This window comes from Methylophaga muralis (assembly GCF_001720165.1).
Taxonomy (GTDB): Bacteria; Pseudomonadota; Gammaproteobacteria; order Nitrosococcales; family Methylophagaceae; genus Methylophaga; species Methylophaga muralis.
This window is the reverse complement of the sequence record NZ_MCRI01000002.1, coordinates 1-57,671: the sequence shown is the minus strand read 5'-3', so window position 1 is coordinate 57,671 and position 57,671 is coordinate 1. Positions and strand designations below refer to the sequence as shown.

Below are 57,671 nucleotides of genomic sequence, written 5' to 3'. Positions count from 1 at the left end.
TTCAACGCCATGATCAACCGCATTACGAACCAAATGCACTAGTGGATCAGCCAAGGCTTCGACCAGGTTTTTATCTAAATCGGTTTCTTCACCACGTAACTCAAGATTGATATCTTTTCTCAAGCTGCGAGCTAAATCACGTACAACGCGAGGGAAACGGCCAAACACCTTTTTAATTGGCTGCATGCGGGTTTTCATTACCGCGGTTTGTAGATCGCCAGTGACTACAGCCAGATTGTTTACTGCCTTAGCCATTTCTTCATTTTCAAAAGCGGCTTCGAGCGTATTGATACGGTTTCGTACCAATACCAGCTCACCCACCATATTCATAATTTCATCAAGTCTTGCAGTATCCACCCGAACACTGGTATCGGCTGCTGCTTTTGCCTGAGGTGCTGCTGCCTGCGCTGCAGCGGCAGGTTTTACAGCGGTTATGCTGTCACCATCATCGTCTGATGACGTTGTATCAATTTTCGGGGTAATAGGCTGTTTTGCCGGCTCGACCTTTGCTTTTGGCGCTGGCGCTGGAGTTGGAGTTTTAGCGGCAGGTTTTTTACCTTGTAATTCGTCTAATAATGCTTCAAATTCTTCTTCAGAAATCTCGTCATTACCGCTTGTTTTGACCTGCTCTGCTTTGGGCGGTGCTGCGGGTGGAGTAATGCCTGGTGCGGCATTGCCATGAAGTTGATCCAACAAGGCTTCAAATTCGTCATCCGTAATATCATCACCAGCTGCAGAATTATCAGTTGGAGCTGCAACAACGACGGGTTCAGGTTCAGGAATGGGTTCTGGTTCAGCTGCGGCCACAGGGGCATCACCAGATAAATAGGCTGCTAATTGTTGAATAATCTCCGGATCGGCTTCAGTAGGGAAGGAGCCTGCTTTTACCTCAGCAAACATGCTGTTAAGACTGTCCAATACCTTGAGAAAGGTGTCCATCATTTCTGCATCCACCAGGCGTTCACCTTGGCGTAACAGATTAAAAACATCTTCACCTTTATGACACAGGTTAACCATGGCCTCGAGACTTAAAAACCCGCACCACCTTTGATGGTGTGAAAGCCTCGAAAAATGGAGTTCAGTAAATCTTTATCTTGAGGTTGGGTTTCCAGAGCAACTAATTGCTCATTCAATCCATCAAGAATTTCTTCTGCCTCAACCAGAAAATCCTGCAGAATTTCATCATCTGTATCTAAGGCCATGCTCCTGTCCTTCTAAAAACCAAGACTGGATAACAAATCATCCACATCGTCCTGATTGTTGACCACATTCGGTTTATTTTTAGCGTTTATCTGCGGTCCTTCTGCTTTTAAGGGATCAACAGCCTTCGTTTCTCCACTTTGCTGAGGTTGTCCTGCCACCTTAACCAGCTTCACCAGATTGGTTTCAACTTCTCCGACCAGTCCAATGACCTGGCGTAAAACCTGTCCAGTTAAGTCCTGAAAGCCCTGTGCCAGGGTCATTTCAGATAGGTTATTGTGTATTTCTCCAGCATGCATAGTCACCACAGGTAAGTAAGCTTCAATTTCCCGGCTCAAATCTCGGAATTCTGTTGCTGACATTTCCCGATTTCGAAAGCGTTGCCAGCTTTCATTGAGCTTAGCGGCAGTTTGTTTCAATTCATTAGCCAAAGGTAGGGTTTTATCAATGTACCCCAGTGTTTTATGTGCAGCTTCTTCGGTAGTTTGAATAACGTAGTTCAGACGATCCCGAGTATCCGGCATATCATTGTGAGTCAAATCAACTAGTCGGGCATCAACTTTGAAATTATTCAATGCTTCATGAAGTTCGCGAGTCAGTTTGCCAATTTGCTGAAATAACGCACTTTCACGAGCATTGGTTAAGGCCATTAGTTCTGTTTTAATACGATCATCGTCATCCTGTTCAATCGCATTAATCAGCGCCCGCGCGGCTTCAAGTTGTTCTGTTTTATTCAGAGCTTCCATAAATTCCTTTCCAACGGGTTATTGGGCGTTAATACGTTCAAATATTTTTTCGATTTTTTCTTTTAATGTAGCGGCAGTAAATGGTTTGACAATATATCCATTGACGCCAGCCTGAGCGGCTTCAATAATTTGTTCTCGCTTAGTCTCGGCAGTGACCATTAGCACCGGCAAAGTCGATAATTTAGGATCGGCGCGCACGGTTTTAAGCAGATCGATTCCCTGCATGCCTGGCATATTCCAATCGGTCACTAGAAAGTCAATGCCACCGGCATTTAAAATGGGCAGGGCGGTTAAACCATCATCGGCTTCAATGGTGTTATTGAAACCAAGATCGCGTAATAGATTTTTGATAATCCGTCGCATTGTAGAAAAGTCATCCACAATGAGGATTTTCATATTTTTATCCAAGGTATACCTCCCAAAATTACTGCATCCAATCGCGAAGCTTACTACGCAATCTCACCACGGTTTGCGTGTGGATTTGACTGACCCGTGACTCACTGACGCCGAGTACTTCACCAATTTCTTTTAAATTCAATTCTTCATTATAGTACAGGCTCATCAATAACCGTTCACGTTCAGGCAGCGCATCAATCGCTTCGGCAAGAGCTTCTTCAAAACTGCTATTTTCGGCTATTTCAGCCGGTCCAATTTCATCGCTACCAAATGCATCACCATCTGTTAACTGATTATCGGTCATATCATCCAGGCTGAACACCTGATGTCCTGATGCATCCTGCAATTGCTGGTGATAACTTTCCAGTGTAATGTCCATCGCATTGGCTACTTCCAAATCAAGAGGCGATCGACCAAGCTGTTGTTCCAGTTGATGCATAACTTCTGCAATTTCACGAGCTTTACGATGTACCGAACGTGGTGCCCAATCATTACGACGAATTTCGTCGAGCATCGCGCCACGAATGCGAATTCCCGCATAGGTTTCAAAGCTGGCGCCCTGACTGGCTTTATATTGGTGAGAAGCATCCAGTAAACCAATCATGCCTGCCTGAATTAAATCATTTACATCTACTGTGTGAGGCAAACGTGCCACCAGGTGATAAGCAATACGTTTTACCAAACCACCATGCTGCTCAATGAGCTGATGCTGAGTGAGCTCTGATACATGGTTGGGATACATGCTTACACCAATCATCCTAACCGGCTTCCAAGCTAGCCTGTATAAGACGCTCTACAAAAAACTCCATATTCCCCCTAGGCTGTTTGGCGACAGGCCAATAATCAATTTTTTTGGCCAGATGCTGAAAGGCAATTGCAGATTTACTGCGGGGTAAAAACTCAACCACAGCACGTTGCTTTTTGACTGCCCGACGGAGATCTTCATCAAACGGCACAATACCCATAAAGTTTAAGGTCACATCCAGAAAACGGTCACAAACAAGTGATATTTTATCGAACAATTCACGACCTTCCTGAATACTGCGTCCCATATTGGCAATAATATGAAAACGTTCGACACCATGTTCGCGACTCAATAGTTTGATAAGTGCATAGGCATCGGTGATGGAGGCGGGTTCATCACAAACCACAACGATCACTTCCTGGGCGGCTTTGGTAAAACTGACGACGCTGTCGGCAATGCCTGCAGCACTGTCGATCAATAGAATATCAATATGATCATCCAGTTCACTGAATGCCTGAATCATGCCGGCATGTTCAACCGGGCTGAGTTCAGCCATTTTTTTAACGCCAGAAGCGGCAGGAATAATCTGTAAACCGGAAGGGCCGTCAACCATAATATCTTTCAGGCTTTTATCACCCTCAAGCACATGCAGCAGGTTGAATTGCGGGTGCAGACCCAGCATCACATCAATGTTAGCCAGACCCAGATCAGCATCCAGCAACACAACTTTTTTTCCCTGTGTTGCCAAAGCAACGCCTATATTAACGGTCACATTGGTTTTACCCACGCCACCTTTACCACTGGCAATCGCGATTACTTTCACGGGTTTTGGCACATGAGTCATTTTTCGCAGACCACTTGCCTGATCTTGGGGTGCGTCAGCCATAAGCGGCAAAACCTCCATAACTGGATACGGTTTGAGGATCCAGTGCTTGTTGTTCAGATTGCATCAACTCGCTGGCTTGATTGACTAAGCTGTTAGGTCGTGCCAGACCGAGATCTTCAGGCACTTGTTGACCATCACAGACATAAGCCAGAGGCAGTTGATGGCGAATAATTGCAGATACCGCACCACCAAGGCTGCTGCTTTCATCAGTTTTAGTGAGTATGCAGCCGCTTAAATTAAGGTGCGAAAACGCTTTAATGATATCACTCAGAGCAGGGTTTTGGGTGGTTGCAGAGATCGTCAGGAAATGACGGATGCGCGGCGAATGCTGCATTAACATGGCGATTTTTTGGGTTAACTGAATATCACGTGGATTCATACCTGCAGTATCGATCAGGATAAAGCGCCGATCAAGCATATCGTTAAGCGCTTCGCCGAGTTCTTGATGATTTCGTGCTACGCGTAACGTCACGCCCAGAATACGGGCATAACTACGTAACTGTTCTTGTCCACCGATACGATAACAATCAGTGGTGATTAAGCCGACCTGGCGTGCGCCATGTTTCAATGCACAACGCGCTGCCAGTTTGGCAATGGTCGTGGTTTTGCCAACTCCGGTCGGACCGACCAGCGCCATAATGCCGCCTTTTTCAATGATGTCCTGATCGGACAACGGAATCTGCGCCGCCAATTTACCAAGTGATTGACGCCATGCGGTTTCCAAATCATCAATTCCCTGACTGGCCTGAACCAGTTGCTTGGCGAGTTCGACATCGGTTCCCATCCGCATATGCCGTTGCAATACCTGCATTTGCGTTGGACTTTGTCTGGCCATGTCTTTCCAGGTCAAATCGGATAACTGGTTTTGCAGCATATCCCGCAGGCTGGCAATTTCCTTACGCATCTGTACCAGCGTTGGTTCCTGTGACCATATATTCTGTTGTGGTGTGACATAAGCAGGTGCAGCCGGTTGGACCGGGTCTATTTCAATTTTCGGTTCGTCGACAACCTGACGAGTCACTGTGGCCTGACGACGAAACTGCGTCTCGTCATAATCTGTTGCAGCCACAATCTCCACGCCGCCATCAACGCGGGTATTAGAGAGGATAACGGCATCCGGACCAAGTACTTCACGTACTTCGCGGATTGCCTGACGTACATCTGCCGCCTGGAAACGTTTAATTTTCATCACATCACCTTCTTGTTATCGACCCACATTTGCCACAATGCGTATTTGTTTATCATCTGGAATCTCGTTGTAGGACAAAACATGTAGTCCAGGTATCGCATGTCGAATAAAGCGGGAAATCCAGCCTCGTAAGCCTGCCTGAACCACTAAAATGGCAGCTTCACCGGACATTTCCTGTCTTTGTGCGACGTCTTGTAAGTTTTTATGCATATTTTCTGCGAGTCCCGGTTCCAAACTTGCGCCACCTTCTCCAGAAGCTTGTAATGTTTTTAGCAATATCTGTTCCAGCTCTGGATCTAAAGTGATGATTGGCAAATCGGGTTGGGTGCCGTTGATGTGCTGGACAATAGAATGTGCCAATGCCATGCGGGTCGCGGCGGTAATCGCTTCGGGGTCCGGATTGCGCGCTGCTTGCTCAGCAATTGCTTCGCTGATAGTGCGGATATCACGGATTGGAATATTTTCCTGTAACAGGTTTTGCAACACTTTTTGAACGGTGCCAAGAGGCACGGTGTCTGGCACCAGACCTTCCACCAGTTTTGGCGCGATTTTGGCGAGATTATCCAGCAGGTGCTGTACCTCTTCGCGGCCTAGTAAATCATGTGCATGATTCTGCAAATTTTGCTTAAATGCGTTGCTATCACTGTGTCGACATCTACCACGGTGTAACCTTGAGCCTGAGCATGTTCTCTTTGGCTAGGCTCAATCCAGATGGCATCCAGACCAAACGCAGGATCTTTGGTGCGAATACCTTCCAACTGAGCAAACACCTGACCAGGATTAATAGCCAGCATCCGATCCGGATAAACTTCTGCCTCACCAAATGTCACACCAAATAACGTGACTTGATAGGCTGTAGGCGATAAATCTAAGTTATCGCGAATATGTACTGGTGGAATTAAAAAACCCATTTCCTGTGAGATTTTTTTGCGGATGCCTTTGATGCGATTCATCAATTGCCCGCCCTGGTTTTTATCGACCAGAGGAATCAGTCGATAACCGACTTCAAGACCAATCGGATCAACCGGGCTTAAATCATCCCAACTGAGTTCACGTTGTTCTCGACTGGATTCCTGTTGTGGGGGAGGGGCTGCCGCCAGCGTGGCGGCTTTTTGACGCTGAGCAATCAACCAGGCACTGCCAGCACCGGCACCCGCCAGTAGCAAAAACGGCACATTCGGCATACCAGGGATGAGGCCCATACCACCGATAATGCCGGAAGTAATCGCCAGTGTTTTTGGCTCTTTTAGCAGCTGAGAGAAGATCTGCTCACCAATGTCTTGATCTGCGGTTGAGCGGGTAACCAATAAACCGGCAGCTGCAGCCAATAACAACGAAGGAATTTGTGCGACCAGGCCATCACCAATGGTGAGCAATGTGTAGTTATGAGCTGCTTCGGAAAAAGTCAAACCATGTTGCATCACGCCGATAATAAAACCACCGATGATGTTGATAAATAAGATCAATATCCCGGCAATCGCATCACCACGGACAAATTTACTGGCACCATCCATTGAGCCGTAAAAATCCGATTCCTGCATGATCTCTTCACGACGGCGACGCGCTTCATCCTGATCAATCAATCCGGCATTCAAGTCAGCATCAATCGCCATTTGTTTACCGGGCATCGAATCAAGGGTAAAACGAGCGCTAACTTCAGCGATACGGGTAGCACCTTTGGTGACTACCACAAAGTTGATGATGACTAGGATTGCAAACACCACCAGACCGACAGCGTAATTACCACCAATAACAAAGGAGCCAAACGCTTCAATAACATCGCCTGCAGCAGCTGTTCCGGTATGACCTTCCAACAAAACAATACGGGTGGAAGCTACGTTCAGAGCAAGTCTTAAAAGGGTTGCCAATAACAGAATGGTTGGGAATGCAGCGAACTGTAGAGGTTTTCTGACATAGACACTGGCCAGCACGATGGTCAGTGATAATGCAATATTGAAACTGAATAACATATCCAGCATAAATGCCGGTAGGGGAATGACCACCATGGCCAGCAAGGCCACCAGAAACATTGGTGTCGCGACATTACCGTTTAGCGCTACGCCTAAACGGCTTGTCAGGCTTGTATTCTCCATTGACTACTCATCTCGTTTAAATTCATCAGGTATCGGCAGGTCTTCAGTATTGAGATTTGGCTTATTACCGCCAGTGTTTTTGTAACGTCTCAATTGGAAGACAAACGCCAATATCTGGGCTACTGCAATATATAGACCAGATGGAATTTCCTGACCGATTTCCGTGCTGTAATAGACGGCTCGAGTCAGCGGAGGAGCAGATATAATGGGGACTTCGTGGTTATCACCGACCATTCTGATTTGTTGAGCAATCAGATCAGTTCCTTTGGCCAGCACAACAGGCGCGCCGGATTTTGATTGGTCATAACGCAGCGCCACGGCATAGTGTGTGGGGTTAGTAATGATAACGTCGGCTTGCGGAACATCCTGCATCATGCGCTGTTGCGATAACTGGATCTGCATTCTGCGGATCCGTCCTTTCACTTCAGGACTACCTTCGGTTTCTTTATTTTCGTCCTTAAGTTCCTGTTTCGTCATACGAAGTTGTTTAGTGTGATTCCATTTCTGGAATGGAACATCAATCAATGCAATCAAAATCAGGCTGGCACAAATGGCTAAAAATCCCCACAACACGATATAACCTAACTCGGTCATCGCTGAGTGAACTTCCTGGCGACCCAGTGTCAATAATCGGTCACGCAGATTCCACAAAATCAGCGTGCCGATACTGCCAACCAGAAGAAACTTACCGAGGGCTTTGCTCAATTCAACCAGACCTTGGGGCCCGAACATCCGCTTAATGCCGCGAAGAGGCTCATCTTCTCAAGTTTGACGCCAATAGCCTGTGTGGAAAAATTCCAGCCACCAATCAATGCCGGGGCGGAAAGAGCTGCTATCAGGGTAATGGCAAGAAAACTGCCGACATCCCAGGCCATGATTTTTAAAGCAAGGATAAGTTGTTGGGCCATCATGTGAGGGTCCATGATCAGCTTGCGATTAAGCGAGAATGATTGCGTCATCACTTCGCCGAGACTGCTGATTAAATTGCCACCGACAAACAACATTGCCACCGCACTGGCAACTAACACCACAACTGTACTTAATTCCTGTGAGCGGGGAACCTGACCTTTTTCACGAGCATCCTGAAGTCGTTTGCCCGAGGGGGCTTCGTTACGTTCTTGACCGCTATCTTGTTCAGCCATTGTTGATCACCAACAGACGAATCATTTGCAGCATCTGATCAGCAAAATTGACCAGATGATTACCGACTGCAGGCAAGGTGATATAAATAATCACAAAACCCAAGCCGATGGTTAACGGAAAACCGATGGAAAATGGACTGATTTGTGGCGCCGCACGGGATAAAATACCGAAAGCCAGATTCACCATCATCAACGAGCCAATTGCCGGTAAAGCAATTATGACACCTGCAGCGTACATCCAGCTGGCCAGGCTGGCGATATCCCGAAAGCTCTCAACAGCAATGCCCCCTGCGCCAACGGGTAAGCTAATAAAACTCTCCGCCATGACCTGAATCAGCACGAGATGCCCATTGATACTGAGAAACATCAAGGTGATGAAAATCATATAAAACTGACTGATAACCGGAACGGTGGTGCCATTTTGCGGATCAACCATGGAAGCAAAACCAAGCCCCATCTGCATAGCAATAATTTGCCCTGCGACAATGAAAGCATTGATTAACAGTTGCAACATAAACCCCATACAGATGCCAATCATCACTTCCTGGGCAATTAGTAAGATGCCTTGAGCACTTAAAGGTGAGACCACTGGTATCGGGGTGTTGATAGTTGGAACCACAACTAAGGTGATGGCCACAGCAATAATCAGCCTGGTGCGGACATTGATAAAGTTACTGCTGAAAATAGGGGCAACCATCACCATGCCGCCAATACGAAACAAGGGTAGTAGATATACACCAAGTATCGCACTGATTTCTGCGATCGACAGGTTCATCGTTAACCTAGCAGATAGGGAATATTTTCAAAAAGACGGATGGTGTAGTTGGTCACCAAACTCAGCATCCAAGGCCCAGCAACCATTAAGACAAGAATAGTTACCAGTAATTTAGGAATAAAGCTTAAGGTTTGTTCGTTTATCGATGTCGCGGCCTGAAACATACTTACCATTAAGCCTACTGTTAATGCCGGTATTAATATAACGATGATAAGCAAGGTAATCACTTCCAACGTTTGTTGCATCACGGTTAAAACGGTTTCAGGCGTCATGGCTAGATATAAAAGCTGGAAGCCAGCGTTCCCATTAATAACGCCCAACCATCGATCAAGACAAATAACATGAGTTTAAACGGTAGGGAAATCAGCATTGGCGATAACATCATCATGCCCATTGCCATCAGTACTGACGCAACCACCAAATCGATGATCAAAAAGGGGACGAAAATCAGAAAACCAATCTGAAAAGCAGTTTTCAACTCGCTGGTTACAAACGCCGGTAGCAATAAGCTAAACGGCACATCTTCAGGACTCTCAATAGCTGCATAGCCACCAATTTCGGCAAATAATTCAATATCACTCTCACGGGTTTGTGCCAGCATGAATTCACGAAATGGCAGACTGACCTGTTCTATCGCTTGGGTGGCTTCAATATCACCATCCAAGTAGGGTTTTACACCGGTTTCGTAGGCATTAGTGAAGACCGGCGACATGATAAAAAAAGTTAAAAATAAAGCCAGACCGATCATGATTTGATTAGAAGGTGTTGATTGCACACCCATGGCCTGACGTAGAATCGCCAGCACAATAATGATTCGGGTAAAAGACGTCATCATTAACAGCGCGGCTGGCAAAAGTGTCAGCACGGTCATCAAAGCGAGGATTTGCAGGGTTAACGAATAACTTTGAGAGCCATCTTCGCCGGTAGACAAGGTCAAAGCCGGAATCCCTGGTTCTGCTAATGCCAGCCCTGGCAGCAGCATACAGATCAGCAACAATCCAAAACGCATTATGAGTTGCCTCGCTGCTGCATCATTTGTTTGAGACGATCAGCAAAAGAGTCACCGGTTTTGGTGGGTATTTCCCGTACCGATAACGGTTCAGGCAAGGTATACAAGGTATTAATTTGCTGAGGCGTTACGCCGAGTAACAATTGTTGTTCACCGACTTGTATCAAAACCGCTTTTTCGCGGGCTCCTAATGAAATGGCGCCCAGAACTTTGAGCTGACCATGATGTGTTGCGTGAAACAATTGACTGCGTTTTAACATCCAGCCGAGAAATAGGATGACCGCAAGCACTACGATTAAACCAAATATGGTTTGTAATAACGTGCTGGCAGTGACCGGAGCAGAGCTCATGGTTTCTGCATTTACTGTTACCGGCAACAAGGAAACCAGAGCAGCTGAAATAACGTGCCGATATTTCATCGCAGTTTTTTAATCCGCTCAGCAGCACTAATGACGTCAGTCAGTCGAATACCAAATTTATCATTGACCACGACAACCTCACCATGGGCGATCAATGTATCGTTGACCAGCACATCCATCGGTTCACCCGCTAGACGATCCAGTTCTACAACTGAACCCTGACTTAATTGCAGTAAATTCCGAATACTAATGCGGGTACGGCCGATTTCCATCGAGATGGTGACAGGGATATCCAACACCATATCCATGTTAACTTCAGATCTGGGCTTGCCCTCATCAGCCAATTTGTCCATTGGCGCGGGACTGGCTTGCGCAGCAGAAGATTCGGCTTCTGCCTGTTCTTCCAATGCAGCCGCCCATGGATCTTCAGCTGAATCATTATCGCCTTGATCTTCTAATGCCGCTGCCCATTCGTCAGCCAGATCCTGATCGGATTGTTTAGTATCTTCACTCATTATTTTTTAGCCTTTGCCAACTGATAGCTTGGTGTAGTGTCTTTTGGGTGTTCAATAATCGAAGTAATTTTTAACGCTGCTTTGTCGTTATGTTCGCCATAGGTTGCACGAAATACCGGAATATTTTCCACCATAGTGGTCACGGTTTTCGGCATGCTGATAGGAATAATGTCACCTACTTTTAATTTACGAACGTCTTCTAATGTGACTGTTGTTTGCGCTAATATCGCTGATACGGTGACATCTGCCAGCATCAGCTCTTCACGCATGGACTTGGCCCAGCGACCATCATCGTTTGAGCGGTCACTTTGCAGGCCGGTATCGAGTAATTCACGGATCGGCTCAAGCATGGAGTAGGGCAAAGTGATATGCAGATCGCCACCACCGCCATCCAATTCGATATGGAATGTTGAAATAACCACTACTTCACTGGGGCTAACGATATTGGCAAATTGAGGGTTTACCTCATGACTAACGAATTCAAATTTGACTGGCATTACAGGTGACCAGGCCTCGGTTAAATCGTTAAAGCAAAGGTTTAACACCATGCGAATCACGCGCAATTCGGTCGCCGTAAATTCACGGCCTTCAATGCGCGCCTGAAAACGTCCTTCGCCACCGAAATAATTATCCAAAATGGTGAATACCAATTTGGGTTCAAAAACGATAAGTCCAGTACCACGTAATGGATGTAATTGGATAAGATTGAGACTGGTCGGGACAAACAGCGTATGCACATATTCAGAGAATTTCATCACCTGCACGCCACCGACAGAAATTTCAGCCGAACGGCGTAGCATGTTGAATAAATTTATCCGTAAATAGCGGGCAAAGCGTTCATTGATCATTTCCAGGGTCGGCATGCGACCACGAATAATGCGTTCTTCGTTACCGAAGTCGTAGCGGCGAGGTTTGCCGAATTCGTCTAATTCCGGTTCTTTCTTCTGAATATCGTCACCGCCCAGTCCGTTTAACAGGGCATCAACTTCATCTTGCGACAATATATCGTGAACGGCCATAACTATTGCATTACCAGACTGGTGAAATAAACCGCTTCAAGACCTGCGATAGAATCCTGCTGCTGCGTCAGGAAATTATTAATGGTTTCCAGTGATGCCTGTTGTAAGGCTTGTGTTCCTTCAGTGGTGCTCAGTTCGTCATAATTTTGACTATAAAATAACATCAGCAACTCATGCACCAGAGCCGGTTCATGCAAGGCGAACAAATTAATCGTCGCTTGATCGCGAGCCATGACTTTCATCTTAATTTGTAAATAACGAACTTGGTTATTACTTTGCTCTGAGAAATTGACGATAAACGGAGCAGTAATCTCGTGATATACCGGGGTGGCTTTTGGAGCCGTAGCTGGATCCAATGGTTCTGCATCTTTGGACAGCCACCAATAAGCGCCACCGCCAATGACTGCCAGCAGAACAACAATCCCAGCAATCATGATGATTTTGGTTTTCTTACTCATGCCTTGCTTGAGTTCGATATCTTTTTGTATTTCAGCCATGTTGTCTATTTCCTATCGATAAATTATTCAAAGCAAATACCGTGCCTGATCATTGCCAGAGAAAGGTGGTGAAATACACTGCTTCGAGATTGCTGTTGCCTGTTTCTTCTTCAAAAATGGCTTTAATACGTTCGTAAGCTTTCTGTTGCAGCTCGCTACGACCATCCAGGCTTTTTACGGTTTCCATATTTTGTTCAGCGAAAAGAACACGAAGTGTGTCCTGAATCATTGGCAGATTACTGTCCGCGCTGCTCAGAATAGACTGATCTTTTGACATCAACGCCACTTTGATTTGCAGATAGCGTGCCTTCTCATCACTTTGCCGCAAAAAATTGATGGTAAAGGGTTCTTCAATTACGTAATACAACGGTTGTGTCGACTGTCCACCTCCTGCATAAGTGGCAAAGCTGTTGAGACTGAGCAATGTAATTATCAATGCGTTCAGCAGAATGTTCATGAATTGGTATACTCCTGTACCGAAGATGCTGGTGATATCAGTAGTTGATTATGACAAGCTTAGGTAATGCGTGAAAGGGGGCAATTTGTCTAATACCAATCAAAAGCAAACTCAGGACTCAAAAGTCAGTAAAAAAGATTTTTGGCTCACCCTGCCGCAATACTGTTTGCCGCAACATAGCTTGTCACGATTGATGCACAAGATTTGTCGATGTCAAAAACCTTGGTTTAAAAACCGGATCATTTCGACCATCATCAAGCAATATCAAGTTGATATGAGTGAGGCTGTTCAGCCTGATATAAGTCATTACAAGCATTTCAATGCTTTTTTCACTCGCAGAATTAAAATCGACAGCAGACCGATAGCATACGGTAGTGATGTTTTGGTTTCGCCAGTTGATGGGTGTATCAGTCAATTAGGTTCAATTGATGAGGGTAGGATTTTCCAGGCCAAAGGCCATGATTATTCGACGTTAGAGCTTTTAGGCGGCGATCAGCAGTTAGCTGCGCAGTTTGATGGTGGTCAATTTGCCACCATTTATCTGTCACCGCGTGATTATCATCGCATTCATATGCCAATTTCCGGAAAGTTAACCCGGATGCGCTATGTTCCCGGTAAATTATTTTCGGTTAATCCATTGACCGTGCGGGGTGTGCCAAGACTTTTTGCTCGTAACGAGCGGGTAATAACGATTTTTCAAACTGATTTTGGTCCCATCGCACTGATTCTGGTAGGCGCTATTTTTGTCGGCAGCATGGAAACGGTCTGGCATGAAGGGGAGATTACACCGCCTTACACCAAAGATATACTGGACTGGCATTACACCGACACCCATATCCGTTTGAATAAAGGCGAGGAGATGGGCCGATTTAATATGGGCTCAACCGTGGTTTTATTGCTCCCAGCTGATGCGCCGACTTGGACAGAAGAATGGAAAGCCGAGATGAAAATAAAGTTGGGACAGGCCCTGACCTGAATCCCTGACAACATTCAGTGCAAAAAAAACCGGACAATGTCCGGTTTTTTTTGATTTAGCAATTATGCATTGTTACGCCAGGCGTGACAGCTGTTGTCCTGCAGACGTTTAACTTCTTCAGGACCCCAGGTACCAGCTTTGTATGTGTGAATAAAATCTTTTTCTTCAGCCCATTTTTCCAAAATTGGATCAACGACTTTCCAGGCCAGATTGACTTCGTCAGCACGTAAAAACAATGAACGGTCACCTTGAATAGCATCAAGAATCAAGGCTTCATAAGCATCAAGCTTGTGTTTGATGTCATCTGATTCCATCGTCTCCAGGCCAACGGTATGCGCTTTCATTTCGAGGCCAGGTTGTTTAGCCTGTAATTCGATGCGCAAGGTGTTGTCCGGTTGTAGACCCATAACAATCCAGTTGGCATGACTTTCACCAACTTTAGTATCTTTAAATAATTCCAATGGTGGTTTTTTAAAGCGAATGGCAATCATCGCTTTCGATTCAGGCATGCATTTGCCGGTACGTAAATAGAAAGGCACACCATGCCAGCGCCAGTTATCAATGTAGACTTTCATCGCGGCATAGGTTTCCGTCACACTGCCTGCTGGCGCATCATCTTCTTCCAGATAACCTTTGACTGGTTTACCGTTGATTTCACCAGCCGCATATTGACCACGGAAAGCATGTTGATCGACGATATCGTGGGTAATTGGACGAATAGATTTGAGTACTTTTACTTTTTCATCGCGTAATGATTCATCGTCCATATCGGCTGGCGGTTCCATCGCAACCAATGCCATCACTTGTAATAAATGGCTCTGAATCATGTCGCGTAAAGCGCCTGAACCATCATAATAACCAGCGCGGCCAGCAACACCTTGCTGTTCTGCATGGGTAATTTGCACATGGTCGATGTATTTATGATTCCACAAAGGTTCTAACAAGAGATTCGCAAAGCGGAATACAAAGATATTCTGTACCGTGCCTTTACCAAGGTAATGGTCGATACGATACGTTTGCTCTTCGGTAAAGTTCTTACGCAGAATACGTTCCAGTTCCGCAGCACTTTTTTGATCGTAGCCAAACGGTTTTTCAACTACCAGGTGACGCCAGCCATCTGTTTCCTGATTTAAACCAACGGCTGAAAGTTGATCGCCGACTACACTGAAAAGTGATGGGCTTATTGATAGGTAAAAAACGATATTCTGTGAGAAACCATTTTCTGGTGTGGTGATCAGTTTTTTCAGTTCGTGATAACTGAATGCTTCATTGATATCGCATTTTAAATAGTGCAGTTTGTTCAAAAAAGTTTGCAGCAGATCGTTATTTACACCACCACGGACTCTCGGGGAAACGTATTCTGTGACCAAATCTTGCCATTCTTGCTGGGTACTGTCTTTACGACCCATACAAATAATTCGAGTGTCATCGGTTAGACGATTCTCAGCTTGTAAATGATACAAAGCTGGCAGTAGTTTTTTCTGAGATAGATCGCCGGTGGCGCCGAAGATAACAATAGTACAAGGTTGCATGGTTTCTCCCGTTACAAGGCTGTGACTGTGCCGTTGAGCGTATATAATTGAGCAATTGTACAATTATGGGAGTGCCTCGTGCTAAAAATTCTGTTTGCCAGCAGTGAAGTTCATCCGCTTATGAAGACCGGTGGTCTCGCTGATGTCTCGGCCAGTCTGCCGTTAGCGCTTTCACATATGCAGCAGGATATTCGAATTATCATGCCAGCCTATCGCGCCACATTGAATCAGTTAGGCGACTGCCCGCTGGTTTCAACCGTTAAATTGGAAGGTTATCATCACCCCATAAATATCCTGCAAGCAAAACTACCCGACAGTGAATTAATTGTCTGGTTAGTGGATTCAGCAGAACATTTTGACCGTGACGGCGGACCTTATTGTGATGCTGATGGCGCAGATTGGGAGGATAACGCCGCGCGTTTTGCATTATTTTGCAGGGTTGCGGTTGCGGTTGCCATGGAGCAGGCCGGTTTAAACTGGCAGCCTGAAGTAGTGCATTGTAATGATTGGCAGACCGGACTGGTTCCAGCTTTGTTAAGTCTGCAAAGCCATCGTCCAGCCTCAGTATTTACTATTCACAATATGGCTTATCAAGGATTATTTTCCCGTCAGGTGTTTGAGACGCTTAATTTACCTGAGCAGTTGTGGCAGGTAGAGGGCCTCGAATTTTACGGCATGATGTCCTTTATGAAAGGCGGATTAGTGTTTGCTGACCATATCACAAGTGTCAGCCCGACTTATGCGCAGGAAATCTGTCATTACGATTATGGTTATGGTCTGGAAGGACTGCTGACATTACGGGCAGAACAATCGCGGCTCAGTGGCATCGTTAATGGCATTGATACTAATGAATGGAATCCGCAAACCGATAAATTCATCGATCATCAATTCAGTATTAAAACGCTGCGCCCGAAAACCCTTAATAAAAAAGCCTTGCAACAGCATTTCTTTCTGCCTGAATCTGCAGAAACACTGTTGTTTGGCATGATAAGCCGATTGGTTTCACAAAAAGGTGTCGATCTCACTATTGATGCAATCAATCGTTTATTGACCGAAGGCAAAGATATACAACTAGTCTGTCTGGGTAGTGGAGAGGCAGGATTCGAGCAGGACCTGCGGGTTTTGCGAGCCAAATTCCCTGATAAAGTCGGCATTCAATTTGGCTATGATGAAGCTCTGGCACATAAAATTGAGGCGGGTGCCGATGCGTTTTTAATGCCATCACGATTTGAACCTTGTGGATTAAATCAGATGTATAGTTTGCGTTATGGCACGTTACCAGTGGTCCGAAACACTGGTGGTTTGGCGGATACAGTTGTCGATGCCAGCGAAGACAATCGCAAGCAAATGTTGGCAACGGGGTTTAAATTTGACCAGCCCACTGTAGAAGATTTGTACGATACTCTGTTAAAAGTAGATGAATTATTTTCACATCCCCGTTTGTGGCGACGGATGATGCTGACTGCAATGGTGCAGGACTTTAGTTGGAAAAACAGCGCGCAAGCGTACCTGCATTTGTATCAGCAATTAGTGGATAACTCATGACAACACGGCAAGTTGATTTCAGCAACGTCGCAGCATTAGAGCTGCTGACCGATAAAGATTTACGGGCCCATGTCCGATTCCTGGTGAATCTTTTGGGTGAGGTGATCGCCGAACAATCCGGTGATGAGGTCTATCAGGCGGTTGAACAATTACGCAAAGGTTTTATCCGGCTGCGTAAGGAAGATGATGCCGAATTGCGTCAAACACTCAAAGAAAAAATTGAATCGCTGGATGAATTTACGTTACGGGAAGTCATTCGCGCTTTTAACTTGTATTTCAGTCTGGTCAACACAGCTGAAGAGGCCTATCACCATCATAATCGGCAAATTCAGCTGCGCAATGGTGGGAGCCTCTGGCATGGCTCGTTTCTTGATACCCTTACTCAGTTCAAGAATGAGGGTGTTTCGCTGGAGCAATTGCAGGAATTGCTCGGAAAACTGGTTTATATGCCAGTGTTTACCGCACATCCAACAGAATCCAAACGCCGGACTGTAATGGAGATGTTACGCCGGGTGTTTTTGCTTGATGAAAAGCTTACTGATGGTTTGCTAACGGAATTTGATCAGCAACAGATTCGCGCTCAGTTAAAACGCCAAATTCAGTTGCTTTGGTCAACTGACGAAGTAAGAGCGGTTAAACCGTCGGTACGCGATGAGATCAAAAACGGCTTGTATTATTTCAATGTCAGTTTATTTGATGCTGTTCCCAGAACCTACCGCAATCTGGAAAATGCGCTGCGCCGGGTGTATGGCGATGAGTTGGATCCAGAAACCCCGATTGTGGTGCCGGATTACTTACGCTTCGGTTCATGGATTGGCGGCGATCGCGATGGCAATCCTTTTGTCACCGCGCAAACAACAGAAATGGCGATTGCTTTGCAGAAACGTACGGTGATTCGCCGTTATCTGGACGATGTCACCAAACTTAGTTTTATTCTGACTCAATCGCAACCACTTTGTCAGATCAGCGAAGCGTTGGAAGCCGATATTGAACAATGTGAACAACGTTTTGCCGGGGCATTTTCAACCAATCCACAACGTTTTGTAAATGAACCCTATCGACGCAAGCTTTATATGATGCGTTATCGACTGAAAGATAATTTGGCAGTACTGGAAGAGTTTTTCCGACCTGATCTACAAATTGAAAGTCTGGGTGTTGTTTATCACAATGAAGATGAATTTCTTGCAGATTTGCATCTGATACATAAATCGCTGGTGGAAAATGGTGATATTGCGATTGCCGCTGCAGAGCTGACTGATTTAATTCGACTGGTCAAAACCTTTGGTTTCTATCTGTATAACCTCGATATCCGTCAGGAATCCTCCAAGCACACCGATGCAGTGGGTGAGATATTGGCTTTAACCGGCCTCAATCGCCATTATCTGCAAATGAATGAAACTGAGCGGCAGGCTCTGTTGAGCGATTTATTGGCAGCCCCACGCTTGCCTGAGATCTACGGGGATTTGCAGCCGGATTCTCTGGAAATACTCAATGTATTTAGACTGATTGCTCGCCTGCGGGTAGAAGTCAGCGAAAAAGCGTTTGGCAATTATGTAATTTCAATGACCCATCAGGCCAGTCACATTCTGGAAGTGATGCTGCTGGCCAGATTTGCCGACTTAATTGGACAGGACGAACAGGGTTGGTTCTGTCATATTCGGGTAGCTCCTTTATTTGAAACCATTGAGGATTTAGAGCATATCGAGCCGGTGATGTCTGCCTTGTTGGAGAACAGTCAGTATCGAACTTTATTAACGGCTTCAGGCAATATGCAGGAAGTGATGCTCGGTTATTCCGACTCCTGTAAAGATGGCGGCATTCTGGCATCGGCGTGGAATTTGTATCAGGCACAGAAAACGGTTAGCCGACTTTCCGAACAATATGCCATTGGTTGTCGGATGTTTCACGGCAGGGGCGGTACTATTGGACGTGGTGGTGGCCCAACCCATGATGCAATTCTGGCCCAGCCGGTAGATACCGTTCATGGGCAGATTAAATTCACCGAGCAGGGCGAAGTCTTGTCATTCAAATATGGTAATACTGAAACCGCATCCTACGAGCTTGGTATGGGCGTTTCTGCTTTGATCAAGGCGAGCAGGGGATTGGTTACTGATTCGGCGCAGGAAAAAACCGAGTATCTGGGCATCATGCAACAACTTGCTGAGTTGGGTGAACAGCAATATCGCAAGCTCACTGAACAGACACCAGGCTTTCTGGATTATTTTTATGAAGCCTGTCCGATCAGCGAAATTGGCTTGATGAATATCGGTTCACGACCTTCACATCGCAAAGCGGGCGATCGTTCTAAATCCTCTGTCAGAGCTATTGGTTGGGTGTTTGCCTGGGCGCAATCCAGACACACTTTGCCGGGTTGGTATGGCATCGGCAGTGCAATTGCTCTATGGGTTGCTGAAGATCCAAGCCGCCGCGATATTCTGCAAAAAATGTATTTTGAATGGCCGTTTTTCCGGGCGATGGTCAGTAATACCCAGATGTCGTTGTCCAAAGCCGATATGGAGATCGCCGCGGAGTATGCTGACTTGTGTATTGATAAACAACAGGCAGCAGAAGTATTAGAGGTGATTCGTCAGGAGTACCAGCAAACGGTTAGTCAGTTATTACAACTGACAGGGGCGGATAAGTTGATGGCGGAAAATCCATTGTTAGCGTTGTCTTTGCGTCGACGCCAGGCTTATCTGGATCCGTTAAATCACATTCAGTTGCTGTTATTAAGACGTTATCGGCATGGTGGTTATACTGAAACTGAAACCGCCAAATGGCGAGATCCGCTATTACGCAGTATCAGCGCCATATCACAGGGCATGCGTAATACCGGTTAACTGTCTTCAGTTGGCCGGTCTTTTTTCGGAATATAACGCGGTTTTTCCTCTTTGGTTTTGGAACGCGCCTTATTGGCTTTGGCCTTAGGCGCCAATCCTTTCAATTTGCGGATTGGTAAGCCATGACCCAGGTGATACTCAATCCGTTCCAGATTTTTCAGATCATGTGGTTCAACCAGATTGATGGCGGTGCCGTGTTTATCTGCACGACCAGTACGGCCAATGCGATGAATATAGTTATCACCGCGAAACGGCAGATCGTAGTTAATGACATGGGTAATATCAGCTACATCCAGTCCGCGCGCAGCAACATCCGTGGCTACGGTGACCTTGATCTGGCCGGCGCGGAATTTACGAATCCGCTCACGGCGCACCGATTGATCAAAATCACCGTGCAATAACTGCGCGGAAATATTCTGTGATTGCAGCCAGTCGCAGACTTCTTCGGCACGGGTTTTTTTATTACAGAACACTAAAGCGCGCTGGCAGGCTGGTGCGTTAATAAATGCCAGTAACAAAGCCTGTTTATGTTCGCGATTATCGGCCAGATACACTTGCTGAGTGACATTCTCAGCCAATTGATTGGCCGCATTAATGTGAATTTCCTGCGGATCAGTAAGTAATTCTTCAGCAAAAATTCTGACACCACTACCCGCTAAAGTTGCTGAGAATAATCCGGCTTGGAATTTGGATTTAATCGCGGCGAGGGCCATCAACACATCCGGTCCCTGACCCATATCCAGCATGCGATCGGCTTCGTCAATTATCACCAGTTCAACTGCGGATAAATCAACCGATTCATCATTTACTAAGCTTAATAATCGACCTGGAGTGGCAATAATAATGTCGCATTGAGCACTGGCATGCTGCACTTGTGCCCAAGGCGAAGCGCCACCGGTCAGCATCGCGATGGTTGGTTTAAAAGCTTTACCTAACTGGTGAAACACATGTTGGATCTGAAATGCCAGTTCACGGGTAGGAGCAAGAATAAGAATTCGTGCCTGATCGTGTTTATGCCGTTCATCATTGAGACGTTGCAAAATCGGCAGGATAAATGCCGCAGTTTTCCCGGTACCTGTAGCGGCACAGGCCAGTACATCCTGACCGGCCAATAATGCCGGGATTGCCAGCTGTTGTACTTCAGTGGGTTTTTCAAAACCACTGTCGCGAACGGCGGCAATCAATTCATCATCAAGAAAGAGATCGTCAAAAGTCATGGTGTTTATCTTATCAGTCGAAAGCGCCTGCAGGATCACAACAGGCATAGAAGTGGCGGGCAATATACCACAATATCCTTAGCAAGCCTGAACCAGGCAGCAGTCACTCAAGTGGTTAGTACCAGTAAACAGCCGGCAATCATTACGCCACAAGCCGATAAACGGCGTAATAAGTGTTTCTCATGAAAAATTCGGTAGCCGAGAAAGACCTGCAATACCATGCTGAGTTGAAACAATGCCAGCGAATAAGCCACCAGTAATTGCGAAAATACCAGCATGGTGGTGTATTGCATCAAAAAGATAAAACTACCCAACCAGATAAAATGACTACGGTGTTGTTTAGCGGCTTGCCAATCCATTTGCCAGCGCTTGCCACCAAACCAGTAATACAGAGCCACTGATAATGGCAAACCAAACAAACACCAGTAAAGTGTGGTTGCTAAAGCGCCACCACTGAGCACGGCATTTTTAAGCGGCAAGGTGCCAATCGAAAATAACAATATCGATAAAAACCGATATTGCACACCACGTTGTATGAACAAATGCCACAATCGGTTTGAGGTAGAACTGGCTGCTGGCGGAAATAATAAAAAGCTGCCGAGCAAAATGATAATCACGCCGCTGAAGCCTTGCAGGCTTGGTACTTCGCCCAGAAAAATCACCGCGAGGATCATTGAAAACACCACTTTGTAAGCATTCAGTGGGCCGAACACGGATAAATCAGTTTTTGATAATGACAACACTAAAAACAATGTACCGGCCATATCCAGCAAGGCGGCCAGCAGGATATTGATCCAGAACCCCTGACTAATGGCGCTATGATTAACCATTAAGAGTAACGGCAAGCTGATAGCAACCAGCACCAAATAGGAAAGCATCACGATAAACAGTGAATGCAGACCTTGGTGAGTGAAGCGTTTTTGGAAAACGTTAGCCGCGGCGGAGGAAAATACTCGTCCAAGGACGATCAGTAACTCCATTACTCAGCAGGGTTTAATGGCAGATAATTATTTTCAGCGTTGGTTTGATATGCATTAAACAGTTGATACTGGGCATCCTCATCGAAACTGAACACGATAAAATGATCTTTGCGTAACCCCATTTCCATGCCCGGCGTGCCCACTGGCATCTGCGGAACAGACAAACCTGTGATATGGGCAGGTTTATCGATCAGTAATTGTTTTATATCATCAGCCGGCACATGACCTTCGATCACATAATCATTAATCACAGCGGTGTGACAGGAAGCCATGCTGTTAGGCACGCCCAGTTTCTCTTTTATCTTGGCCATGTCATTGCTGATTTGATCAATCACTTCAAATTGATGTTTTTCTAGATGCTCAATCCATTTATGACAGCACTGGCAATTGGCATCGCGATAAACGGTAATGGTTTGAGGTGTTTCAAGTTGTAAGCGGGCCTGATCCCATTCACTGGCATGCAGGGTGGTCGCAAAAGCCAGATTCAGCAGCAGTGTCAGGCTGAATGCTAAATTAAGGGCACTCAATCATAATCTCCTGATCGTCACTGTTTTTTTCAACATATTCCAAAGCCCATAATGTTGACTTGTTATTATCAACATCAATCAACTGCGGCAATTCGATGCAGGTGATACCTTGGTTTTGAAACTGCTCGTGTTCAGCTTCTGTCAGCAACTGCGGGTTGTGCCAGATAGCTGAGATATCATCACTGATTTCTGCCTTAAATGCGTCCAGCCCTTCACGAGTAAAAATAATAAGAACCATGATTATGGAATATCCAAATAAGCTTTTTCAGAAATAGTAGCCCAATCTTCATCTTGTTCACGGAAGTTTTTATACGCTTCGTGAACCCGTTTGAATTTAGGATTTTGAGCGGCTTCATCAGCCAAAGTCTGTTCAGTGATTTGTTTGAGAGTATTCAGCACATCGGCTGGAAAAGGCACAATACTAATATTGTCACGCTGGCGTAATTCAGCCAAAGCAACCACATTCTTCTGTTCCATTTCAGATGCCATGAGTAGATTTTCAGCTTTTGCTGCATTTTCAACAATCGCTTGCAGATCGGGTGGTAATAAATTCCAAGCGCGTTTATTAATGCTCAGTTCCAGTACGGCTCCCGGTTCCTGCCAGCCGGGATAATAATAAAATTTCGCAGCACGATGCAGCCCCAGACGTTGATCATGGTAGGGTGCAATCCACTCAGTCGCATCAATGGTATTGCGTTCAAGTGCAGTGTAAACCTCGCTGCCTGCCAGCAGGATAGGGTTACCTCCGGCTTTGGCAAATACTTTGCCGCCTAATCCGGGGATACGCATTTTTAGCCCTTGCAAATCGGCCATCGAGTTAATTTCTTTATTAAACCAACCGCCCATCTGAATGCCGGTATTGCCTAAAGGAAAAGGCACGATATTGTATGGCTCATAGACTTCACGCCACAGTTCCAACCCGCCACCATGATATAGCCAGGCATTCATACCGCGCGGTGTCATACCAAATGGCACAGTGGAGAAAAACTGGGCTTCAGGCACTTTGCCTGCCCAGTAATAGGCACTGCCATGACCCATTTCAACCGTGCCTTGTGAAACGGCATCAAAGGTCTGTAAAGCCGGGATCAATTCACCGCCGGCAAAAACTTTGACTTTGAGTCGTCCATTGGACATAGCTTCTAGGTTGGCGGCAAAGCGTTCGGCACCTTCCTGTAATACAGGAAACCCTGGAGGCCAGGCAGTTACCATCTTCCAACGATAAACTTTGCTGGTGTCAATCTCCTCATCGAATGGGCCAGCATCATCGGTTCCGCAGGCTGAAAGCAACACGAGACTGAACAACAAAGTTAAACGGCGTAAACATACGGATAAATGCATTATCGTTTTCCTGAATTACAAGGTTTCAAGATTGGCATACGCCAATACCAGCCATTTGCTTCCAGCTTGTTTGAAATTCACATGAACTCTGGCGTGGCTGCCATTACCCTCGGTGTCAATAATGACGCCTGGCCCGAATTTTTGATGCATCACCTGCTGACCGGTTCTGAAACCCGTATCATCAGCCGAATGGCTGCGACTGGCAATAGCTGTTAAACCTGCCGCCGCCATATTTTTTTGAGAACGAACTTGATGCAACCGCTCGACAGGGATTTCACTGAGGAAGCGGGAAGGGCGAGGATGCATTTCTTGCCCATATAAATAGCGTGATTCGGTGTAGAGCAAATACAGCGTGTTGCGGGCTCGTGTCATGCCGACATAGCATAGACGGCGTTCTTCAGCGAGCCTGAGTGGATCATCAGACGATTTTTGACCTGGGAACAGACCTTCTTCCATACCCACCATAAATACGATTGGAAATTCCAGGCCTTTAGCTGAATGTAACGTCATCAACTGTACACAGTCCTGCCATTGATCACCTTGGTTTTCACCGGCTTCCAATGCGGCATGCGCAAGAAAAGCATCCAGTAATGGCATCTCTTCTTCATCGTCAGCACGCATAAATTCGCGGGTGGCATTGATCAGCTCATCCATGTTTTCAATACGGCCCTGACCTTTTTCAGTCTTATCCTTGGCAAAGTGGGTACGTAGCCCACTCTCATCGATAACCAAAGCCGTGAGTTCATGTAACGACATGCTGTCGTCTTCCGGAGTTAACGAATCAATCAACGTTAAAAAGGCCGACAAGGCGTTGCCAGCTCTGGCGGGTAAGATTTTTTGCTGTAAAAAATCCACCGAAGATTGCCACATGGATTGATTAGTTTCGCGAGCATATTGGCGCAGCTGGGTCAGTGTTGCTGCACCAATACCGCGGGTGGGGATGTTCACAATGCGTTCAAAGGCCGCATCGTCACGCCGATTACTTATCAAACGCAGATATGACAAAACATCCTTGATTTCAGCGCGTTCAAAAAAGCGCAGACCACCATAAACCCGATAAGGTACGGCTGACTGCATCAAGGCTTCTTCAATCACCCGTGACTGGGCATTAGAGCGGTATAACACAGCAACTTCACTGCGCTTGCCACCTTGATTCATCCAGTTGCGAACTTCTTGTACCAGATAGGCGGCTTCATCACGTTCGTTATAAGCGTTATAAAGCTGAATCGGTTCGCCATCGGCGTCTTCCGTCCACAACTCTTTACCAAGGCGTTCACTGTTGTTGGCAATGACAGCGTTGGCGGCGGCAAGAATATTGCCGGTAGAACGATAATTTTGTTCCAGCCTGACCGTGCTGGCATCAGGATAATCTTTATGAAATTTTTGGATATTTTCAATTTTGGCGCCGCGCCAGCCATAAATCGACTGATCATCATCACCAACGATAAACAGATGTCCGGTCTGACCGGCCAATACTCTTATCCAGGCATATTGAATGGTGTTGGTATCCTGAAACTCATCTACCAGAATTTGCGAAAAACGTTGTTGATAATGCGCCAGAATATCAGGGCGTTTCAGCCATAACTCATGACTGCGCAGCAGTAATTCGCCAAAATCCACCACACCGGCACGCTCACAGGCTTGCTCATAGGCCAGATAAATTGCCAGCATATTTTGCGAATAAGGATCTTCTCCGGCTTGCAGATGGGCTGCTCTGAGACCTTCGTCTTTCTGTCCGTTGATATACCACTGTGCCTGCTTGGGTGGCCACTGCGCTTCATCCAGCGACATGCCGCGGATAATACGTTTGATCATGCGCAGTTGATCATCACTGTCGAGAATTTGAAACCCCTGGGGCAATCCTGCTTCCTGCCAATGAGACCGCAGTAACCGATGCGCTAAACCGTGGAAAGTACCAACCCACATTCCGCCAATTGGATAACCAAGCATTTGTTCAATACGACCACGCATTTCAGCAGCGGCTTTGTTAGTGAAGGTTACAGCCAGGATATTGGCAGGAGATAAGGCTTCGGCCTGAATCAGCCAGGCAATTCGATGAACCAGCACTCGTGTTTTACCACTGCCGGCGCCTGCCAGAATACGCGTATGGCCGAGTGGTGCGGCAACAGCTTCACGTTGTGGTTTGTTCAGATCATCGAGTAGTTCAGATACATCCATCAGTTTCGTAACAATTCGGAGTGGTTGCCCGGAGCAGCATCAGCTGGCATTAACATGCACGGGGTGAAGTGAGGCATCTTATAGATACAACTATCCCCACTGGTGTGGGGATAGGAGTGCATCACGAATTTAGATATTGCTGTCGAGAAACGCAGCCAATTGTGATTTGGTTAAAGCGCCGACTTTAGTCGCTTCCACTTCACCGTCTTTAAACAGCATCAATGTCGGGATTCCGCGAATACCGTAACGTGGTGGTGTATCCGGATTTTCATCAATGTTCAATTTGCAGACTTTCAATTTGCCTGCGTATTCCGCGCCAATCTCTTCCAGAACCGGTGCAATCATTTTGCAGGGACCGCACCATTCAGCCCAGTAATCGACCAGTACAGGCATATCTGACTGTAGAACCAGGCTGTCAAAGTCGCCATCGGTCACATTAGTGACGTTTTCGCTCATGTTTTATCTCCAGTGGTATCTAAAGTATTGGACCGCTATACTCGCAAGCCAACATTGAGTAACATTTTTTCTTATCAGTAAAGGTAATGCAAGTATTTATATGAGTGCTCACCTCACCGACACGGCATTTTCATCGCTGCCACTTCATCCGCTCTTGCAGAAAGGCTTGCAGCAAGCGGGCTTTGAATTTTGCACGCCGATTCAGGCGCAGTCACTTCCTTTATTGCTGGCAAACCGCGATGTCGCGGGTCAGGCTCAAACCGGTACCGGTAAAACCATAGCCTTTTTATTAGCCACTTTTCAGCGCCTTTTATCGACCCAAGATACGCAAAACCCAACTTCCAAACAACCTCGCGCATTGATTTTGGCACCTACCCGGGAATTGGCAATTCAGATTGTAAAAGATGCTGAATTACTCAACAGCGAGGCCGGATTGCGCATTGTGATCGCTCATGGCGGTAAAGATTATCAACGTCAGCGCGATGCTATCACTGACGGTTGTGATGTATTAATCGGTACGCCGGGACGTCTACTGGATTTTCATAAACAGCGGGTTTTCAATCTCAATAATATTGAAGTCGTGGTGCTGGATGAAGCGGACAGAATGTTTGATCTGGGCTTTATTAAAGATGTGCGGTTTTTCCTGCGTCGCCTGCCAAGTCCGGAAAAACGTTTGGGCATGCTGTTTTCTGCAACCCTCAGTTACAAAGTGACCGAGCTGGCTTACGAGCATATGAATAATCCGGAAAAAGTGCAGGTTGAGCCGGAAAAAATGATGGGCGATCGGATAGAAGAGTGGGTTTATTACCCGTCAAACGAAGAAAAAGTTCCGTTATTACTGGCGTTAATTAAACGAATTCAACCCTTGCGTAGCATTGTCTTTGTAAACACAAAACAAGTTGCTGAACGAGTCTGGGGTTATCTTGAAGGCAATGGTTACAAAGCGGCATTACTATCCGGTGATGTACCACAGAAAAAACGCGAAAGTCTGTTAAAACATTTTCAGGATGGTGAATTTCCCTATCTGGTCGCCACCGATGTAGCCGCTCGTGGATTACATATCCCGGAAGTCAGTCATGTGTTTAATTTTGATTTACCGCAGGATGCGGAAGACTATGTGCATCGAACTGGCCGGACAGCGAGAGCGGGCGCAGTGGTATCGCGATAAGTCTGGCTTGTGAGGAATATGCCTTTTCGTTGCCAGATATTGAGCAATACATCAAACATAAATTACCGGTAGCGCAAAGCTCTGATGAGCAGCTGGAAACACCGCAACCGAGAATCAGAGCAGAACGTAATCCGACACCTCGTCACCAAAATAAATCACGTGGCGATAACAATAAAGACAATCGTCCTCGACGTAACAAACCTTCTAAGGGATCGAGCAAACCGGTAACTTCGGATGCAAATCAATAGCAATTTACCGGTACTTTTTACCCCGAGCAGACAGCCGGAAGAGTCGTCTGTTCGACTGCCGGTGTTGTTTGATAAACAATCTGAATTCAATAATGTAAACCGTCAACCCGTTATCAGTCGTCAGGTTATCGGAGTGACGGATAATTACGATAGTCAGCAGGCACGGTATATTCGTAACTTCAGCCTGACCAATCGTGAAACAGAGCGTAATGCTGAGCAAACCGCACTGCCAGCAACCGTACAGGCCTATTTACAAATAGAAGGCTTAAAGGACAGTAAACCTCAGGAGAGACTATTTGATGCGATGGCCTAAGCTTTTATTGATTGGTAGTGTGTTATTTATTTTTACGGGTTGTGCGGCAGACCCAAACTACAAACCAGTAACAGTTTCCAGCTTAGCTAAAAGTCAGATTGATGAAGTGATTGAATTGCACCAGCAAAGGCTGATGCAAGATTTGAAAACTCTGACGATCAAACTTTATCAGCGAAATCCCAGCCAGCGTCATGATCGTCATATGCGAACTCTGGAAGATAGTGTGGCCAGATTGTTTATCTATCCGGCCAATGTCGGTTTTGCCAACTGGGATGGGTTTGAAGCGACAGAAATCATTCGACTGGCGCTGACCGAAGATTATGATGGCGACAGGGTGTTGGCATTCACTGTCGGTATGCGGCGGATGTTGATGGCTTCGTATAATGACCAAACTGAATTTTATTATTTGTCTTCAGTGGATCAGCAAAAACTCTACAACAGCGCACGAAATATCGAAATTGCCGCCTGGATGCTGGCGGAAAAACGCGATGCCAATGGTAAACGATTATTGCTCAGCGATAGCCTGCAGAATGAGTCGCGGAATTTGAGCTTTCAACGCATTATCGGTGGCATGATTGCGACCCAGGATAATCTGGCCGCGATTATGGCGCAGAAAAATGGTCGCATGGTAAAAACGGTTATGGTGCAGGCAGCATCAATGATGTTCTTGCCGATCTAATTTGAGCTTATTTCGCTCCAATCGCTTGACGCATAATACGGTTCTTCAACCATTGAGATTTATTCACCTGCTGCATGCCGGTTGTTCGTAACCAGCTGATTGGACTGGCAGTTTGAGTAAACAGTCGATGAAATCCATCCATAGTGAATTGCATTTGCAGATTTTCGGCCAGTCGATGGCGCTGATATTTTTTTAAGGTGTGCAGACTACCAATCTGTCGTTGATTCTGGCTTGCCCATGCAATGACTTCAGCCAAAGCTTTAGCATCCTGTAACCCAATATTCACACCTTGCCCGGCCAATGGATGAATGGTGTGAGCTGCATCACCTAATAAGGCAAACCCCGGTTTCACATATTCTTTGACATGCGACAGTGCGAGCGGGAAACTGGCACGTTCTGATACCAGTTCAACCTTACCCAGCCGATATTCAAATGTTTCAGCAAGTTGTAATTCAAAGCTGGTTTTATCAATCGCTTTAAAATGTTCTGCCTGTTCCGTTGGTAATGACCAGACGATTGAACATAAATGCGCATCATTTAATGGTAAGAACGCCAGTGGGCCGCCCGGTAAAAAACGTTGCCAGGCCGTTTTTTGATGCGGGTTTTCAGTATGTATGGTGGCCACAATCCATGTTGCTTATAGGCCCAGCCACGGCTTTCAATTCCCGCTTGCTCACGTAGTATGGAACGAGCACCGTCTGCGGCAACAATTAATTCGGCGGTTAAGGTTTGACCATTATCCAAGGTGAGTTGACCGGGTTGATATTGTTGCGGCTGAGCAGGGCAGATAACGTCAATTTGCGGGTGCTTTTGAGCTGCTGCCAGTGTCTGCTGTTGAATATGCTGGTTTTCAACGATATGACCAAGATAATCAACACCGATATCTGCAGCAGAAAACTGCAAATCACTTCCCGATGTTTCCCAAACCTGCATTTTTTCAAAAGGCCCCAGTCGAGAAGGGTAGAGTGTCTGCCAGACATTGATTTCATTAAGGATTTGCTGGCTGGCTGGATTTATCGCACTGACGCGTTGAAGCGGGGCATCATCAATGGCGATCTTGGCTGGAAGATATGCTTCAATTAAGGCGATCTTTAAATCAGTTTGTTTGGCCAGTAACAGAGCAAACGTGGTGCCGACCATGCCACCACCGACAATGATCACATCATAGTCATTTTTCATAATGGCAGGCCTCGGCTGAGTCTGGATTGTTTGCCGCTGAGACCCATACTGGTTTTTGCCAACTGGCTTTTAACTGTTGGAAGACCGTTGAGTAATGCCAGACTGAGCGAACGGCCATGACCCAGCAGCGCATGATTGTTACTGAATGTTTTCACCAGAAAATCTGTCGCATTGACGACTTTATTTTGGTCACGTTGCTGCCACTCGGCATAATCATGTAACACACTGGCGTGGCCACAGTCCTCAGGATGAGCGGCTATTAATTCTGCCAGTACCGCCGCATCCCGTAATCCCAGATTAAAGCCCTGACCGGCGATCGGGTGCAGGCTATGCGCCGCGTTACCAATTAATACTGCTCGTTGCTGAATGGGCTGATTGGTCTGCATTAATCCCAAAACATAGTTGCTGCGCTGACCGATTTTATTGAAATGACCTAGTCGAAATCCAAAAGCATTTTGCAATTGTTCAGCAAACTGCTGTTCATCACATTCTAAAAGTGCTTTTTCTTCCCCGGTTTGCACGGTCCACACCAGACTACAACGACCTTCAGACATCGGCAGTAATGCTAAGGGACCATTTTCGGTAAATCGCTCATAGGCCCAGTTCTGATGTGCACGTTCCGGAATAACATTGGTGGTAATAGCTGTTTGCTGATATTCACGTTGCCAGCTGGATAATCCCAGTAAATCGCGAATGGTAGAAAATTGCCCATCAGCACCGACCAGTAATTTTGTGGTGATTAGCTGACCATCCGATAAGCTTACGCAAACGGATGTATCCGTTTGTTCAACGGCATCAACCTGTAGTGGTGTCAGGATAGTGAGTGTCGGATGTTGCTGCAAAGCTTGATTTAATTGAATTCCCACGTGTTTGGCTGTCATGACCTGACCCAATGCAGGAACATTTTCGGTTTTAGCGGTCAGACGGGTCACACCGAAGTGACCACGATCCGAAATATGTATACCTTGAATTGGTGTCGCTTTCTCAGCCAATTGAGGCCAGAGTTGCATGGTTTCAAAAATGCGTTGTGACCCGTAAGACAACGCAATACCGCGATCATCAAATCCCGGCTGATGATCTGCAAGCAGATCCTGAGCTTCTACGATGGCGATATTCAAATCACTGTTTTTCAGCGCTAGTGCAAGACTTGCACCCACCATGCCTGCACCGACAATCACCAGATCAAAATCTGTTTTCACGAGTTTAGTGAACTCCTGCCATCAGCGATTCGATCTCGTCGATTTCCTTCGGCGCACCAGCGGTTAATACGTCGTGGCCATCTTTGGTGACCAGTACGTCATCTTCAATACGGATACCGGTGAAATGCCATTTTTTGTCGATGTGTTCAGGATCACGAATGTACAAACCGGGCTCTACTGTCAGCACCATGCCGGGTTCCAGTAAACGCCAGGTTCCACCTATCTTATAGTCGCCAACATCATGTACATCCATACCCAGCCAGTGGCCGGTGCGGTGCATATAGAATTCACGATAAGCCTGATCTTCTATTAACTGTTCAACATCACCTTGTAGCAGACCCAGTCTGACTAAGCCTTGCGTAAGAACTCGAACAGCAGCTTCATGGGGTTGATTCCAGTGATTGCCAGGTCTGACTGCATCAATAGCAGCATATTGAGCATCCAACACGATTTGATACAACTCGCGCTGCTCGGGGGTGAATTTACCATTTACCGGAAAGGTTCTAGTGATATCTGCTGCATAACATTGGTATTCAGCGCCTGCGTCGATCAACAGCAGATCATTGTTTTTCAATTTACTGTCGTTTTCGATGTAATGCAGGATGCAGCCATTTTCACCGCCACCCACAATCGAAGGATAAGCCGGACTGCGACAGCCATGTTTCATAAACTCATGAATCAATTCAGCTTCGACTTCATATTCAAATTTGCCGGGTTGAGTGAATTGCATCGCTCGTATATGCGCTTTAACCGAGGCCTCGGCTGCATAGCGCATGTTTTTGATTTCCTGACTGCTTTTAAACAGTCTTAATTCATTCAGGCAGTGTTCCAATTCAATAATTTCGGTAGGCGAATGTTTGCCTGAACGGGAAGCTTGTCGTAAATGATTGAGCCAACCGACCATATGCTGATCAAATGCCGGCTGATTACCCATGGTGTAAAAGACTTTTTCCTTGTCTTCCATCAGACCGGGCAGAATATCGTCCAGATCGGCAATGGGATAAGAATCATCGGCATCATAAATGCTGATAGCACCTTCCTGGCCGGCACGATAACCGTCCCAGATTTCTTTATCTAGGTCGCGTTCACGACAGAAAATAATAAATTCACCGTGTTCGCGACCAGGAACCAAAACCAGTACTGATTCCGGTTCATCAAATCCGCTCAGGTAATGAAAGTTACTATCACTACGGTAAGGAAAATCCACATCACGGTTACGTGGATGCACTAAAGAATTGGGCAAAACGGCAATACTGTCCGGCCCCATGATGTCCATCAGTTTTTGACGGCGTTTGGCGAATTCTTTTTTAGTCATTAATGCTCAATTTTGTTGTCTTCAGGGGCGGCTGGATGCAATTCGCCATAAAGTAAAAACAGACCCATTCGAAGATATTCCACTAATTCTTCATAGTTGTTGTCATCGTCATCACTGGTTTGCAGTTCGATATCATCGATCTGACTAATCTGTAATACATCGGTCAGATATTCCTGACAATCGGCAGGTAATTCAGTTTCATCGGTCAGACCTGAAACACCCAGTCCAAAGACCAAACCCTGACACCAATCACTTAACGCAGCAATCCGAGAACCAATAGGTGCATCATCATCTGGTAGCTCCAATTGAAAATCAAAATCAAGGCTATTGAGCGATTGAATGGTTTCATCAAACAATCCCAGCAAGTTTTGTCTTTCTTCTTCGCCTGGCTGATAGTCTTCAAACAAATCGCTGTACCAAGTATTGCGGTTAGCCTGAGAATCCATACAAAGCAAACCGCATAATGCGCCTTGCAGTTCGGCTGTGCTGGCAGGACCATCAGCGGTCACGTTTTCCGGTGACAGGGATGGAAAATATAATTGAGACATAGAGATACAACCTGAAATTAAAAAACACTTCATGCAGTTGTTGACCGGGTCAACAGCGCACGTCTATAGTTAGCCATTATTCTCGCATAGCCAAGACGCATATTAATGGATAAAAACCCGATTCAACAATTGGAACAGCAGCTGGATGAGCTGCTAAGGGCCAGCAGACGTTTGCGTGAAGAGAATATGTTACTTCGTTCTCAACAGGCAGCCTGGCTTAGTGAGCGCGCGCAATTAGTTGAAAAAACTGAAATTGCCCGTAATCGCATCGAGAATATGGTCAACCGTCTGAAACAGTTGGATGAAGAACTATGAATGTACCTGTTCACGTCACGATCCTCGGAAAAGAATACCAAGTTGCCTGTCCGGAAGATCAGCAAGATGCGCTAATTGCATCTGCGCGCATGGTGCATCAGAACATGGAAAAGATCCGTAACAGTGGCAAAGTGGTTGGGGTTGATCGGATCGCCGTAATGGCTGCTTTGAATATTGCGCATGAGCTATTGACCTTGCAACAAGATGAAAGCCAGGACATAAAAAAAGTGAATGAAAAAATTTCTTTGCTGAAAGAGCGGGTTAGTGCATTTATCAACGAAGATAGACAGTTGGAATTATAAAATTCTGGCGACTTGGCGATTAAAGTTGCGTATCATTTAACCAACCCTGCGGTGAGCGATAGCGACATGTGTTGTCTTGAGCCGATAAGCAAATGCTTTAGGAAACCAAATTTACGGGGTTGAAAAACAAGCCCGCTCCGACGGGAAGTTTGCCATCCCCATGCGGTTTCCCACTTGAACCAACAGGTTCAAGAACCCCGTTCGTAACGCCACTGTGGGGCCTTTCTTTAAATAACTTTGATGATTTTATCAGCGCATTCCTAGCTGATTTATTTTCCTCAATAACGTGTTGAGCATATCGCGCTCATCCCGGGTTAGCGAATCACTAAGCTGTTTTTCATGTCTTGCCAAGACTATCCCTAATGCTTCCTCAATCAGTTTTTTACCTTTGTCTGTCAATTTGACCAGACGACTACGCTGATCATCAGCACATTGCCGCCGACTTATTAAGTCAGCTTTTTCAAGGCTGTTGAGTACTTTGGTTAAACCACCAGATGTCACCAGATTAGCTTGGCAAATATTTGAAGGGGTCTGTTCAAAAGGCGGACCTTGCAGGCGCAAAGATACCAACGTATCGAATTCACCAACATTTAAATTAAATTGTTCCATCACAATTTTTGCATCAGAAAAAAATAATTCGCGTGCCCGGAATAGCCGTTTTATTGTTTCAGCTACAGCAAGATCATCCCCATTCCAACAATTACGCATTTGTTCGAGTGAATCTTCAATAGTTAAGATGCGATCTGCCAAGTGATGCCCCTCCTATGTGGCAGAATTATGACAAAATAATTAACTTGCACGTCAAAGAACCATGCATTAATCTTTCCAGAAACCTTTCTAGAAAGAATCTTAAGCTATTCCCCTCGCTTTCACCAGCGAATAACAAAGGATCTGTCATGCCAGATTATTCACTTTCCGGTAAACCAGCATTTTTGCGGGTTTTCACACTAACCGCTTTATTCTCGTTAAGCCTGATTAGTCATGGGGCGCATGCAGAACAAAATCTTCCGCGAGTCCAGGTTGTGCAACCTGAAGTTCGCGAATTGACGGAATGGAAAGAATTTACCGGTCGTTTTGAAGCGGTTGAAATGGTTGAGTTACGGGCCAGAGTAACTGGCTACCTGGATAAAGTTCATTTCCAGGATGGACAAATGGTCGAGAAGGGCGATTTACTATTTGAAATAGATCCTCGTCCTTATGAAGCAGCAGTGGCACGAGCGGAAGCAGAGCTGGCCAGAATGGATAGTCAGTTAAAGCTGGCCGATTTGGATACCAAACGTGGCGAGCGTCTATTAACCCAAAGTGCTATTTCTCAGGAAGAAGTGGATACCCGCCGTGCCCGTTTTCAGGAAGCCAATGCCAATGTGGCATCCGCGGCAGCAGCGGTAAAAACAGCCAAACTGGATCTGCAATACGCCAAAATTACTGCACCAGTGAGTGGACGTATCTCAAACCGACGGGTTGACGTAGGTAATCTGGTTGGCAGTGGCGATGCCGGCCAGGCTTTGACAACCATTGTTTCTTTGGATCCGCTGCATTTTGTGTTTGATGTCTCTGAAACAGAATATCTGGAATTAATTCGTCTGCCACAAGGCCAGGATCAACTTGCCAATGGCAGAGCCATGCCGACTGAGCTTAAATTAATTGATGAACAGGACTGGACACGAACCGGACGCATCGACTTTGTTGATAACCGACTGGATGAAAATACCGGTACCTTGAGAATGCGTGTAGTGGTGGACAATGCTGATGGTGTTTTGCGTCCGGGACTGTTTGCCCGCTTACGTTTGCCGACTAGTCAAAATGCAGAGGCCATGCTGGTTCCGGATAAGGCCATTGTTACCGATCAGGCTGCCAAGGTGGTGATGACTGTAGATGAAGAAGGCAAAGTCATTCCAAAACCAGTTGAACTTGGCACATTGCAGGGCAATATGCGGGTGATTCGACACGGTTTAGAAATATCTGATCGCATTATTGTTGAAGGTCTACTGAGAGCTCGTCCAGGTACAGAAGTTAATGCTGTTCCATATCAGGCGGATGAACAGGCTAACAATGACGGACAAGACTCATGAAGTTCACTCATTTCTTTGTTGAAAGACCTATTTTTGCGACCGTTATTTCGGTCCTGATCGTGCTGGTAGGTACCATTGCCTATAGTAATTTGCCTGTTGCACAGTATCCGGAAATAGCACCACCAAGTATTGCGGTCACAGCAACCTATCCCGGCGCAACAGCCGAGACCGCCGCCAATACGGTAGCGACAGTGTTGGAACAGCAGATTAATGGTGTAGAGAATATGCTCTACATGAAATCTGAAAATACCGCGGATGGTCGCACATCTCTCAACGTGACTTTCAAGCCAGGCACCAACCTCGATATTGCTCAGGTTCTGGTACAAAATCGCATTGCCATAGCTGAACCGTTGCTGCCTGAAGAAGTTACCCGGCAAGGTATTGATATTCGCAAAAACTCACCGGATTTGATGATGGTTATCCATATTCTTTCATCCGATGGCAGTCGCGATAATTTGTACGTATCGAATTACGCTAGAACTCAAGTAGTTGATCGATTGGCACGTATTGAAGGGGTAGGCGAGGCGCGAATCGTGGCCGAGCGTGCTTATGCCATGCGGATATGGATTGATCCAGAACGGGCTCAGGCATTTGGTATGACAGCTACTGAAGTGGTAGCGGCATTGCGTGAAAACAATACCCAAATAGCAGCCGGTACCATCAACAGAGAACCGATCGAAACCAAGGGTGGCTTTGAATTAAGTGTTGAGACGCAAGGTCGACTTTTAGAAGAAGATGAATTCAGTAATATCATCGTCAAACGAGGTGTAGAAGGCCGGACCGTCAGATTACGTGATTTGGCCAGGGTTGAGCTGGCAGCGCAGGACTACAACAATATTGGTTATCTGGATGATCATCTCGCTTTACCGGTAGTTATCTTTCAGCGCCCAGGTTCCAATGCGTTAGAAACTGCTCAAGCCATTCGCGCCGAGATGGAGGCTATTGCTCAAACCATGCCGTATGGGGTTGAGTATCGGATAATTTACGACCCCACTGAGTTTATCGCCAAATCGATTGAAAAGATTTATCACACTATTTTAGAAGCTATCGTACTGGTTATTTTGGTGGTGATGGTGTTCCTGCAAAGCTGGCGGGCGTCGCTTATTCCCATTTTAGCGATTCCAGTGTCTTTGATCGGTACCTTTGCCGTGATGTCGATGCTTGGGGTGTCATTAAATAATTTGTCATTATTCGGTCTGGTGCTGGCCATTGGTATCGTGGTGGACGATGCGATTGTTGTGGTCGAAAACGTTGAACGCTACATTCGAGAGGGATTGAGCCCCCGTGAAGCAGCACATAAAACCATGGATGAAGTTGGCGGGGCCCTGGTTGCCATCGCCATAGTATTAACCGCCGTATTTATCCCGACAGCGTTTATTACTGGTATTTCCGGGGCGTTTTACCAGCAGTTTGCCTTGACTATCGCCACAGCAACGATCATTTCGTTGATCGTGTCGCTAACGTTGTCGCCGGCCTTATCGGCACTGTTATTAAAGCCTCATGTTGAAGGACATGTGCCTGGCGGTGTTTGGGGCACGATCGGTTATCCATTCCGTGCTTTTGGCAACGGCTTTAACCGGGCGTTTGAATGGATGGGTGATCGTTATTCGGCCATGACACGCAAGCTGTTACGAATGATGTCAATCATGCTGTTGATTTATGTCGGTTTGATTGTGTTGACCGGCTACGAATTTAATAAAGTCCCGACAGGCTTTATTCCTGAACAGGATCAAGGTTATTTAATTAACGTATTGCAGTTGCCACCGGGTGCCACGCTTGAACGAACTGATGCTGCTGCGCGTGAAGCGTCGAAGCGTTTAAGAGACGTTCCGGGTGTTGCTCATGCGGTGTTATTTGTTGGGTTGGATGGTCCGACTTTTACAAATGCTTCTAACTCAGCGGTTATCTTTACGCCGCTGGATTCGTTTGAGGACCGAATTGCTGCCGGTATTACCATCGACGATATTGTTGCAGGCTCTCAGCAGGCTTTATCACAGGTAGATGCCGCAATGGCTTTTGCCATCAGGCCCCCGCCAGTTCGTGGTATGGGTAACTCCGGTGGTTGGAAACTCTATGTTCAGGATCGTGGTGGCCTTGGATTAGAAAGACTGCAGGAAGTGACTAATGAAGTGTTAGGCGCAGCCAACCAAACGGACGGGTTGTCGGCGGTATTTACCTTCTTTAACTCCGGCACACCAAGGATTTATGCCGATATTGATCGCACACGTGCAGAAATGCTCAACGTGCCGGTGCGAAATGTTATTGATACCTTAGAAATTTATCTGGGGTCTCGTTATATCAATGACTTTAACTTTTTGAACCGAACCTATCGTGTTGTGGCACAGGCTGATGGCCCGTATCGTGATGAGATTGAAGATATCGGTAAATTACGCACGCGTTCGGATAATGGTGCAATGGTGCCTATTGGAACGATTGCGACATTTGAAAATATCACCGGCCCAATCCGTCTACCGCACTACAACTTGTATCCGGCGATTGAAGTGCAGGGCAGCACTGCACCGGGTTTTTCCAGTGGTGAATCGCTTGCCATTGTGGAACAGCTGATGGCCAATACCTTACCGGAAGGAATCAGTTTTGAATGGACCGAGCTGGCCTTACAAGAAAAATTGGCTGGAGATACGGCATTTCTTAGCTTTTCTCTAGCGGTAGTATTTGTATTTCTGCTGCTGGCAGCTCTTTATGAAAGCTGGTTATTGCCGTTGGCTGTGGTGCTGATTGTACCGATGTGTTTACTTGCGGCAATTCTTGGGGTCAGTTTGCGAGGCATGGATAACAACATTCTGGTACAAATTGGTTTTGTGGTATTGATTGGTCTTGCCTCGAAAAATGCGATTCTGATTGTTGAGTTTGCTAAACAAGCTGAAGACCGTGGTTTAAATCGCCTGGATGCTGCAGTTGAAGCCGCACGGACTCGTCTGCGCCCAATTCTGATGACCTCGTTTGCCTTTATCTTAGGCGTGGTACCATTGGTATTGGCTTCTGGTGCCGGTGCCGAAATGCGTCAAGCCTTAGGTACAGCGGTGTTTTTTGGTATGCTGGGAGTGACCTTTTTCGGATTGATATTTACACCAGTGTTTTATGTTTTTTGCCGTTGGTTGGCGTCATTAAGAGATAAGCGTGTCCAGCAACAAACCGTCGATGAAGTGCAGTCCACCTAAAGCATGATTCGCTTGTTTGAAGTTTGAACTCCATGCTTTTAACTGAGTCCGATTGAGTGTCACGGCTATTTTTGGAGGGATTATGAAACTATTAACAAGCATTATGATGGCATTGGCTGCGACGACTGCAGCTGCGAGCACCCAAATAGAAATTTTTGAGGTAGATAAACAGGGAACAGGGAAGAGTTTAGGTACGGTTGAGATACATCAATCTGCTTTCGGGCTAGTTTTTACACCAAATTTGAAAGCATTGTCTCCTGGTTTACATGGTTTTCATGTGCATGAAAATCCGAGCTGTGATGCCGCCGAGAAAGATGGTCAAATGGTGCCAGCATTGGCTGCAGGCGGACATTATGATCCCTATAACACTGGCAAACATGACACGCCTTGGGGCAGTGGCCATGCAGGTGATTTACCCCCCTTGTATGTCGCTGAAGACGGCACAGCAACTCATCCTGTTTTAGCACCGCGTTTAACGGTAGCTGATTTACAAGGTCGGTCGTTGATGGTGCATGCCGGTGGAGATAATCACTCTGATCATCCAGAGCCATTAGGTGGTGGCGGGGCACGAGTTGCCTGCGGCGTCTCTAACTAATATTTTCTATATAAATTAATCGTGCATCAGACTGGAAGGAAGATGGTTATTCTAAGTCCGCCTTCTGGTCTGTTTGCTGCTGAAATTTCTCCACCATGAATTTCAATTGCACGATGAGCAATTGTCAAACCTAAGCCAATTCCATTCTGATGTTGATTTTCCCGACTACGGAAAAATGGTTGAAAAATCAGTTGTAAATCCTGTGGGGCAATTCCAGGTCCCTGATCTTCAATACGGATTTGCAATCGCTGAGATAATTTTTCGATAGTTAACTGAATAACGCCATTATCAGGTGAATATTTAATCGCATTGCGTAATACATTTTCGATAGCACTGTGAATAAGTTCAGCACGGCCAAACAAGCTGATTTGTTTGATATCGTTATGCTCGATTTGAATTGCCTTGTTTTGCGCCTCAAAGCGCGCATCTTCAATGATATCCAGCAGCATCTCAGTAAAATCGAAATCTTGTCTGCCATCATTTTCACTGGTCGGGGTTTCCAGTCTGGATAAATTCAGCAGATCTCCAATCAACTGATCTATACGTTCTGATTCGCGTTCAACTCGATCCAGCATTTTGGCAGTTTTATCTGGATTTTGCTGGGCCAGTCCTATAGCTGCTTGCATGCGTGCCAATGGCGAACGTAATTCGTGTGATACATCATGCAACAAGCGTTTTTGTGCAGTGAGTAATTGACTGATACGACTGGTCATATGGTCAAAGTTTTGGCCTAACTCAGCCAATTCATCACGTCGTTTACCCATTGCCGGTCGAATACGGGTATGTAATTTGCCATCCGCCACATCATCAAATGCTTTTCGTAGAATGCGGATTGGTTTGGTAAACCACCAGGCCAGTAAGCCACTAAATAACAATCCCGAAATGATCCACATGCTTAACAATAATAAAAATGGCGGTGGTTTGGGACGTTTTGGTGGAGTGAATCGTTGGCTGAGCTTTTCCGGTGACGGAATAAATAGCAACAAGGCTTTGCCATCGACGGATATTGCCTGACGAATTGAGCGGATTTCTGGATTATCCAATAATAATTGGCGGGTTGAAATCAGCAGGTTTTCATCGACATCGCGCCCCAGAACATCATTATTGTCCTGAGTAATGGCAAAAATGGTAATTTCATTGCGTTGCTTATCTTTTAGGTATTTTTTCAGTGGTTCAATACCGGCATAGTGAACTATGTCTGACGCACTATCGACTAAATCTGCTGCTTTCCAGCCGACTTGTACCGGAATTGCTTCAAAAGACTGACGCTCTGCATTGTGACGTAACCACATACCGCTGGCCACCCCGATACTGGTCAGCAATAAGGCCAGTAAAAAAGCAAAAAAGAATTTCCAGAATAAACTACGCATTATTTAATCAACTGATAGCCTTTGCCACGCACCGTCTGAATGTAGGAATGACCATCCTGCTGCTGACCGAGCTTGTGACGAATACTGCTCATATGCACATCAATACTCCGATCAAAACGTGCTAATGGACGGCCTAAAGCCGCCTCCGATAAAGCATTTTTACTGACGACTTGCCCGGCATTTCTTGCCAGCGCTTCGAGCAAACTGAATTCAGTACTGGTGAGCTCAAGCGCCAGATCGAACCAAACAGCTTTGCGTAGTTGTGGCCACAACTGTAATGGACCGATTTGAATAACAGTTTCATCCTGTTGTTGCTGTCGGGTAATTTCGCTACGACGTAAAATGGCTTTGATTCGGGCAATCAATTCTCTTGGTGTGCAAGGTTTTGGAACATAATCATCGGCACCCGATTCCAGTCCCATAATGCGATCAACGTCGTCACCTTTTGCCGTAAACATCAAAATAGGTACATGACTTTGCTTGCGAATAGCCTTTAATACTTCCGTGCCGCTCATATCAGGCAACATCACATCAAGGATCACAATATCGAATCCACCTTGCAAGGCAAGCTGTAGTCCTTCTGTTGCCGTGTCTGCTGTGCGAACCTGAAATTTTTCCTCTTCCAGATAATCCTGAAACAATCCAGAAAGAATTACATCGTCATCAATGATTAATACGCTGCTCACAGAAACATCCTCATATGGTTTGAGGCTAATAATAAGGTCTGGAGCAATATTCAGCTAATTGTAAATTATGCTTTTACCTGAATTTACATATCAAAACAGTCATTTACAGTTTTTACGACAATACTGTAGCCACGCCTGTCAGCTGACAGCGAGCAGTTTAAATAAACCGTTTCAGGAGAAACCAAATGCGTAATAAATTAATGATGTTAAGCATCGTTCCAGCCTTATTTTTAACGGCACCCGCCATGGCCGATAAACATAAAAGTTGTGGTGAAGATGGCAAATACAGTGAGATGAAGAAAAATCACAAAGAACATGATGGTATCCCGCGCATGCTCAAAGGTATTGATTTAACGGAGGCACAAAAAGCGGAAATCAAAACCTTGGTTGAAGCACAGCATCAGGATAAATCAGCTATGAAATCTCATTGGCAAACACACAAACAACTTGCTGAGTTGAGTTTTGCAGAAACGGTAGATCAGGCCAAACTGGATGCGATTATTGCCGATACAACGACAGCACACGAAAAACGTTTAGCTGATAGAGCACAACTTAATAATCAAATTTTCAAACTGTTGACACCGGAACAGCAACAACAATTACAGCAAAAAATGGCTGAATACGAACAAAAAATGCAAGACAGAAAAAAACTGTAAATCCTATCGCCAACCTCATCCTGACTTTTACTCAGGGTGAGGTTTTTTTATGCGTGTCGTTTAGGATTTATCACGCAGCATTGAGATCACTGAAGTGGTCTGTGGATACACGCCACGCCAGATAAAAAAAGCTTCTGCTGCCTGCTCAACCAGCATGCCCAGACCATCAATTGTTTTGGCTGCCTTATGCGCTTTAGCCCATTGGATAAATGCCGTATCGGTATCGCTGTACATCATGTCGTAACAGCAGGCACCGCTTGCCAGCACTGCATCAGGTAATGGCGGGACTTCACCCTGTAAACTGGCTGCAGTGGCATTAATCACCACATCAAATTCACCGTCGATATGGTCAAACCCACCGCCATGGATATTGCCAAGTTCTGCAAATAACTCTGCAATATGACTGGCCTTTTCCGCTGTTCGATTGGCAATAAATAGGTTGGCAGGTTGATATTCCAGTAATGGAGCAATTACCCCACGTGAGGCGCCACCGGCTCCCAGCAATAAAATTCGTTTACCAGCAAGTTCGACCTGATGATTGACTGTCAAATCCCGACACAGGCCAACCCCATCAGTATTGTCTCCGAACAGGGTGCCATCATCATTAAATACAACAGTATTTACCGCTCCGGCCAATTCAGCGCGAGCGGATTTTTGATTGGTTATCGCCCAGACCTGCTCCTTAAAGGGCACCGTCACATTGACGCCTTTTAGTTTAAGCACATCGCGAAGCTGTTGAAGACTGTTCTGCAATCCGTCCAACGGTACTTCAATCGCTGTGTATTCAATATTCTCACCGGTTTGTCTGGCAAATTCAGCATGAATCAACGGGGATTTACTATGGTGGATCGGGTTACCGATCACGGCGTATTTATCTGTCATGATTTAGCGCTGTAACTGTTGTGCAATATCTTTGGCAAAGTAGGTGAGGATACCGTCAGCGCCAGCACGTTTAAATGCTAACAGGCTTTCCATAATCACTTCTTCACTTAGCCAACCATTCAATATTGCGGCTTTGAGCATCGCATATTCGCCGCTGACTTGATAAACAAAAGTCGGTTTCTGAAAGGTCTGTTTGACCCGATACAACACATCAAGATAAGGCATGCCCGGTTTGACCATTACCATATCAGCACCTTCCTGAATATCCAGTGCCACTTCATGTAAGGCTTCATTGGAATTGGCTGGATCCATCTGATAACTGAATTTATTGCCACCGGCTAAATTGCCAGCGCTGCCCACGGCATCGCGAAATGGACCGTAAAAACTCGAGGCGTATTTTGCCGAGTAAGCCATGATACGCGTATGAATGTATCCGGCATTTTCCAGAGCGTTACGAATTGCACCAATTCTTCCATCCATCATATCGGAGGGGGCGACTACATCCGCTCCCGCCTCGGCATGAGATAAAGCCTGTTTGATTAATACTTCGACTGTTTCATCATTAATTATGTAGCCATTATCATCAATCAAACCATCCTGACCATGAGTAGTGAAGGGGTCCAAGGCAACATCTGTCATCACGCCTAAATCGGGAAAGGCTTTTTTTAATGCTCTGACAGCGCGTTGCGCCAGACCATCGGGATTAAACGCTTCAGCAGCATCAAGGGATTTTTGCTCCAATGGCGTCACTGGAAACAATGCCATCATTGGAATGCCCAACTTGTGGATGATTTCAGCTTCCTGAAGCAGCAGATCAATGCTCAGTCTTTCCACGCCGGGCATTGAAGTGACTTTTTCTCGTTGATTTTGCCCTTCGAGTACAAAACACGGATAAATCAGATCATCGACGGTTAACTGGTGCTCACGAACCAGCCGTCGAGAGAAGTCATCTTTGCGCAAACGGCGCGGTCTTTGTTGTGGAAAGCCTGAAAAATTAAAATACTGTTGGGTCATAAGTTCTGCCAGGTCAATAAGCTGCGCTTCATACTACCGTTGGCAAGGTAACTTGTCATCGTTTTTAGCGTGGACGCATAGGCTGCAGATGCGCTAAAATTGCAAAGATTTTGTCTGGGGTGCACGTCAAGTCCCCTGTCCCTTTTTTATCTGGTGGAGGTTCCCCTTGCGTACAACTGCGCTACTTGCTCTTGAAGATGGCACGGTCTTTCACGGCGAATCAATCGGTGCTGTGGGTCAGTCAGTTGGTGAAGTGGTTTTCAACACCGCCATGACAGGTTATCAGGAAATCATTACTGATCCGTCCTACTGCCGCCAAATCGTCACGCTGACCTATCCGCATATCGGTAATGTTGGTGTGAACAAAGACGATGAAGAATCCGAGCAGATTTATGCCAGTGGCTTAATCATCCGTGAATTGTCACCGGTGATGTCCAGCTGGCGTGGTGAAGAAGCTTTGGATAAATACCTGGAACGCCACAATGTAGTGGGATTGGCTGGTATTGATACTCGTCGTCTGACACGTCTGTTACGCGAAAAAGGTGCACAAAAAGGCTGTATCGTTGCCGGTGACAATATTGATGTGGATGCGGCCATTGCTGCAGCCAAAGCGTTTGCCGGCTTAAAAGGCATGGATCTGGCCAAAGAAGTTTCTACCAAACAGGCTTATGAATGGACTGAAGGTGTCTGGCATATCGACAACCAGTCTCGTAAAGCCGAACCGCGTTTTCATGTGGTTGCCTATGATTACGGCATCAAGAAAAACATCATGCGTATGCTCACCGAACGTGGCTGCAAATTGACGGTAGTGCCTGCGCAAATGCCTGCTGAAGAAGTCATGAAGTTGAATCCTGATGGCATTTTCCTGGCCAATGGACCCGGGGATCCTGAACCATGTGATTATGCAATCAAGGCGATTCAGTATTTCCTTGATAAAGAGATGCCGATTTTTGGTATCTGTCTGGGACATCAGTTACTGGCATTGGCCTGTGGTGCTAAAACCGAAAAAATGAAATTCGGTCATCATGGTGCCAACCATCCGGTGCAGGAATTGCTGGCAGGACTGGTGATGATTACCAGTCAGAATCACAGCTTTGCCGTAGATGAATCCACTTTGCCTGACACCGTTGAAACCACGCATCGTTCTTTATTTGATGGCACATTGCAGGGTATTCATCATAAAACCAAACCGGCATTCAGCTTTCAGGGACATCCGGAAGCCAGTCCCGGTCCGCAGGATGCATCACCTCTATTCGATCACTTTATCGACCTACTCGAACAAGCGACAGGTAAATAACACACAATGGCTAAACGTACTGATATTCAAAGCATTCTGATTCTGGGTGCTGGTCCGATTGTTATCGGTCAGGCCTGCGAATTTGATTATTCTGGCGCACAGGCTTGTAAAGCTCTGCGAGAAGAAGGTTATCGCGTCATTCTGGTGAATTCCAACCCAGCAACCATCATGACCGACCCTAATATGGCCGATGCCACCTATATCGAACCAGTTACCTGGGAAGCGGTCAGCAAGGTCATTGAAGTCGAACGTCCCGATGCCATTCTGCCGACTATGGGCGGACAAACAGCGTTGAATTGTGCACTGGCATTGGAAAAACATGGCGTATTGAAAAAATACGGCGTTGAAATGATTGGCGCTGACAGTGAAGCCATCAACAAAGCCGAAGACCGCGATTTGTTCCGTGCAGCGATGCGTAAGATCGGTTTGGATATGCCGCAATCGGATATTGCTCACTCACTTGAAGAAGCTCTGGAAGTGCAACAGAAGTTCGGCTTCCCGGTTATTATCCGTCCGTCATTTACCATGGGCGGTAGTGGTGGTGGTATCGCCTACAACCGTGAAGACTTTGTGGATATCTGCCAGCGCGGTTTGTATCTGAGCCCGACCTCCGAGTTGTTGATTGAAGAATCAATCATCGGCTGGAAAGAATATGAAATGGAAGTGGTGCGTGACAAAAAAGATAACGCCATTATCATTTGTTCGATTGAAAACTTTGATGCCATGGGTGTGCATACCGGTGACTCAATCACGGTAGCACCAGCTCAAACACTGACCGATAAAGAATACCAAATCATGCGTAACGCCTCGTTGGCTGTTCTGCGTGAGATCGGTGTGGAAACCGGTGGTTCGAACGTGCAGTTTGCGGTGAACCCGGAAACTGGCCGTTTAATCATTATCGAAATGAATCCACGGGTGTCACGTTCATCTGCTTTGGCTTCGAAAGCAACTGGTTTCCCGATTGCCAAAGTCGCAGCGAAACTGGCTGTTGGTTATACCCTTGATGAGTTGCAAAACGAAATTACCGGTAATGCTACGCCGACGTCATTTGAACCGACTATTGATTATGTAGTCACTAAAATTCCACGCTTTACCTTTGAGAAATTCCCGTTGGCCGATAATCGTCTGAGTACTCAGATGAAATCAGTCGGTGAAGTTATGGCTATTGGTCGTAACTTCCAGGAATCTTTGCAAAAAGCACTGCGCGGGCTGGAAATCGATCGTGATGGTTTTAACGAAATTCTGGATCTGAAAGCAGAAAATACGGCAGAAGTGTTACGCCGCGAATTAAATCTGCCAGGCTCAGACCGTCTTTGGTATGTTGGTGATGCCTTTAGATTCGGCATGAGCTTTGAAGAAATTCAACAACTGACGCATATCGATCCATGGTTCCTGATACAGATTCAGGAACTGGTTGAGATTGAAAATCAGCTTAAAGAGCGTTCGTTGAACGATATCGATGAAGCCGAAATGCGTGCGTTGAAACGTAAAGGTTTCGCTGATTCACGTCTGGCAAAATTGTTACATAAAACTGAAAAACAATTCCGCAGCCATCGTCATGCGCTGGGAGTACGTCCGGTTTATAAACGTGTTGATACCTGCGCCGCAGAGTTTTCAACCTCTACGGCGTATATGTACTCAACCTATGATGAAGAGTGCGAAGCCAACCCGACCGATCGTGAAAAAATCATGATTTTAGGTGGTGGCCCAAACCGCATTGGTCAAGGTATCGAGTTTGATTACTGCTGTGTTCATGCGGCATTGGCATTACGCGACGATGGTTATGAAACCATTATGGTCAACTGTAATCCGGAAACCGTTTCTACCGATTACGACACGTCAGATCGTCTGTATTTTGAATCATTGACGCTTGAAGACGTGCTGGAAATTGTTGCACTGGAAAAACCTAAAGGCGTAATTGTGCAGTTTGGTGGTCAGACGCCACTTAAACTGGCTCGGGCGTTAGAAGCTGCTGGTGTGCCGATTATTGGTACTTCTCCTGATGCGATTGACCATGCGGAAGATCGTGAACGCTTCCAGCAAATGGTTGAAAAGCTCGGCTTGTTACAACCACCTAATCGTTTGGCACATTCGGTTGATACCGCTGTGTCACTGGCTGCCGAAATTGGTTATCCATTAGTGGTGCGTCCGTCTTATGTATTAGGCGGCCGTGCAATGGAAATCGTTTATAACGAAGAAGAATTACAACGTTATATGCTGACAGCCGTATCGGTTTCCAATGATTCTCCGGTGTTACTGGATCGTTTTCTTGATGATGCGATTGAAGTCGATGTAGATGCAATTTGTGACGGCAAGGAAGTGCTTATCGGCGGCATCATGGAACATATTGAACAGGCCGGTGTGCATTCAGGTGACTCCGCCTGTGCGTTACCGCCTTATAGCCTTAGCCAGGAAATCATGGATCAGTTACGGGTGCAGGTTAAACAAATGGCACTTGAACTGGGCGTAGTGGGACTGATGAATACCCAGTTTGCCATTCAGGGTGATCGCATTTTCATTCTGGAAGTGAACCCACGTGCCTCACGTACTGTGCCTTATGTATCCAAATCTATCGGTGTACCGTTGGCGAAAGTTGCCGCACGTTGTATGGCTGGCATGAGTTTGGCAGAGCAGGGCGTCACCAAAGAAGTGATACCTTCTTATTATTCAGTTAAAGAAGCGGTATTCCCATTCATTAAATTCCAGGGTGTTGATCCTATTCTGGGGCCAGAAATGAAATCCACGGGCGAAGTTATGGGCGTAGGTCGTACCTTCGGTGAAGCATTTGCCAAATCACAACTGGCGGCTTCTGTCAGTCTGCCAGTCGGTGGTAAAGCCTTTATTTCTGTGCGGGATGCTGACAAACAAACGGTTATCAGTATTGCCAAAGATTTGTTAGGCTTGGGTTTCTCGTTGTTAGCTACACGCGGCACACAGCAAACATTGATTGAAGCCGATGTGCCTTGTGAACGGGTGAAAAAAGTTGCTGAAGGTCAGCCGCATATTGTGGACATGATCAAAAACGATGAAATTGCCCTGATTGTAAATACGACGGAAGGTCGTCAAGCTGTAGCGGATTCGAGAGAGATCCGTCGTGCGGCATTGCAACATCAGGTGAACTACACCACAACGTTAGCTGCTGCCCGCGCTACGATTCTGGCCTTGAACTGTGAAGACAGTGTGTCAGTAAATCGTTTGCAGTCGTTACATGGAGAATTGATTTAATGGCCGTTCCTATTACCGCACGTGGTGCTCAGGCACTGAAAGATGAATTACACGAACTGAAAACCGTCAGACGCCCAGCTATCGTTAATGCGATTTCTGAAGCGCGCGCCCATGGTGATTTAAAAGAAAATGCTGAATACCACGCTGCACGTGAGCAGCAAAGCTTCACCGAAGGCCGTATTCAGGAACTGGAATCAACTTTGGCGGATTGTCAGGTAATTGATCCAACAGCACTACCTAAAGATGGTCGTGTTGTATTTGGTGTTACGGTTGATTTACTCAATATAGATACCGATGCTGAAGTGCGCTATCAGATTGTTGGTGATTATGAATCGGATATCAAACTGAACAGAATTTCTATTTCATCGCCTATTGCACGGGCATTGATTGGCAAAGAAGTGGATGATATTGCAACGGTACAGGCTCCTGGTGGTGCCATTGAATATGAAATTACTGGCATCCATTACCTGGCTTAGATGTTGAGTCTTTCTGAAACCATTGGCGAACGCTTATTACTGACATTGTGGGTCGGTGCGCTATGGTCTATTGGTTATCTGGCCGTTCCGCTTGCTTTTGTCAGTCTTGAAACGCTGGTTGCGGCAGAATATGCAGCTAAATTGTTTTTCGCTGTCAATGTCATTGGCCTAATCAGTGGTACATTAATCTTATTAGGTAAGCTGAGTATCCAGCGGGGCAGGGTGTTACATTCCTGGCGCTTCTGGGTATTGATTAGCATGCTGGTTATTACCTTGATATTCAGTATGTATGTTCAGCCGGAGATGGCTAATATCAAAACCATCGAAAACTGGCGGCTGAATACAGATCTTGCTCAGAGTTTTGAACGCTTACATATGCTGAGCCAGAATTTATATCTGATGTTAAGTATTGCGGGTTTGCTGCTGGTACTCAGCTCAGATAAACAACATATGGCACAGCAGGCCTGATATGGCACGAAGTAAATCCAGTAATAATTGGCTTAGAGAACATTTTGATGATCCCTATGTCAAAAAAGCTCAGCAGAAAGGTTATCGCTCCAGAGCAACTTTTAAACTGGAAGAAATCGATCAGAAAGATAAATTAATTCGCAAAGGTATCTCAGTTGTCGACTTGGGTGCCGCACCCGGTGGCTGGTCAGATTATGCTTTGCATCGTGTCGGTGACAACGGTAAAGTCATTGCGTTGGATATCTTGCCAATGACACCATTGACCGGTGTTTATTTCATTGAAGGTGATTTTCGCGAAGATCATGTTCTTGAGCAATTGAACGAAGTATTGGCCGGACAGTCGATAGACCTTGTATTATCGGATATGGCCCCCAATATGACAGGTGTAGATGCAATAGATCAGCCTGGCAGTATGCATCTGGTTGAGTTGGCCATGGATTTTGCAATTAATAACTTAAGTAAACAGGGCGATTTTCTGGTCAAAGTTTTTCAAGGTGAAGGCTTTGATGATTTTTTGAAGTCCATGCGGAGTCATTTTAAAAAAGTGACAACCCGCAAACCGGATGCTTCTCGGGCACGTAGCCGTGAAGTTTATCTGCTAGGTCGCGGACTGAAATGACAGCAAAACAAACTAACGTTACTAGGGGTAACAAACATTGAGTGACATGATGAAAAACATTGTTTTATGGGTCGTCATCGCGATGGTATTGATGTCGGTATTTAACAATTTTGGGCCGCAACAAAGCAGCCAAAGCGAAATGGATTACTCGACCTTTATCAGTAACGTGAAAACCGGTGCGGTTTCCAGTGTCGATATTCAAGGGCGAACTATTACCGGCAAATTAACCGACGGTAGCCAATTTACTACTTTCAGTCCTGATTATGATCCAGGTTTGATCGGCGATTTGCTGGATAACGGTGTTGCCATCAAAGCAGAGCCAGTCGAAAAAACTGGTTTATTGATGCAAATCTTTATTTCATGGTTCCCGATGTTATTGCTGATTGGTGTGTGGATTTTCTTCATGCGTCAGATGCAAGGCGGTGGCGGCAAAAACCCCATGTCATTTGGTAAAAGCAAAGCCCGCATGTTGAATGAAGATCAGGTAAAAGTGACCTTCAAAGATGTTGCTGGTGTTGAAGAAGCTAAAGAAGAAGTTCACGAATTAGTCGACTTCTTACGTGATCCGGGCAAATTCCAGAAATTGGGCGGACGTATTCCACGCGGTATTTTGATGGTAGGTTCACCAGGTACTGGTAAAACCTTGCTGGCAAAAGCTATTGCTGGTGAAGCTAAAGTCCCGTTCTTCACAATTTCAGGTTCTGATTTCGTCGAAATGTTTGTCGGTGTTGGTGCTTCACGTGTTCGCGATATGTTCGAACAAGCCAAAAAACACGCTCCATGCATCATCTTTATCGATGAGATCGATGCGGTGGGCCGTCACCGTGGTGCCGGTTTAGGTGGCGGTAATGACGAACGTGAACAAACCTTAAACCAGTTGTTGGTTGAGATGGATGGATTTGAAGGTAATGAAGGCGTCATCATCATTGCTGCGACCAACCGTCCTGACGTACTGGATCCAGCTTTATTACGTCCGGGTCGTTTCGATAGACAGGTTGTGGTTCCTTTACCAGACATTCGCGGTCGCGAACAAATTATCAAAGTGCATTTGGGTAAAGTACCAGCAGATGAAGATGTTAATCCAAGTGTCATTGCACGTGGTACACCGGGCTTCTCAGGTGCTGATTTAGCCAATCTGGTGAACGAGGCGGCTTTATTTGCTGCTCGCACAAATAAACGCGTGGTTTCAATGAATGACCTGGAACTGGCAAAAGACAAAATCATGATGGGTGCCGAGCGCCGTTCAATGGTCATGAGTGATAAAGAGAAAGAACTGACGGCTTACCATGAAGCTGGTCATGCGATTGTGGGTCGTAGTGTCCCTGGTCATGATCCAGTCTATAAAGTCAGTATCATTCCGCGTGGCCGCGCTTTAGGTGTCACCATGTTCCTGCCAACGGAAGATCGATACAGCTATACCAAACAGCAGTTGGAAAGTCAGATTTCCAGCCTGTATGGTGGTCGACTTGCCGAAGAAATGATTTTTGGGGCTGAAGCTGTCACTACGGGTGCCTCGAACGATATTCAACGGGCAACCGAACTGGCGCATAACATGGTTACCAAATGGGGACTTTCTGACAACATGGGACCACTGTCTTATGGTGAAGATGAAGGTGAGGTGTTCCTTGGTCGTAGCGTGACCCAACATAAAGCAGTTTCAGACTTAACTGCCAAACAGATTGACGAAGATGTTCGTGCATTAATTACCCGTAACTATGATCGGGCGAAAAATATACTGACAGAAAATCTCGACAAACTGCATACCATGGCAAAACTGTTAATCACTTACGAAACCATCGACAGTGATCAGATCGATGCCATTATGGAAGGTCGTGAGCCTGGTGCGCCAAAAGGTTGGGATGATAAATCATCGACTCCACCACCAGCCGCAAAGCCTGATGAAAAAGGCCCAGAGCCAACTGGTAAACCAGCAGATCAATTAAATTGAGATAGTTAAATCATGATGATGGACTTTGCGGGCAAATCTTTGGATTTGTCCGCCCCACACGTCATGGGCATCGTCAATGTAACGCCCGACTCCTTTTCGGATGGCGGGCGTTTTTTTTCAGCCGATAAAGCCCTTGAACAAGCACGAAAACTGGTTGCCGATGGCGCTTCCATTATTGATATTGGTGGTGAATCGACACGGCCTGGCTCAGAACCTGTTGGTGTTGAAGAAGAAATCCGCCGTGTGGTGCCTGCGATAGAAGCTATCAGCGCTGAGCTTGATGTGGTTATTTCCATCGATACTATGAAAGCCGAAGTTATGCGCGCTGCAGTAGAGGCTGGGGCTAGTCTGATAAATGATGTTAATGCATTGCGTGGAGAAGGGGCATTACAGGCCGCTGCCGAACTCAATGTTCCAATATGTCTTATGCATATGCAGGGCACACCCCAAACCATGCAGCAACAGCCGCATTACGACGACGTTGTTAATGAAGTAAATACATTTCTGACTGAACGCATTGCTGCCTGTGAAGCGGCGGGTATTTCTCGTTCAAAAATTATTCTTGATCCTGGATTTGGGTTTGGCAAAACGGCCCGACATAATCTACGATTAATGAAACATTTAGCTGTTTTTACCGATTCTGATTTGCCTGTCTTAGTTGGCGTATCGCGCAAATCGATTATTGGTGCCACATTGAATGTATCAGTTGAAGAGCGGTTGGCCGGAAGTTTGGCATTAGCATCGATAGCGGTATGGCAAGGTGCAAAAATTATACGCAGCCATGACGTACGAGAAACCGTACAGGCGATTCGACTTTGTGAACATGTAATGCAGGTTAGTGATTTTGATTGAACAAAAAAGACGTTATTTTGGTACAGATGGCATTCGTGGCCGGGTGGGCGATGGTGCGATTACCCCCGATTTTGTATTAAAACTTGGCTGGGCAATAGGCCGTGTTCTGGCCAAAGAACGCAATAGTAAAGTGCTGATTGGTAAAGACACGCGTATTTCCGGTTATATGTTTGAATCTGCGTTACAGGCTGGGCTTTCAGCCGCCGGTGTCGACGTTTATCTAATGGGTCCAATGCCAACTCCAGCCGTCGCGTATTTAACTCGTACTTTCCACGCTCAAGCAGGCATTGTAATCAGTGCTTCGCATAATCCTTATCACGATAACGGAATTAAATTCTTCTCTGATCAAGGTACAAAATTGCCTGACTCAGTCGAGCTTGCAATCGAAGCAATGCTGGATCAACCAATCAAAACGGTGGATTCTGCTCATCTCGGTAAAGCCCATCGGATTTCCGATGCAGCAGGTCGTTATATCGAGTTCTGTAAAAGTACTATTTCGACCGGTGTGGATTTATCCAATTTAAAAATGGTGGTTGATTGCGCTCACGGGGCGACCTATCACATTGCACCAAATGTATTCCGTGAGTTGGGTGCCGAAGTTATTTTGATGGGCGCAGAACCGGACGGCCTGAATATCAATCAAAACTGCGGTTCCACTGAGCCTCGTTTGTTACAAGCCAGTGTTTTAGAACATAAGGCCGACTTGGGCGTTGCCCTAGATGGTGATGGTGATCGTTTGATCATGGTTGACCATAAGGGTGAGCTGGTCGATGGTGATGATATTTTGTTTATCATTGCCCGTGGTAGACAGCGTGCTGGGCTGTGTAAAGGACATGTTGTCGGTACCCTAATGTCGAATCTTGGTTTGCAACATGCCCTTGAAAAACATGATATTACATTACATCGTGCCAACGTCGGCGATAGGTATGTAATGGAAAAACTTAAGCAGGTTGATGGCTTGATTGGCGGCGAAGCGTCCGGCCACATTATCTGCCTTGATAAAACCAGTACTGGTGATGGCATTGTCGCAGCATTACAGGTGTTAGCTGAAATTCAACAAACCGGTAGCAGTCTGCATGAACTGCGTTCGGCAGTAATTAAATACCCGCAACGTCTTATTAATGTGCGTCTCAATAAACTAGTGAATTTAAAAGATTATCCGGAAATCCAAACAGCAGTGGAAGATACTGAGAAAAAACTGGGTAATGAAGGTCGGGTTTTGCTGAGAGCTTCTGGTACTGAGCCCGTTATTCGAGTGATGGTAGAAGGTCATGACGCCACGCGTACCAACCACTTAGCCAAAACGCTGGCAGAACAAATCGAGACGATTTTACAGAATTAATTCGATCATGCTCATTGGTAACAATATAAGCCGCTATGACATTGCTTTATCAACGGTCAGTCGGTAACCTTTATGATTCATTCTTATATAAGAGTAGGTGTCTGTGCGCAAACCGCTGGTCGCTGGTAACTGGAAAATGAACGGCTCTAGCGCAAGCAACAAATTGTTGCTTGATGCGATTCTGGCGCAAAGAGACTCCTTTGCATCGGTTGATGTCGCCTTATTTCCACCCGCACTTTATGTACAACAGGTTCAATCCGCTTTGACCGATACGGGTTTGTTCTGGGGTACCCAAAATGTTTCGCAGTTTGATTCTGGTGCGTATACCGGTGAAATATCGGCCACCATGTTGCGAGACTTTGGCTGCCAATACGTACTGATTGGTCATTCTGAACGGCGTTGTCTGTATGCAGAATTGAACCTTGATCAAGTTTTTCTCGACCATATTATCGCCGAGAAATCTGAGATAACAGTCCGTCATGGGATCACCCCTATCATTTGTATTGGCGAAAGTCCGGAAGAGCACTCAATGGGCCGTACAGAAGAGATGGTTGCTCGGTTGATGGATATTTTGATTGCGCAACAAGGTGTCGAATTGCTGTCAAAAGCGGTATTGGCTTATGAGCCAGTTTGGGCCATAGGCACAGGCAAGACAGCCAGCCCAGAATGGGCGCAGGATGTGCATTCTTTCATGCGTCAACGGGTCGCAAAACATGATCCAAAAATTGCGGCATCGCTCAGAATACTTTACGGCGGCAGCGTAAAAGGTAATAATGCTGCCCCATTATTTGCCAAGCCGGATATTGACGGTGGATTAATCGGTGGCGGTTCACGTGATGCCGATGAATTTGTTCAAATTTGTCAGGCTGCAGCTCAAAATTAGGAAATTAAATGGATGCGTTGATTCTGGTGGTTCACGTTGTGATCTCACTGTTGTTAGTAGGTTTAATCTTAATCCAGCACGGTAAAGGTGCGGATGCCGGTGCTGCTTTTGGTGGTGGTGGTGGTGGCGGTGCTTCTGCCAGCTTATTTGGTAGCCAGGGCTCAGCCTCTTTTTTAAGCCGCAGCAGTGCTATTCTGGCCACAGTGTTTTTTATCACCAGCCTGACACTGGCATATCTGGCGGGCAACACCGATCGAGTACAAAGCGTTACCGACTCAGTGGTGATTGAACAACCAGTACAAGAAAGCCCAGCGGATCTTCCAGAGTTTCCGTAAAATAACCCTCAGTTTATTGCCGTCGTGGTGGAATTGGTAGACACGCTATCTTGAGGGGGTAGTGCTTTAGGGTGTGCCGGTTCGAGTCCGGCCGACGGCACCATACATAGGTTTCACGAAGTCCCAAATCGTATCTAAAAGCCCGTTTTATAACGGGTTTTTTTATGTCTGTCATATCGTAACGTCTCACCACATCCCTTGACATGTACCATTTATTGGTGCCAACTATGGTGCCATCAGACCCAGTGGTAAAGGAGTTGGCACCACATGCTGACCGATGTGAAGATAAAAGCACTAAAACCAAAGGATAAGCTTTACGCCGTATCGGATGAAAAAGGCTTGTACTTAGAGGTGTCTACAACAGGCGGCAAGTGGTGGCGATTTAAATATCGTTTTGATGGAAAGCAAAAAAGGCTATCTGTTGGCACCTATCCTGATGTTGGCCTTAAGCAGGCAAGAGAGCAACGAGATCAGCTTAGAAAACAAATTGCTAATGGTGTCGACCCTTCCGATATTCGCAAGGCTGAAAAGCTGTCAAACGCTGGTCAGTTAAGCTTTGAGTTTGTTGCCCGTGAATGGCATCAAAAGTTTAAGCATCGTTGGTCAGAAAAATACTCCCTCAATACAATTAACCGTCTTGAAAGAGAAGTGTTTCCCTTTATTGGCTCAAAAAATATCAATGATATTAAAGCACCGGAATTGCTAGCGGTGCTGAGACGAATGGAAGCCAGAGGTATTTTAGAAACAGCTCACAGAGTCCACCAGAAGTGTGGGCAGATTTTCCGTTATGCCGTTGCAACCGGCAGAGCAGAACGCGATCCCTCCACTGACTTGAAAGGCGCATTACCGTCGGTAAAGGTCAAACATCATGCGTCAATAATTGAACCACAGCAGATCGGCGGGCTGTTAAGGGCAATCAATGGCTATTCAGGAGCATTTGTCACCATCTGTGCGTTACGACTAGCCCCGCTCGTTTTTGTTCGTCCAGGCGAGTTAAGACACGCCGAATGGACAGAGTTTGATTTAGAAAAAGCTGAGTGGCGTATACCTGCCGAAAAAATGAAAATGGCCTCTGTTCATATCGTGCCGCTATCCAAGCAAGCAATAACCGTTATTGAAACATTAAAGCCCCTCACGGGCTCAGGAAAGTATCTGTTCCCCTCAATTCGAACAATCACTAGGCCAATGAGTGAAAACACGGTAAATGGTGCTTTACGGCGTTTGGGTTATACGGGTGATGAAATGGTTGGGCATGGCTTCCGAAGTATGGCCTCAACCATACTGAACGAGCAAGGCTGGAACCGTGACGCTATCGAAAGGCAGCTAGCTCACAGTGAGCGTGATGGTGTAAGAGCTGCTTACAACTATGCTGAGTACTTGCCAGAGCGTAAACGCATGATGCAATCGTGGGCTGATTATCTTGACGGGCTGGCGGCGGGTGCTGATGTGATAGCTATTAATAAATATAAATAAGTTGGTTAGTTAAGCATGACCCAACGGGGTCAAAAGCTGGCTTCATTATTAATTCAAGTTTTTGATTTAGCGCGAAGCTTGATTTGAGTATTTATTTTGGCGAAAGTAAATAAACATATAAATAATTGTTTTCTCTTAGCTGCACCATCGGCCCTAAATCAAATACTTTTGCCTAAATTCTTTCTGTGTGAATAATTGATTGTCATGTTTAACAAAGATCCTTAGGAGGTCAAAACATGGCATTCAAAACTTATTTATACAAAAAAGAAGAGGATCTAAGATCGCCTTTGAAATCCCAAATCCTTTCGGATTGTTTTTCTGGGTGGTGTCGTAATCGATATAACTCATTGATTATATTTAACATCCCATGCAACAAGTCGTGTTCTAATATTGCGGAAAGTCCAACAGCTCTAGTG

The 57,671-nt window shown here is 45.9% G+C and carries 55 protein-coding genes, 1 tRNA gene, 1 other RNA gene and 3 pseudogenes (1 of these 60 running past the window's edge); 26 read left to right on the top strand and 34 right to left on the bottom strand.

Going from position 1 to position 57,671, the window contains the following annotated elements:
• The 16 genes and pseudogenes from A9E74_RS01930 to A9E74_RS01855 form a co-directional block, all read right to left on the bottom strand.
• Positions 1-1,202 (bottom strand): annotated as a pseudogene (locus A9E74_RS01930) (chemotaxis protein CheA); it reaches 798 nt to the left of the window's first position.
• 12 nt (positions 1,203-1,214) lie between these two features.
• On the bottom strand, positions 1,215-1,946 hold the full coding sequence (locus A9E74_RS01925) for a protein phosphatase CheZ (RefSeq protein ID WP_069294984.1): 732 nt from the start codon (positions 1,944-1,946) through the stop codon (positions 1,215-1,217).
• An 18-nt stretch (positions 1,947-1,964) separates the two neighbouring features.
• Positions 1,965-2,342: a chemotaxis response regulator CheY gene (gene cheY, locus A9E74_RS01920; RefSeq protein ID WP_069294983.1), complete on the bottom strand. Its 378-nt coding sequence runs from the start codon at positions 2,340-2,342 to the stop codon at positions 1,965-1,967.
• A gap of 28 nt (positions 2,343-2,370) precedes the next feature.
• The gene (locus A9E74_RS01915; protein ID WP_136552596.1) at positions 2,371-3,084 is read right to left on the bottom strand and encodes an RNA polymerase sigma factor FliA; all 714 of its coding nucleotides are present in this window, start codon (positions 3,082-3,084) and stop codon (positions 2,371-2,373) included.
• A 16-nt stretch (positions 3,085-3,100) separates the two neighbouring features.
• Positions 3,101-3,973, bottom strand: coding sequence for a MinD/ParA family protein (locus A9E74_RS01910; protein ID WP_069294981.1), 873 nt, complete (start codon positions 3,971-3,973; stop codon positions 3,101-3,103).
• The gene (flhF, locus tag A9E74_RS01905; protein WP_069294980.1) at positions 3,966-5,162 is read right to left on the bottom strand and encodes a flagellar biosynthesis GTPase FlhF; all 1,197 of its coding nucleotides are present in this window, start codon (positions 5,160-5,162) and stop codon (positions 3,966-3,968) included. The genes A9E74_RS01910 and flhF overlap by 8 nt, the downstream gene beginning before the upstream one ends.
• Before the next feature lie 15 nt (positions 5,163-5,177).
• Positions 5,178-7,255, bottom strand: a pseudogene (gene flhA, locus A9E74_RS01900) (flagellar biosynthesis protein FlhA).
• 3 nt (positions 7,256-7,258) lie between these two features.
• Positions 7,259-8,397: pseudogene (flhB, locus tag A9E74_RS01895) on the bottom strand (flagellar biosynthesis protein FlhB).
• A complete protein-coding gene (gene fliR, locus A9E74_RS01890) occupies positions 8,390-9,172 on the bottom strand; it encodes a flagellar biosynthetic protein FliR (RefSeq protein WP_069294979.1) in 783 nt (260 codons plus the stop codon). Before fliR ends, flhB begins: the two are co-directional and overlap by 8 nt.
• A 2-nt stretch (positions 9,173-9,174) precedes the next feature.
• Positions 9,175-9,444 carry a flagellar biosynthesis protein FliQ gene (gene fliQ / locus A9E74_RS01885; RefSeq protein WP_069294978.1) on the bottom strand — a complete coding sequence of 90 codons (270 nt, stop codon included), beginning with the start codon at positions 9,442-9,444 and terminating at the stop codon, positions 9,175-9,177.
• A gap of 2 nt (positions 9,445-9,446) precedes the next feature.
• Entirely contained in the window at positions 9,447-10,181 is a 735-nt protein-coding gene (fliP, locus tag A9E74_RS01880) for a flagellar type III secretion system pore protein FliP (RefSeq protein WP_069294977.1), read from the bottom strand.
• Positions 10,181-10,600, bottom strand: coding sequence for a flagellar biosynthetic protein FliO (fliO, locus tag A9E74_RS01875; protein WP_069294976.1), 420 nt, complete (start codon positions 10,598-10,600; stop codon positions 10,181-10,183). The genes fliP and fliO overlap by 1 nt, the downstream gene beginning before the upstream one ends.
• On the bottom strand, positions 10,597-11,055 hold the full coding sequence (fliN, locus tag A9E74_RS01870) for a flagellar motor switch protein FliN (protein WP_069294975.1): 459 nt from the start codon (positions 11,053-11,055) through the stop codon (positions 10,597-10,599). Before fliN ends, fliO begins: the two co-directional genes overlap by 4 nt.
• Positions 11,055-12,074: a flagellar motor switch protein FliM gene (gene fliM / locus A9E74_RS01865; RefSeq protein ID WP_069294974.1), complete on the bottom strand. Its 1,020-nt coding sequence runs from the start codon at positions 12,072-12,074 to the stop codon at positions 11,055-11,057. Before fliM ends, fliN begins: the two co-directional genes overlap by 1 nt.
• A gap of 2 nt (positions 12,075-12,076) precedes the next feature.
• A complete protein-coding gene (locus tag A9E74_RS01860) occupies positions 12,077-12,571 on the bottom strand; it encodes a flagellar basal body-associated FliL family protein (protein ID WP_069294973.1) in 495 nt (164 codons plus the stop codon).
• Between the two features lie 49 nt (positions 12,572-12,620).
• Positions 12,621-13,028 (bottom strand): flagellar basal body-associated FliL family protein, encoded by a 408-nt coding sequence (locus tag A9E74_RS01855; RefSeq protein WP_069294972.1) that lies wholly within the window; start codon positions 13,026-13,028, stop codon positions 12,621-12,623.
• An 85-nt stretch (positions 13,029-13,113) separates the two neighbouring features.
• Between A9E74_RS01855 and asd the strand changes: the two genes are divergently transcribed.
• Positions 13,114-14,004 (top strand): archaetidylserine decarboxylase, encoded by an 891-nt coding sequence (asd, locus tag A9E74_RS01850; protein ID WP_245652007.1) that lies wholly within the window; start codon positions 13,114-13,116, stop codon positions 14,002-14,004.
• A gap of 62 nt (positions 14,005-14,066) precedes the next feature.
• On the opposite strand, the gene zwf is transcribed toward asd, so the two are convergent.
• Positions 14,067-15,536: a glucose-6-phosphate dehydrogenase gene (gene zwf / locus A9E74_RS01845; protein ID WP_069294971.1), complete on the bottom strand. Its 1,470-nt coding sequence runs from the start codon at positions 15,534-15,536 to the stop codon at positions 14,067-14,069.
• Positions 15,537-15,614: 78 nt separating this feature from the next.
• Here zwf and glgA point away from each other — a divergent pair, with 78 nt between their 5' ends.
• Both glgA and ppc read left to right on the top strand, forming a co-directional pair.
• Positions 15,615-17,081, top strand: a complete 1,467-nt coding sequence (glgA, locus tag A9E74_RS01840; RefSeq protein WP_084002823.1) for a glycogen synthase GlgA — start codon at positions 15,615-15,617, stop codon at positions 17,079-17,081.
• Complete coding sequence (gene ppc / locus A9E74_RS01835) at positions 17,078-19,921, top strand: phosphoenolpyruvate carboxylase (RefSeq protein ID WP_069294970.1); 2,844 nt, start codon at positions 17,078-17,080, stop codon at positions 19,919-19,921. The genes glgA and ppc overlap by 4 nt, the downstream gene beginning before the upstream one ends.
• Here the strand turns inward: ppc and A9E74_RS01830 are convergent.
• The 7 genes from A9E74_RS01830 to trxA form a co-directional block, all read right to left on the bottom strand.
• Positions 19,918-21,201, bottom strand: coding sequence for a DEAD/DEAH box helicase (locus A9E74_RS01830; protein ID WP_245652006.1), 1,284 nt, complete (start codon positions 21,199-21,201; stop codon positions 19,918-19,920). The two genes, ppc and A9E74_RS01830, sit on opposite strands and share 4 nt — an antisense overlap.
• A gap of 44 nt (positions 21,202-21,245) precedes the next feature.
• Positions 21,246-22,118: an EamA family transporter gene (locus A9E74_RS01825; RefSeq protein ID WP_069294969.1), complete on the bottom strand. Its 873-nt coding sequence runs from the start codon at positions 22,116-22,118 to the stop codon at positions 21,246-21,248.
• Positions 22,118-22,645: a DUF411 domain-containing protein gene (locus A9E74_RS01820; protein ID WP_069294968.1), complete on the bottom strand. Its 528-nt coding sequence runs from the start codon at positions 22,643-22,645 to the stop codon at positions 22,118-22,120. Before A9E74_RS01820 ends, A9E74_RS01825 begins: the two co-directional genes overlap by 1 nt.
• Positions 22,632-22,883 (bottom strand): hypothetical protein, encoded by a 252-nt coding sequence (locus tag A9E74_RS01815; protein ID WP_069294967.1) that lies wholly within the window; start codon positions 22,881-22,883, stop codon positions 22,632-22,634. The genes A9E74_RS01820 and A9E74_RS01815 overlap by 14 nt, the downstream gene beginning before the upstream one ends.
• 2 nt (positions 22,884-22,885) lie before the next feature.
• The gene (locus A9E74_RS01810) at positions 22,886-23,983 is read right to left on the bottom strand and encodes a TRAP transporter substrate-binding protein (RefSeq protein WP_069294966.1); all 1,098 of its coding nucleotides are present in this window, start codon (positions 23,981-23,983) and stop codon (positions 22,886-22,888) included.
• Positions 23,984-23,998: 15 nt separating this feature from the next.
• Positions 23,999-26,161, bottom strand: coding sequence for a DNA helicase II (gene uvrD / locus A9E74_RS01805; RefSeq protein WP_069294965.1), 2,163 nt, complete (start codon positions 26,159-26,161; stop codon positions 23,999-24,001).
• Between the two features lie 129 nt (positions 26,162-26,290).
• On the bottom strand, positions 26,291-26,617 hold the full coding sequence (gene trxA / locus A9E74_RS01800; RefSeq protein ID WP_014708059.1) for a thioredoxin TrxA: 327 nt from the start codon (positions 26,615-26,617) through the stop codon (positions 26,291-26,293).
• A gap of 100 nt (positions 26,618-26,717) precedes the next feature.
• Between trxA and A9E74_RS01795 the strand changes: the two genes are divergently transcribed.
• The 4 genes from A9E74_RS01795 to A9E74_RS01785 are packed head-to-tail and all read left to right on the top strand — an operon-like array spanning position 26,718 to position 29,025.
• Positions 26,718-27,785 carry a DEAD/DEAH box helicase gene (locus A9E74_RS01795; RefSeq protein WP_425412302.1) on the top strand — a complete coding sequence of 356 codons (1,068 nt, stop codon included), beginning with the start codon at positions 26,718-26,720 and terminating at the stop codon, positions 27,783-27,785.
• Positions 27,786-27,814: 29 nt separating this feature from the next.
• Positions 27,815-28,033, top strand: coding sequence for a hypothetical protein (locus A9E74_RS15030; protein WP_425412301.1), 219 nt, complete (start codon positions 27,815-27,817; stop codon positions 28,031-28,033).
• Positions 28,020-28,346: a hypothetical protein gene (locus A9E74_RS01790; protein WP_069294964.1), complete on the top strand. Its 327-nt coding sequence runs from the start codon at positions 28,020-28,022 to the stop codon at positions 28,344-28,346. The genes A9E74_RS15030 and A9E74_RS01790 overlap by 14 nt, the downstream gene beginning before the upstream one ends.
• Positions 28,333-29,025: a hypothetical protein gene (locus A9E74_RS01785; protein WP_069294963.1), complete on the top strand. Its 693-nt coding sequence runs from the start codon at positions 28,333-28,335 to the stop codon at positions 29,023-29,025. The genes A9E74_RS01790 and A9E74_RS01785 overlap by 14 nt, the downstream gene beginning before the upstream one ends.
• A gap of 7 nt (positions 29,026-29,032) precedes the next feature.
• Here A9E74_RS01785 and A9E74_RS14885 read toward each other — a convergent pair whose 3' ends face one another.
• From A9E74_RS14885 to A9E74_RS01765, 5 genes are read right to left on the bottom strand one after another with little or no spacing between them, the layout of a single operon-like run.
• Entirely contained in the window at positions 29,033-29,650 is a 618-nt protein-coding gene (locus A9E74_RS14885; protein WP_281198080.1) for an FAD-dependent monooxygenase, read from the bottom strand.
• The gene (locus A9E74_RS14880) at positions 29,563-30,204 is read right to left on the bottom strand and encodes an FAD-dependent monooxygenase (protein WP_281198079.1); all 642 of its coding nucleotides are present in this window, start codon (positions 30,202-30,204) and stop codon (positions 29,563-29,565) included. The genes A9E74_RS14885 and A9E74_RS14880 overlap by 88 nt, the downstream gene beginning before the upstream one ends.
• Positions 30,201-31,403, bottom strand: coding sequence for a 2-octaprenyl-6-methoxyphenyl hydroxylase (gene ubiH, locus A9E74_RS01775; protein ID WP_084002820.1), 1,203 nt, complete (start codon positions 31,401-31,403; stop codon positions 30,201-30,203). Before ubiH ends, A9E74_RS14880 begins: the two co-directional genes overlap by 4 nt.
• Positions 31,404-31,407: 4 nt before the next feature.
• A complete protein-coding gene (pepP, locus tag A9E74_RS01770) occupies positions 31,408-32,718 on the bottom strand; it encodes a Xaa-Pro aminopeptidase (RefSeq protein ID WP_069294962.1) in 1,311 nt (436 codons plus the stop codon).
• The gene (locus A9E74_RS01765; RefSeq protein WP_069294961.1) at positions 32,718-33,266 is read right to left on the bottom strand and encodes a UPF0149 family protein; all 549 of its coding nucleotides are present in this window, start codon (positions 33,264-33,266) and stop codon (positions 32,718-32,720) included. The genes pepP and A9E74_RS01765 overlap by 1 nt, the downstream gene beginning before the upstream one ends.
• Before the next feature lie 105 nt (positions 33,267-33,371).
• Here A9E74_RS01765 and A9E74_RS01760 point away from each other — a divergent pair, with 105 nt between their 5' ends.
• The 3 genes from A9E74_RS01760 to ssrS all read left to right on the top strand — a co-directional run bounded on the left by A9E74_RS01760 (position 33,372) and on the right by ssrS (position 34,108).
• Complete coding sequence (locus A9E74_RS01760; protein ID WP_069294960.1) at positions 33,372-33,581, top strand: TIGR02449 family protein; 210 nt, start codon at positions 33,372-33,374, stop codon at positions 33,579-33,581.
• The gene (locus tag A9E74_RS01755) at positions 33,578-33,883 is read left to right on the top strand and encodes a cell division protein ZapA (protein WP_069294959.1); all 306 of its coding nucleotides are present in this window, start codon (positions 33,578-33,580) and stop codon (positions 33,881-33,883) included. Before A9E74_RS01760 ends, A9E74_RS01755 begins: the two co-directional genes overlap by 4 nt.
• A gap of 40 nt (positions 33,884-33,923) precedes the next feature.
• Positions 33,924-34,108: non-coding RNA, 6S RNA (gene ssrS / locus A9E74_RS01750), on the top strand.
• A gap of 24 nt (positions 34,109-34,132) precedes the next feature.
• Here the strand turns inward: ssrS and A9E74_RS01745 are convergent.
• A complete protein-coding gene (locus tag A9E74_RS01745) occupies positions 34,133-34,633 on the bottom strand; it encodes a MarR family winged helix-turn-helix transcriptional regulator (protein WP_069294958.1) in 501 nt (166 codons plus the stop codon).
• Between the two features lie 146 nt (positions 34,634-34,779).
• Here A9E74_RS01745 and A9E74_RS01740 point away from each other — a divergent pair, with 146 nt between their 5' ends.
• From A9E74_RS01740 to sodC, 3 genes are all read left to right on the top strand, one after another.
• The gene (locus A9E74_RS01740) at positions 34,780-35,955 is read left to right on the top strand and encodes an efflux RND transporter periplasmic adaptor subunit (RefSeq protein ID WP_069294957.1); all 1,176 of its coding nucleotides are present in this window, start codon (positions 34,780-34,782) and stop codon (positions 35,953-35,955) included.
• On the top strand, positions 35,952-39,134 hold the full coding sequence (locus tag A9E74_RS01735) for an efflux RND transporter permease subunit (protein ID WP_069294956.1): 3,183 nt from the start codon (positions 35,952-35,954) through the stop codon (positions 39,132-39,134). Before A9E74_RS01740 ends, A9E74_RS01735 begins: the two co-directional genes overlap by 4 nt.
• A gap of 82 nt (positions 39,135-39,216) precedes the next feature.
• Entirely contained in the window at positions 39,217-39,729 is a 513-nt protein-coding gene (gene sodC / locus A9E74_RS01730) for a superoxide dismutase family protein (protein ID WP_069294955.1), read from the top strand.
• 26 nt (positions 39,730-39,755) lie between these two features.
• Here the strand turns inward: sodC and A9E74_RS01725 are convergent, their stop codons facing one another.
• Both A9E74_RS01725 and A9E74_RS01720 read right to left on the bottom strand, forming a co-directional pair.
• Positions 39,756-41,099, bottom strand: coding sequence for an ATP-binding protein (locus tag A9E74_RS01725; RefSeq protein ID WP_069294954.1), 1,344 nt, complete (start codon positions 41,097-41,099; stop codon positions 39,756-39,758).
• Positions 41,099-41,785, bottom strand: coding sequence for a response regulator transcription factor (locus A9E74_RS01720; RefSeq protein ID WP_069294953.1), 687 nt, complete (start codon positions 41,783-41,785; stop codon positions 41,099-41,101). The genes A9E74_RS01725 and A9E74_RS01720 overlap by 1 nt, the downstream gene beginning before the upstream one ends.
• Before the next feature lie 185 nt (positions 41,786-41,970).
• On the opposite strand from A9E74_RS01720, the gene A9E74_RS01715 reads away from it, so the two are divergent.
• The gene (locus A9E74_RS01715) at positions 41,971-42,441 is read left to right on the top strand and encodes a Spy/CpxP family protein refolding chaperone (RefSeq protein WP_069294952.1); all 471 of its coding nucleotides are present in this window, start codon (positions 41,971-41,973) and stop codon (positions 42,439-42,441) included.
• Positions 42,442-42,501: 60 nt separating this feature from the next.
• On the opposite strand, the gene aroE is transcribed toward A9E74_RS01715, so the two are convergent.
• On the bottom strand, positions 42,502-43,323 hold the full coding sequence (gene aroE, locus A9E74_RS01710; RefSeq protein WP_069294951.1) for a shikimate dehydrogenase: 822 nt from the start codon (positions 43,321-43,323) through the stop codon (positions 42,502-42,504).
• Positions 43,324-43,326: 3 nt separating this feature from the next.
• Entirely contained in the window at positions 43,327-44,337 is a 1,011-nt protein-coding gene (gene hemB, locus A9E74_RS01705) for a porphobilinogen synthase (protein WP_176718892.1), read from the bottom strand.
• A 166-nt stretch (positions 44,338-44,503) separates the two neighbouring features.
• On the opposite strand from hemB, the gene carA reads away from it, so the two are divergent.
• The 12 genes from carA to A9E74_RS01645 all read left to right on the top strand — a co-directional run bounded on the left by carA (position 44,504) and on the right by A9E74_RS01645 (position 57,255).
• Positions 44,504-45,634, top strand: coding sequence for a glutamine-hydrolyzing carbamoyl-phosphate synthase small subunit (carA, locus tag A9E74_RS01700; RefSeq protein ID WP_069294949.1), 1,131 nt, complete (start codon positions 44,504-44,506; stop codon positions 45,632-45,634).
• A gap of 6 nt (positions 45,635-45,640) precedes the next feature.
• Positions 45,641-48,859, top strand: a complete 3,219-nt coding sequence (gene carB, locus A9E74_RS01695; RefSeq protein ID WP_069294948.1) for a carbamoyl-phosphate synthase large subunit — start codon at positions 45,641-45,643, stop codon at positions 48,857-48,859.
• Positions 48,859-49,335, top strand: a complete 477-nt coding sequence (greA, locus tag A9E74_RS01690; protein ID WP_069294947.1) for a transcription elongation factor GreA — start codon at positions 48,859-48,861, stop codon at positions 49,333-49,335. The genes carB and greA overlap by 1 nt, the downstream gene beginning before the upstream one ends.
• Positions 49,336-49,803 (top strand): DUF4149 domain-containing protein, encoded by a 468-nt coding sequence (locus tag A9E74_RS01685; protein WP_069294946.1) that lies wholly within the window; start codon positions 49,336-49,338, stop codon positions 49,801-49,803. It abuts the gene before it with no gap.
• Between the two features lies 1 nt (position 49,804).
• On the top strand, positions 49,805-50,422 hold the full coding sequence (gene rlmE / locus A9E74_RS01680; protein WP_069294945.1) for a 23S rRNA (uridine(2552)-2'-O)-methyltransferase RlmE: 618 nt from the start codon (positions 49,805-49,807) through the stop codon (positions 50,420-50,422).
• Between the two features lie 46 nt (positions 50,423-50,468).
• Positions 50,469-52,370: an ATP-dependent zinc metalloprotease FtsH gene (gene ftsH / locus A9E74_RS01675; RefSeq protein ID WP_069294944.1), complete on the top strand. Its 1,902-nt coding sequence runs from the start codon at positions 50,469-50,471 to the stop codon at positions 52,368-52,370.
• A 12-nt stretch (positions 52,371-52,382) separates the two neighbouring features.
• Positions 52,383-53,222, top strand: a complete 840-nt coding sequence (gene folP / locus A9E74_RS01670) for a dihydropteroate synthase (RefSeq protein WP_069294943.1) — start codon at positions 52,383-52,385, stop codon at positions 53,220-53,222.
• Positions 53,215-54,564: a phosphoglucosamine mutase gene (gene glmM / locus A9E74_RS01665; protein WP_084002846.1), complete on the top strand. Its 1,350-nt coding sequence runs from the start codon at positions 53,215-53,217 to the stop codon at positions 54,562-54,564. The genes folP and glmM overlap by 8 nt, the downstream gene beginning before the upstream one ends.
• 103 nt (positions 54,565-54,667) lie before the next feature.
• The gene (tpiA, locus tag A9E74_RS01660; protein ID WP_069294942.1) at positions 54,668-55,447 is read left to right on the top strand and encodes a triose-phosphate isomerase; all 780 of its coding nucleotides are present in this window, start codon (positions 54,668-54,670) and stop codon (positions 55,445-55,447) included.
• 8 nt (positions 55,448-55,455) lie between these two features.
• Positions 55,456-55,782, top strand: coding sequence for a preprotein translocase subunit SecG (gene secG / locus A9E74_RS01655; protein ID WP_069294941.1), 327 nt, complete (start codon positions 55,456-55,458; stop codon positions 55,780-55,782).
• Between the two features lie 18 nt (positions 55,783-55,800).
• Positions 55,801-55,885, top strand: a tRNA-Leu gene (locus A9E74_RS01650).
• A 164-nt stretch (positions 55,886-56,049) separates the two neighbouring features.
• Positions 56,050-57,255, top strand: coding sequence for a tyrosine-type recombinase/integrase (locus A9E74_RS01645; protein WP_069294940.1), 1,206 nt, complete (start codon positions 56,050-56,052; stop codon positions 57,253-57,255).
• The last annotated feature ends 416 nt before the right edge of the window (positions 57,256-57,671 follow it).

Coding starts and splice junctions, on each gene's coding strand:
- A9E74_RS01855 (WP_069294972.1), bottom strand. CDS start 13,028: ATGAACATTCTGCTGAACGCATTGATAATTACATTGCTCAGTCTCAAC.
- A9E74_RS01760 (WP_069294960.1), top strand. CDS start 33,372: ATGGATAAAAACCCGATTCAACAATTGGAACAGCAGCTGGATGAGCTG.
- fliN (WP_069294975.1), bottom strand. CDS start 11,055: ATGAGTGAAGATACTAAACAATCCGATCAGGATCTGGCTGACGAATGG.
- uvrD (WP_069294965.1), bottom strand. CDS start 26,161: ATGGATGTATCTGAACTACTCGATGATCTGAACAAACCACAACGTGAA.
- A9E74_RS01925 (WP_069294984.1), bottom strand. CDS start 1,946: ATGGAAGCTCTGAATAAAACAGAACAACTTGAAGCCGCGCGGGCGCTG.
- ftsH (WP_069294944.1), top strand. CDS start 50,469: ATGATGAAAAACATTGTTTTATGGGTCGTCATCGCGATGGTATTGATG.
- A9E74_RS01910 (WP_069294981.1), bottom strand. CDS start 3,973: ATGGCTGACGCACCCCAAGATCAGGCAAGTGGTCTGCGAAAAATGACT.
- A9E74_RS01725 (WP_069294954.1), bottom strand. CDS start 41,099: ATGCGTAGTTTATTCTGGAAATTCTTTTTTGCTTTTTTACTGGCCTTA.
- carB (WP_069294948.1), top strand. CDS start 45,641: ATGGCTAAACGTACTGATATTCAAAGCATTCTGATTCTGGGTGCTGGT.
- A9E74_RS01825 (WP_069294969.1), bottom strand. CDS start 22,118: ATGGAGTTACTGATCGTCCTTGGACGAGTATTTTCCTCCGCCGCGGCT.
- A9E74_RS01735 (WP_069294956.1), top strand. CDS start 35,952: ATGAAGTTCACTCATTTCTTTGTTGAAAGACCTATTTTTGCGACCGTT.
- ppc (WP_069294970.1), top strand. CDS start 17,078: ATGACAACACGGCAAGTTGATTTCAGCAACGTCGCAGCATTAGAGCTG.
- A9E74_RS01685 (WP_069294946.1), top strand. CDS start 49,336: ATGTTGAGTCTTTCTGAAACCATTGGCGAACGCTTATTACTGACATTG.
- A9E74_RS01810 (WP_069294966.1), bottom strand. CDS start 23,983: ATGCATTTATCCGTATGTTTACGCCGTTTAACTTTGTTGTTCAGTCTC.
- A9E74_RS01755 (WP_069294959.1), top strand. CDS start 33,578: ATGAATGTACCTGTTCACGTCACGATCCTCGGAAAAGAATACCAAGTT.
- sodC (WP_069294955.1), top strand. CDS start 39,217: ATGAAACTATTAACAAGCATTATGATGGCATTGGCTGCGACGACTGCA.
- A9E74_RS01860 (WP_069294973.1), bottom strand. CDS start 12,571: ATGGCTGAAATACAAAAAGATATCGAACTCAAGCAAGGCATGAGTAAG.
- A9E74_RS01795 (WP_425412302.1), top strand. CDS start 26,718: ATGAGTGCTCACCTCACCGACACGGCATTTTCATCGCTGCCACTTCAT.
- A9E74_RS14880 (WP_281198079.1), bottom strand. CDS start 30,204: ATGAAAAATGACTATGATGTGATCATTGTCGGTGGTGGCATGGTCGGC.
- A9E74_RS01915 (WP_136552596.1), bottom strand. CDS start 3,084: ATGTATCCCAACCATGTATCAGAGCTCACTCAGCATCAGCTCATTGAG.
- flhF (WP_069294980.1), bottom strand. CDS start 5,162: ATGAAAATTAAACGTTTCCAGGCGGCAGATGTACGTCAGGCAATCCGC.
- aroE (WP_069294951.1), bottom strand. CDS start 43,323: ATGACAGATAAATACGCCGTGATCGGTAACCCGATCCACCATAGTAAA.
- secG (WP_069294941.1), top strand. CDS start 55,456: ATGGATGCGTTGATTCTGGTGGTTCACGTTGTGATCTCACTGTTGTTA.
- cheY (WP_069294983.1), bottom strand. CDS start 2,342: ATGAAAATCCTCATTGTGGATGACTTTTCTACAATGCGACGGATTATC.
- pepP (WP_069294962.1), bottom strand. CDS start 32,718: ATGACTAAAAAAGAATTCGCCAAACGCCGTCAAAAACTGATGGACATC.
- A9E74_RS01785 (WP_069294963.1), top strand. CDS start 28,333: ATGCGATGGCCTAAGCTTTTATTGATTGGTAGTGTGTTATTTATTTTT.
- A9E74_RS01765 (WP_069294961.1), bottom strand. CDS start 33,266: ATGTCTCAATTATATTTTCCATCCCTGTCACCGGAAAACGTGACCGCT.
- A9E74_RS01740 (WP_069294957.1), top strand. CDS start 34,780: ATGCCAGATTATTCACTTTCCGGTAAACCAGCATTTTTGCGGGTTTTC.
- zwf (WP_069294971.1), bottom strand. CDS start 15,536: ATGCAACCTTGTACTATTGTTATCTTCGGCGCCACCGGCGATCTATCT.
- fliR (WP_069294979.1), bottom strand. CDS start 9,172: ATGAACCTGTCGATCGCAGAAATCAGTGCGATACTTGGTGTATATCTA.
- folP (WP_069294943.1), top strand. CDS start 52,383: ATGATGATGGACTTTGCGGGCAAATCTTTGGATTTGTCCGCCCCACAC.
- greA (WP_069294947.1), top strand. CDS start 48,859: ATGGCCGTTCCTATTACCGCACGTGGTGCTCAGGCACTGAAAGATGAA.
- A9E74_RS01645 (WP_069294940.1), top strand. CDS start 56,050: ATGCTGACCGATGTGAAGATAAAAGCACTAAAACCAAAGGATAAGCTT.
- fliQ (WP_069294978.1), bottom strand. CDS start 9,444: ATGACGCCTGAAACCGTTTTAACCGTGATGCAACAAACGTTGGAAGTG.
- A9E74_RS01815 (WP_069294967.1), bottom strand. CDS start 22,883: ATGGTTCTTATTATTTTTACTCGTGAAGGGCTGGACGCATTTAAGGCA.
- fliP (WP_069294977.1), bottom strand. CDS start 10,181: ATGCGTTTTGGATTGTTGCTGATCTGTATGCTGCTGCCAGGGCTGGCA.
- A9E74_RS01790 (WP_069294964.1), top strand. CDS start 28,020: ATGCAAATCAATAGCAATTTACCGGTACTTTTTACCCCGAGCAGACAG.
- A9E74_RS01715 (WP_069294952.1), top strand. CDS start 41,971: ATGCGTAATAAATTAATGATGTTAAGCATCGTTCCAGCCTTATTTTTA.
- hemB (WP_176718892.1), bottom strand. CDS start 44,337: ATGACCCAACAGTATTTTAATTTTTCAGGCTTTCCACAACAAAGACCG.
- trxA (WP_014708059.1), bottom strand. CDS start 26,617: ATGAGCGAAAACGTCACTAATGTGACCGATGGCGACTTTGACAGCCTG.
- fliM (WP_069294974.1), bottom strand. CDS start 12,074: ATGGCCGTTCACGATATATTGTCGCAAGATGAAGTTGATGCCCTGTTA.
- rlmE (WP_069294945.1), top strand. CDS start 49,805: ATGGCACGAAGTAAATCCAGTAATAATTGGCTTAGAGAACATTTTGAT.
- fliO (WP_069294976.1), bottom strand. CDS start 10,600: ATGAAATATCGGCACGTTATTTCAGCTGCTCTGGTTTCCTTGTTGCCG.